The organism is Halosolutus gelatinilyticus, from assembly GCF_023028105.1.
Classification (GTDB): Archaea; Halobacteriota; Halobacteria; order Halobacteriales; family Natrialbaceae; genus Halosolutus; species Halosolutus gelatinilyticus.
This window is the reverse complement of sequence record NZ_CP095492.1, coordinates 461,372-519,042: the sequence shown is the minus strand read 5'-3', so window position 1 is coordinate 519,042 and position 57,671 is coordinate 461,372. Positions and strand designations below refer to the sequence as shown.

General features: G+C 64.9%; 40 protein-coding genes (1 of these 40 cut by a window edge). 19 read left to right on the top strand and 21 right to left on the bottom strand.

What is annotated here, in order from left to right:
- The 3 genes from MUH00_RS21310 to MUH00_RS21300 form a co-directional block, all read right to left on the bottom strand.
- On the bottom strand, positions 1 to 548 hold the 5' portion of the coding sequence (locus tag MUH00_RS21310; RefSeq protein WP_247004293.1) for an ABC transporter ATP-binding protein. The gene continues 238 nt to the left of window position 1, outside the view; the window shows 548 of its 786 coding nt (coding positions 1-548); the start codon lies at positions 546 to 548; its stop codon lies beyond the left edge, outside the window.
- A gap of 203 nt (positions 549 to 751) precedes the next feature.
- Positions 752 to 1,960 carry a substrate-binding domain-containing protein gene (locus tag MUH00_RS21305; RefSeq protein ID WP_247004291.1) on the bottom strand — a complete coding sequence of 403 codons (1,209 nt, stop codon included), beginning with the start codon at positions 1,958 to 1,960 and terminating at the stop codon, positions 752 to 754.
- 344 nt (positions 1,961 to 2,304) lie between these two features.
- A complete protein-coding gene (locus MUH00_RS21300; RefSeq protein ID WP_247004289.1) occupies positions 2,305 to 3,411 on the bottom strand; it encodes a Gfo/Idh/MocA family protein in 1,107 nt (368 codons plus the stop codon).
- 929 nt (positions 3,412 to 4,340) lie between these two features.
- On the opposite strand from MUH00_RS21300, the gene MUH00_RS21295 reads away from it, so the two are divergent.
- Both MUH00_RS21295 and MUH00_RS21290 read left to right on the top strand, forming a co-directional pair.
- Positions 4,341 to 5,108, top strand: a complete 768-nt coding sequence (locus tag MUH00_RS21295; protein WP_247004288.1) for an IclR family transcriptional regulator — start codon at positions 4,341 to 4,343, stop codon at positions 5,106 to 5,108.
- A gap of 183 nt (positions 5,109 to 5,291) precedes the next feature.
- Positions 5,292 to 5,666 (top strand): VOC family protein, encoded by a 375-nt coding sequence (locus tag MUH00_RS21290; protein WP_247004286.1) that lies wholly within the window; start codon positions 5,292 to 5,294, stop codon positions 5,664 to 5,666.
- A 390-nt stretch (positions 5,667 to 6,056) separates the two neighbouring features.
- On the opposite strand, the gene MUH00_RS21285 is transcribed toward MUH00_RS21290, so the two are convergent.
- From MUH00_RS21285 to MUH00_RS21265, 5 genes are all read right to left on the bottom strand, one after another.
- Positions 6,057 to 7,502, bottom strand: coding sequence for an enolase-like domain-containing protein (locus MUH00_RS21285; protein WP_247004284.1), 1,446 nt, complete (start codon positions 7,500 to 7,502; stop codon positions 6,057 to 6,059).
- Between the two features lie 1,148 nt (positions 7,503 to 8,650).
- Positions 8,651 to 9,670 (bottom strand): ABC transporter permease, encoded by a 1,020-nt coding sequence (locus MUH00_RS21280; protein WP_247004282.1) that lies wholly within the window; start codon positions 9,668 to 9,670, stop codon positions 8,651 to 8,653.
- Entirely contained in the window at positions 9,667 to 10,470 is an 804-nt protein-coding gene (locus MUH00_RS21275) for an ATP-binding cassette domain-containing protein (RefSeq protein ID WP_247004280.1), read from the bottom strand. The genes MUH00_RS21280 and MUH00_RS21275 overlap by 4 nt, the downstream gene beginning before the upstream one ends.
- A gap of 2 nt (positions 10,471 to 10,472) precedes the next feature.
- Positions 10,473 to 11,630 carry a substrate-binding domain-containing protein gene (locus MUH00_RS21270; RefSeq protein WP_247004279.1) on the bottom strand — a complete coding sequence of 386 codons (1,158 nt, stop codon included), beginning with the start codon at positions 11,628 to 11,630 and terminating at the stop codon, positions 10,473 to 10,475.
- Between the two features lie 149 nt (positions 11,631 to 11,779).
- The gene (locus tag MUH00_RS21265) at positions 11,780 to 12,541 is read right to left on the bottom strand and encodes an IclR family transcriptional regulator (protein ID WP_247004278.1); all 762 of its coding nucleotides are present in this window, start codon (positions 12,539 to 12,541) and stop codon (positions 11,780 to 11,782) included.
- A gap of 692 nt (positions 12,542 to 13,233) precedes the next feature.
- On the opposite strand from MUH00_RS21265, the gene MUH00_RS21260 reads away from it, so the two are divergent.
- Complete coding sequence (locus MUH00_RS21260; protein ID WP_247004277.1) at positions 13,234 to 13,692, top strand: universal stress protein; 459 nt, start codon at positions 13,234 to 13,236, stop codon at positions 13,690 to 13,692.
- 133 nt (positions 13,693 to 13,825) lie between these two features.
- A complete protein-coding gene (locus MUH00_RS21255) occupies positions 13,826 to 15,280 on the top strand; it encodes a family 4 glycosyl hydrolase (protein ID WP_247004276.1) in 1,455 nt (484 codons plus the stop codon).
- A gap of 144 nt (positions 15,281 to 15,424) precedes the next feature.
- Here MUH00_RS21255 and MUH00_RS21250 read toward each other — a convergent pair whose 3' ends face one another.
- Both MUH00_RS21250 and MUH00_RS21245 read right to left on the bottom strand, forming a co-directional pair.
- Entirely contained in the window at positions 15,425 to 17,485 is a 2,061-nt protein-coding gene (locus tag MUH00_RS21250) for an ABC transporter permease subunit (protein WP_247004275.1), read from the bottom strand.
- A gap of 163 nt (positions 17,486 to 17,648) precedes the next feature.
- Positions 17,649 to 18,422: an IclR family transcriptional regulator gene (locus MUH00_RS21245; protein WP_247004274.1), complete on the bottom strand. Its 774-nt coding sequence runs from the start codon at positions 18,420 to 18,422 to the stop codon at positions 17,649 to 17,651.
- Between the two features lie 672 nt (positions 18,423 to 19,094).
- On the opposite strand from MUH00_RS21245, the gene MUH00_RS21240 reads away from it, so the two are divergent.
- Positions 19,095 to 21,338 carry a glycoside hydrolase family 3 N-terminal domain-containing protein gene (locus MUH00_RS21240; RefSeq protein WP_247004736.1) on the top strand — a complete coding sequence of 748 codons (2,244 nt, stop codon included), beginning with the start codon at positions 19,095 to 19,097 and terminating at the stop codon, positions 21,336 to 21,338.
- 82 nt (positions 21,339 to 21,420) lie between these two features.
- Here the strand turns inward: MUH00_RS21240 and uxaC are convergent, their stop codons facing one another.
- A complete protein-coding gene (uxaC, locus tag MUH00_RS21235) occupies positions 21,421 to 22,785 on the bottom strand; it encodes a glucuronate isomerase (protein ID WP_247004273.1) in 1,365 nt (454 codons plus the stop codon).
- Positions 22,786 to 22,940: 155 nt separating this feature from the next.
- Between uxaC and MUH00_RS21230 the strand changes: the two genes are divergently transcribed.
- On the top strand, positions 22,941 to 24,020 hold the full coding sequence (locus MUH00_RS21230) for an LLM class flavin-dependent oxidoreductase (RefSeq protein ID WP_247004272.1): 1,080 nt from the start codon (positions 22,941 to 22,943) through the stop codon (positions 24,018 to 24,020).
- Positions 24,021 to 24,044: 24 nt separating this feature from the next.
- Here the strand turns inward: MUH00_RS21230 and MUH00_RS21225 are convergent, their stop codons facing one another.
- Complete coding sequence (locus MUH00_RS21225) at positions 24,045 to 25,103, bottom strand: mannonate dehydratase (RefSeq protein WP_247004271.1); 1,059 nt, start codon at positions 25,101 to 25,103, stop codon at positions 24,045 to 24,047.
- Between the two features lie 207 nt (positions 25,104 to 25,310).
- Here MUH00_RS21225 and MUH00_RS21220 point away from each other — a divergent pair, with 207 nt between their 5' ends.
- Positions 25,311 to 26,303, top strand: a complete 993-nt coding sequence (locus tag MUH00_RS21220; protein ID WP_247004270.1) for an endo-1,4-beta-xylanase — start codon at positions 25,311 to 25,313, stop codon at positions 26,301 to 26,303.
- Between the two features lie 310 nt (positions 26,304 to 26,613).
- Here the strand turns inward: MUH00_RS21220 and MUH00_RS21215 are convergent, their stop codons facing one another.
- Both MUH00_RS21215 and MUH00_RS21210 read right to left on the bottom strand, forming a co-directional pair.
- Positions 26,614 to 27,816: a glycoside hydrolase family 11 protein gene (locus MUH00_RS21215; RefSeq protein ID WP_425603067.1), complete on the bottom strand. Its 1,203-nt coding sequence runs from the start codon at positions 27,814 to 27,816 to the stop codon at positions 26,614 to 26,616.
- Positions 27,817 to 28,469: 653 nt separating this feature from the next.
- Positions 28,470 to 28,718, bottom strand: coding sequence for a hypothetical protein (locus MUH00_RS21210; protein ID WP_247004269.1), 249 nt, complete (start codon positions 28,716 to 28,718; stop codon positions 28,470 to 28,472).
- A gap of 128 nt (positions 28,719 to 28,846) precedes the next feature.
- On the opposite strand from MUH00_RS21210, the gene MUH00_RS21205 reads away from it, so the two are divergent.
- Positions 28,847 to 29,068 (top strand): hypothetical protein, encoded by a 222-nt coding sequence (locus tag MUH00_RS21205; protein ID WP_247004268.1) that lies wholly within the window; start codon positions 28,847 to 28,849, stop codon positions 29,066 to 29,068.
- Between the two features lie 37 nt (positions 29,069 to 29,105).
- Here MUH00_RS21205 and MUH00_RS23045 read toward each other — a convergent pair whose 3' ends face one another.
- Positions 29,106 to 30,278: an ABC transporter ATP-binding protein gene (locus MUH00_RS23045; RefSeq protein ID WP_321576102.1), complete on the bottom strand. Its 1,173-nt coding sequence runs from the start codon at positions 30,276 to 30,278 to the stop codon at positions 29,106 to 29,108.
- Positions 30,275 to 31,336 (bottom strand): ABC transporter ATP-binding protein, encoded by a 1,062-nt coding sequence (locus MUH00_RS23040; RefSeq protein WP_321576101.1) that lies wholly within the window; start codon positions 31,334 to 31,336, stop codon positions 30,275 to 30,277. Before MUH00_RS23040 ends, MUH00_RS23045 begins: the two co-directional genes overlap by 4 nt.
- Before the next feature lie 285 nt (positions 31,337 to 31,621).
- Between MUH00_RS23040 and gfo6 the strand changes: the two genes are divergently transcribed.
- Both gfo6 and MUH00_RS21190 read left to right on the top strand, forming a co-directional pair.
- A complete protein-coding gene (gene gfo6, locus MUH00_RS21195) occupies positions 31,622 to 32,701 on the top strand; it encodes a D-xylose 1-dehydrogenase Gfo6 (protein WP_247004267.1) in 1,080 nt (359 codons plus the stop codon).
- 122 nt (positions 32,702 to 32,823) lie between these two features.
- Positions 32,824 to 34,641 (top strand): ABC transporter substrate-binding protein, encoded by a 1,818-nt coding sequence (locus tag MUH00_RS21190; RefSeq protein WP_247004266.1) that lies wholly within the window; start codon positions 32,824 to 32,826, stop codon positions 34,639 to 34,641.
- Between the two features lie 240 nt (positions 34,642 to 34,881).
- Here MUH00_RS21190 and MUH00_RS21185 read toward each other — a convergent pair whose 3' ends face one another.
- The gene (locus tag MUH00_RS21185) at positions 34,882 to 35,754 is read right to left on the bottom strand and encodes a fumarylacetoacetate hydrolase family protein (RefSeq protein ID WP_247004265.1); all 873 of its coding nucleotides are present in this window, start codon (positions 35,752 to 35,754) and stop codon (positions 34,882 to 34,884) included.
- 179 nt (positions 35,755 to 35,933) lie between these two features.
- On the opposite strand from MUH00_RS21185, the gene xacF reads away from it, so the two are divergent.
- Positions 35,934 to 37,382, top strand: a complete 1,449-nt coding sequence (gene xacF / locus MUH00_RS21180) for a 2,5-dioxovalerate dehydrogenase (RefSeq protein ID WP_247004264.1) — start codon at positions 35,934 to 35,936, stop codon at positions 37,380 to 37,382.
- A gap of 893 nt (positions 37,383 to 38,275) precedes the next feature.
- On the opposite strand, the gene MUH00_RS21175 is transcribed toward xacF, so the two are convergent.
- The 3 genes from MUH00_RS21175 to MUH00_RS21165 all read right to left on the bottom strand — a co-directional run bounded on the left by MUH00_RS21175 (position 38,276) and on the right by MUH00_RS21165 (position 43,109).
- Positions 38,276 to 40,177: a DUF8034 domain-containing protein gene (locus MUH00_RS21175; RefSeq protein ID WP_247004263.1), complete on the bottom strand. Its 1,902-nt coding sequence runs from the start codon at positions 40,175 to 40,177 to the stop codon at positions 38,276 to 38,278.
- Positions 40,178 to 40,279: 102 nt separating this feature from the next.
- On the bottom strand, positions 40,280 to 41,080 hold the full coding sequence (locus tag MUH00_RS21170; protein WP_247004262.1) for an IclR family transcriptional regulator: 801 nt from the start codon (positions 41,078 to 41,080) through the stop codon (positions 40,280 to 40,282).
- A gap of 637 nt (positions 41,081 to 41,717) precedes the next feature.
- Positions 41,718 to 43,109 (bottom strand): pectate lyase family protein, encoded by a 1,392-nt coding sequence (locus tag MUH00_RS21165; protein WP_247004261.1) that lies wholly within the window; start codon positions 43,107 to 43,109, stop codon positions 41,718 to 41,720.
- 139 nt (positions 43,110 to 43,248) lie between these two features.
- Here MUH00_RS21165 and MUH00_RS21160 point away from each other — a divergent pair, with 139 nt between their 5' ends.
- From MUH00_RS21160 to MUH00_RS21125, 8 genes are all read left to right on the top strand, one after another.
- On the top strand, positions 43,249 to 44,844 hold the full coding sequence (locus MUH00_RS21160; protein WP_247004260.1) for a pectate lyase: 1,596 nt from the start codon (positions 43,249 to 43,251) through the stop codon (positions 44,842 to 44,844).
- A 111-nt stretch (positions 44,845 to 44,955) separates the two neighbouring features.
- Positions 44,956 to 46,380 carry a family 4 glycosyl hydrolase gene (locus MUH00_RS21155; protein WP_247004259.1) on the top strand — a complete coding sequence of 475 codons (1,425 nt, stop codon included), beginning with the start codon at positions 44,956 to 44,958 and terminating at the stop codon, positions 46,378 to 46,380.
- Positions 46,381 to 46,523: 143 nt separating this feature from the next.
- Positions 46,524 to 49,025, top strand: coding sequence for a DUF7282 domain-containing protein (locus MUH00_RS21150; RefSeq protein ID WP_247004258.1), 2,502 nt, complete (start codon positions 46,524 to 46,526; stop codon positions 49,023 to 49,025).
- A 133-nt stretch (positions 49,026 to 49,158) separates the two neighbouring features.
- Complete coding sequence (locus MUH00_RS21145) at positions 49,159 to 51,285, top strand: DUF1349 domain-containing protein (protein WP_247004257.1); 2,127 nt, start codon at positions 49,159 to 49,161, stop codon at positions 51,283 to 51,285.
- Between the two features lie 156 nt (positions 51,286 to 51,441).
- Complete coding sequence (locus MUH00_RS21140) at positions 51,442 to 52,992, top strand: glycoside hydrolase family 28 protein (RefSeq protein WP_247004256.1); 1,551 nt, start codon at positions 51,442 to 51,444, stop codon at positions 52,990 to 52,992.
- 80 nt (positions 52,993 to 53,072) lie between these two features.
- On the top strand, positions 53,073 to 54,140 hold the full coding sequence (locus MUH00_RS21135) for a Gfo/Idh/MocA family protein (RefSeq protein WP_247004255.1): 1,068 nt from the start codon (positions 53,073 to 53,075) through the stop codon (positions 54,138 to 54,140).
- Between the two features lie 225 nt (positions 54,141 to 54,365).
- Positions 54,366 to 56,780, top strand: a complete 2,415-nt coding sequence (locus tag MUH00_RS21130) for a methyl-accepting chemotaxis protein (RefSeq protein ID WP_247004254.1) — start codon at positions 54,366 to 54,368, stop codon at positions 56,778 to 56,780.
- Positions 56,781 to 56,854: 74 nt separating this feature from the next.
- Positions 56,855 to 57,289, top strand: a complete 435-nt coding sequence (locus MUH00_RS21125; RefSeq protein WP_247004253.1) for a PPC domain-containing DNA-binding protein — start codon at positions 56,855 to 56,857, stop codon at positions 57,287 to 57,289.
- A 102-nt stretch (positions 57,290 to 57,391) separates the two neighbouring features.
- Here the strand turns inward: MUH00_RS21125 and MUH00_RS21120 are convergent, their stop codons facing one another.
- Positions 57,392 to 57,628, bottom strand: coding sequence for a hypothetical protein (locus MUH00_RS21120; protein ID WP_247004252.1), 237 nt, complete (start codon positions 57,626 to 57,628; stop codon positions 57,392 to 57,394).
- Positions 57,629 to 57,671: the final 43 nt, after the last annotated feature.

The window sequence follows — 57,671 nt, the reverse complement described above, 5'->3', positions numbered from 1 at the left end:
TTGAGTTCGTTCTTCGTCATCGCGTCGAGCGCCCCGAACGGCTCGTCCATCAGGAGGACCGACGGATTGTAGATCAGCGCCTGACTGATCGTCACCCGCTGTTGCATGCCGCCGGAGAGTTCGTTCGGGTAGGCGTCGCCGAACCCGTCGAGTCCCACGAGCGAGATGAGTTCCTCGGCCCGCTCGCGGTACTCGTCCATCTCCCCGTCGAGCGCGCCGTTTTCCATCAGTATCTGAACGGGGAGTAAAACGTTCTTGCGCACCGTCCGCCACTGGAGCGCGACGGGGTGTTGGAACACGAGTCCGACTTCGCTGGGCTCGTGCCGGGAGCTCTGGACGTCGGCGCCGTTCACTTCGACCGTGCCCTTCGTCGGCTCGAGAATGCCGGCGGCGAGGTGCAACAGCGTGGTCTTGCCGCACCCGGAGGGGCCGACCACCGACACGAACTCGCCGCGTTCGACGCCGAGGTCGATGTCTCGAAGCGCCGTTACGGACTCTTCGGCCGGATCGGTACCGTATATCTTGTTCACGTCGTCGTACGAGATCATCCGTTCCGCCGAATCCGACCCGGTAGTGCGTGTTCTCTCTCTGTTCTTGCCAATCATTGTCTATCACTCTCGTCTGTTTCGAACCACATAAGCATACCTAAGGAAATCGATCGCGAGGCGACGGACGGATTCTTCCCGACGCCGGGCGATTCGACCGCGATCGGCTCTGACGCGTACGGCGCGAACGACGGACGAATCCGAACTCAGTTCGACGCTTCGGCGTCCGCGAAGACGTCCCAGTATCGGCCGGCGGTCTCGGCGAGTTGATCCCATTCGTCGTCGCTGAACGTCACCTTCTCCGCCGTTTCCCAGGGTTCCAGGTCGTACAGATCCTCGGTCGACGGGAGCGCCTCCGGATCGTCGACGAGCGCCGGTCCGATGTTGTCGACGCTGTACGCGACGCCGTCCTCGGTGAAGTATCCGAGACCCTCGTCTTTCATGTCCAGCGTGGCGGCCTGCGCGGCGAGCACGGAGTGTTGACCCGTGAGTTCGTCTTCCTCCCAGGTCTGCAGGTTCGGATTCACCTCTTCCTTGAGGTACTTGAGGTACTCGTCCTGATTGAGCAGGCTCCACTTCAGGGCCTTGAAGTACCCGGTGAGGACGTTAGCGACGTACTCCACGCTGTCCTCCTTGTTTTCGTACCAGCTTCCGTTGACCCAGATGGGGTATCCGAGGAACGGACCGAATCCGGTCAGCGGCTCCACCCCGAGTTCGACGTCCACTTCGGCTTCATAGGCGGGAAGCAGATCGATCGAGCCCCAGATCGCCTGGACCTCGTTGTTGGCGAACCGGACCGGCGCGACTTCTTCGGCTCCTTCCTCGGCGTTTACCTCGGACGGATCGACGTCGACGAGCTGGGGGTAGACGTCCCACGTCGTCGCGGCGAACCCGGACGCCTGCAGGACGTTTTTTCCGGCGATGTCGGCTCTGTCTTCGACCTCGTCCGTCCGCCAGATAAACGAGAGGAGCGGTCGACCCCGAGCCAGCCCGACGATCTTCATGTCCAGTTGATCGGTGTCCTCCGTCGCCGGCATGACGCCGATCGCCGTCGCCAGGGAGGTGATCCCCATCTCCTTGTTTCCGATACCGATCTGTTGGGACTCCGTGTCGGAACCGTTGCCCTCCTGTCCGACGATGCCGGAGGCGCCTTCGTCCGACCAGTATCCGTTCCCGTCGGCGACGTGCGCGACGCCCCACGACGGCTCCTGTTTCCACGGCGTCGTGAAGACGGTATCGGAGCCGCCTCCGCCACCTCCGTCCCCACCCCCGCTGCTACAGCCGGCGAGCATCGTCGCCCCGATCGCGCCGAGCGACCCGTACATGAACTTCCGGCGATCGATGCCTCCGGGAAGCACGCCGTCGAGATCGTCAAGTAACTGTTCTTCTGTTGCATTCGATTCTCTGTCCGGCATGCATGATGCCATACAGTCACACACTATAAACATTGGTGTTCTGTGCATAGTGGCGCTTCGTCGCGGATAACCGACCGATGGTGCATTCGAAAAGGGGTGTCAGTAGGTGAACGGCCTCCTCTATACGGATTTACGTGCAATTTCCTCCTTTCTCGGCGAGCGAACCTGCGGTCGAACGGATAGTTCTCTCCCCTCCGCTGGCAGCGTCGATCGATTCAGCAAACGTACACTACCGGCTTGACGACCCGCGCATCGAAACCGTCCAACGCGAACGATGCGAAGTGTTCGAAAACGGATCGCGTCGAGAAACGGAAACGGAACGTACGGATGCTCTCGCGGCGAACTCAGTCGGCGACCTCGGCCCAGCTGTCCCGCTCGGCGGATTCGTACGCTGCGTCGAGAACCCGGAGGAGCTGGACCGCGTCGTCGACCGTCGCGGGAACGTCTCCCGTCTCGTATCCGTCGAAATACGCTTCGAAGTAATCGTAGACGAAATCGCCCCAGGCCGGGAAGCGATCGTAAGTGAACTCGAACGCTGTGGTCTGCTTCGGCGCGGCCGACCACTCGGGATCCGCCGACGTGATCTCGAGGGGAATCGTCGGTTCGTGCTGGAGCGAGTCGTGGTGCAGCGGCGTCAGGGCCTGCGCATCCGTCCCGTAGAGGCCGAAGTGCGTGTCCTTTCCGCGGTCGCTCAGGTAGTAGCCGGTGTGATACGTTCCCAGCGTCCCGTCTTCCGTCTCGAACTGGAGGACGGCCCCTGCGTCGACGTCGGCCTCCTCGGCCTCGTGAAACTGTGCGTTCACCCGCGCGATCGGGTCGTCGAGTATCCACGGCATCACGTCGACCCAGTGCGGGCCGATCCACTGCAGGGCGCCGCCGCGACTCGTCGCCCGATCGTAGAGATAATGGTCGGTATCCCGATAGGAGAGCTGACTGGCGTTGAAGCGCCCCTCTACGGTCCAGACGTCGCCGAAGAAGCCGTCACGGACCCGGTTTCGCAGTTCCATCGCGACGGGATTCGTCCGATAGTACAGCGTCGGCGAAACGGTGACACCCGCCTCGTTCGCGCGCGTCGCGATCTCCTCCAGGTCGGCGGCGGTCCGCGCAATCGGCTTCTCGCTAACGACGTGGACGCCGTTTTCGACCGCGGTATCGACGATCGCGGGCGTTTCGTCGCTCCGATACGTGATCCAGACGACGTCGATATCCCCCTCTTCGACCAAGCGGTGCGGATCCGCGTACGCCGTCGCATCCGAGACGAGGTCTGCTACGTTGCCGCCCTCCGTCGTTATCTCGTCGGGCCGGTCGTCCATCGCCGTGAGTTCGGCGAGGTCGATCTCGCGTCCCGGCTCGCAGACGCTCGTGATGTCGAGGCCGAGCCCGCCGGCGATCGTAAAGTACGGATCGCGGTGGTGGTGGTCTACGCCGACGTAACCGATCTTCGGTCGCATGATCAGGAATCATCCGAGACGGTATATGAAAGTAATGGTTTCGGTCACTTTCTTGTGAGTTGTCCCTGTCACGACCTATCGGTCAGAACCGCCGAGACGCCCCATATCGAGCGTTCGGCATGCGACACGATCGGGACTCGTCCGGGGCCGGCGATCCGTAGTAATAAGGTTCGAATATCTCGAACCGTCACCGGCGCGCGCATCTCGGATGATATCGGCGCTCGTTCACGCTATTTACGATTGTATGAATGTAAATAAAAGTGGAGTCATTTACGACCGTACGTTCGTAACGACTGCGATCGGAATATAATGTTCGAATATGATCGGTGCTGGCGTCTCCGATCGGCGGTATCGTCCGTCGGGCGGGCGGACGGGTCGAGTATTGCCCGTTTACGGACCGCGTTCGACGACTCGGCAGAGGACGCATTTTGGTCTCCACGGCGCTTCGACGGTATATCTGCTCCGCTGGACTCGGAATCGGGATCGCATCGAGGGCACCGAACGACGGCGCCCATTACGAGCGTACAACTGTAATCATCCGAGTCACGTGCGGTTCCAGTATCTCGAACCTTATCACCGAGTGTGCAGAACTCTCCGCTTGCATCGTGGAGTACGCGCCCCTTCGAGGTCTCGCTCGGGGGGGTGGTGACGGAACGGTCACCACGGACAGTAGTGTAGATACTGTTCGCGCCATCGTCACGGGCCGGCGTCGGGATTGCGTCCGACCTGTAGCCCTGGTTCGGACTTCCGAGGCGTAGTTCGGAGGAGGCGTGACGCGAGCGTCCGGTAATCTCGATGACGCGATCCGCTCCTCGGAGCGATCGATGCGGCCGACGATTCGGGAACTGGGCCCTGGTCGTGACGGAAAATCCGATCGATCGGCGTTCGGTTATCACGAACTTTATTACAGTGGCGGCCATTTTCCGCGTATGGCCCGAGAACGCGACTCGAAAAAACTCCGGACAACCGCCACGTCGATAGAGATCCTCGAACTCGTCGAAGAGCTGAACGGCGCCAGAGTCTCCGAGATCGCGGACCAGATGGAGACGCCGAAGAGTACTATCCACGGCCACCTCGCGACCCTCGAATCGGCGAGCTTCCTGTTCAAACAGGGGGATTGTTACCACCTCGGTCCCGAACTGCTGCGGTTGGGGAATCAGGTCCGGACTCGCGAAGAGGGGTTCGTCCTTGCGCGCGAATTCACGGAGCGACTGTACCAGGAGCTAGGACTCAGGTCGATCTTTGCCGTCGAGATGGACGGGAGAGCCGTGTTCGTCCACACGGCGTCGGGGAACAAGATGGGCTGGACCCACGAGCAGCTCGGAAATCGACTCTATCTCCACAACACCGCCGTCGGGAAAGCGATACTCGCCGAACTCCCTCGATTGCGGGCCGAGCAGACGCTCGATAAATGGGGAATGCCGGAGGAGACGCAGAACACGATCACGGACCGAGAAACGCTGTTCGACGAACTCGCCGAGATCCGTCACCAGGGCTACGCCGTCAACCACGCCGAGAACTTCCGGGAACTCCACGGAATCGGCGTCGCGGCGACCAAACGATCGGGTGATGTGATCGGCGGGTTCAGCATCACCGGTCCGGAACATCTGTTCACTGACCCCGACGAAGAGCAACGACTCGCCGACACGGTTACGGAGATCGTCACCGAGTACGAACTCGAACTCGCGCTCGCGTAGCCGTCCCCGATACCGGCTTGGGCGTGTTCGCTGAGTTCGGCTCTCGCCCGACCGGTTCTCGTCGGGCCGGCCGGCGTCTCGATCGTCTTCCGCTCGCGAACGACAGAACGCCGGTGAGAACCGGAGCGTAGGATGGTCCCGAACCGTAGTCTATTTAATCTACCTTGAATTATCTTTCTGGCGATGACACTCCTACACACGGCGATTCGTGTTTCGGACGTCGAATCGAACGTCGCGTTCTACGATGAACTGGTCGGTTTCGAGGTGGTCCGTTCGTTCGAGACGGACGATGGGACGAGAAACGTCTTCCTCGGCCACCCGGATCCGTCCGCCGCCGACGACGCCGCTCTCCAACTCGTCGAATCCGACGAACCGGTGGAGACGGGCGACTTCGAACACGTCGCGCTGGCCGTGGCGGACGTCGACTCGACCGTCGACGACCTCGACGATCGCAGGATTATCGACGGGCCGATGACGCTCGACGAGGTCGGCGTCCGCGTGGCGTTTATCGAGGGGCCGGACGGATGGGAGATCGAACTGATCGAGAATCTCGAATAACGGTCACCCGACGGCCGACGAGACGGATTCGAGAAGTAACGGGTCTGAACGGGCCGTAGAAGTGGTGTTGCGGCCAGGCTCACGGTTTCACTCGACGGGCGGTGCGCGACGGATATCACCGACGAATCGCGAGCGCGAGCGGGTCGTGATGCCGTAGGCTGTCCGGGCCCCGTTTGCAAACCCACGGCAACGCGCGACGTAGTCTGATCCGTCGATCGCCTCACTCATCAGTTCACCTGTAATGATATCACATCGACAATAACGGTCGTGGCCTCCGGCGACATACTCCTTTTCAGGATGGCCGCCGGAGTTGCACCATCCCTCGGAACCATCCGTTCGGTCGCCCTGCTGCTGCTGCCGGTCCTGTCCGTAACACGACCGGTAACGCGGCTAGTTGGATACTGTTTCGAGCCACATCTCGAGCGGCGTAAACTGGCTCGTATCGCACAGCGGTGCGACGCCGAAGGGTGCATCGAGTACCGAGCCCAGTTCAATCGTTCCGTCCCTGATATCGAGCGTCGGAAACCCCTCCTCGTGACGACGGTACAGGTCGCCGTGTGCGGACAGCAGCTCCTCTCGAATCCCGTTGGAGAACGCGCGAAGTCCCGCGAAGTAGTGGTGGCCGTTTCGTTCGACGTGATCGACCCCGATCGTCGCCGTCACGGAGAGGTCCTGGAGCAATTCGACGGGGCCGACGGTCGTCAGGTCCTCGGCGCTGACGACGAAGCGACGATCCTCGCTCGTTCGGTTGCGGTGGGCGACCAGACACGCGTTCGCGATGCCTTTGAACACCCCTTTGCAGTTCTTGTGACTCGTTCCGGCGTAGCCGTACGACAGCGCGGCGCCCGCGCTGGCGATGCGGTCGTCGGACTCGTCGATAACGATCGGCGGGGCGTCGGCCCACGACGTGAGTACGTCTCTCGTTTCGGCGGTGAACGCCTCGTCTCGAGGGAGCGGCTGTTCGACGTACGCGAGCGAATCGAAGACGGCCGCGAGCGCGGGCTCCGACGCGAGGGCCTCCCAGTGGCGCCGGAACTCGCCGGCCGAGTCGTACCCCTCGTTGGCGTCGACGGTGCAGCGATACTCCTCGACGCCTGCGTCGGCGAGGACGTCGCCGATCCTGGCGAGGCGGGTCGCATCGCGTTCGAGGTCGGCCGACAGTTTGATCTTGAAGTGGTTCACTCCGGTTTCGCGGACGTGCTCGCCGAGCGTTAGCGGGAGCCCGTCGTCCGGCCGATCGTCCCCGATATCCGCCGCCGTGAGCGGGTCGTCGAGGCCGACGGTGTGCCTGATCGCCGTCGAGCGTCGCGGCTCGTCCGGGAGCAGACCGGCGGGGTCGGCGGAAGCCAGCTCGTCGTACACGGATCCGAGGTCGATGCCGAACGCGTTCTCCCTGACCGCGTTCGCGAAGGTCGTGTTCTTCGCGCGGCAGACGGCGTCGATCAGCGCCTGTTCGACGAGGCTCACGCCGTACGACCAGAGCAGCGCCGGGCAGTCGGTGCCGGCGGCCCACTCGTGTTGTTCCTCGTAGAGCGATCGCCAGAACGCAAACGCCGTGGGCCGGGGGCTGAGGGTCCGGGCGATATCGGCGGCCGAACGGAACGCGTCGATCATACTCCGGTAGCCCGCGTCGAGGTCCATCTCGGGATCCTTGTAGAACCAACCGGGAATCAATCCGCCCATCGCGATGCCGTCTTGGGATTTCTCGTCCACCTCGGCCTTCACGCGGAGGAGCACCTTCGGGATCTTCGTGACCGCTACGTTCCCGAAGTGGAAGGGGAACCGCGTTTCGAGATCGACGACGTGAAAGGACGTCGCCGAAATTTCGATCGCCATGTCCCGACGTGGCGCGCGGGGGCTAAATTTCTTGCTCCGCCGATCGTCCGACCCATTCGAACGCGCCGATTTGCAGGTGTCGACTGACGCGAGAAGTCGATTCCAGTATCGCGACGACCACGAGTATGAGGTTCGGCGCCGTGATCGGTCCGTCACGTAGTCGGTGGAACTGCTCCGAGTACCCGCTTTTTCGTCGTACAAACTCCGAACGGATCGGCGACGGTGACGCGGCCGACGGCTCGGATCGTCGAAGCGGACGAAAGGTGCTACTTTCGTCGCTGTGACTCCGTTTCGAGTGACGACCGATAGAGTCGAGCGGCCAACCGGGAGGCGTTCGGAGACGCGTGTCAATTACGACAATACCGGCTCCGATTTGATGGCATAAGAACGAACCGTCCCGCCGTTCGCTGTGGCACCTTTATCGCGATATTAGCTCATGATTTCCGTCCGTCACCGCCGGATAACGAGATGACGGGAGCGGATAGGCCGAGAAGGGAAATCAGGACCGATCGGGCGGACGCCAGCGAGCATTGATCCTACGAACATGTGAATGTAAACGTTCGGTCTCGAAGAAGCCTATCGGCTCCCGTCACCAGCTATCATATAACTATGAAATATTATAATAATTCATATTTTTATAATCATTTTCGCCTGGCGGTTCAAATAGGCGGACGATTGAAGCTAAGGCGAACGAGAGACGGCGGTTCCCGTCGGTAGGTATCGGCGTTCTGAGGCATGCTGAAGGAGACGAGAGGCGCTCGCGATCGCCCGTTCGATCCCGCTGCGCCGCCGATGACGACGGCTCGCTTCACCGAAACGGTCACTGGCGCGTGCGAGGAGTCGTTCACATCGGAGAAAACTTCAGCCGCCGTGGTGAACGGTTTCATAATCTCGGGTTCGCCGCCGCTGAACGCGGGTGAGAAAAGGTGGCAAATCCGAAGTATTACTACCGATCTATACGAATACTGAGTCTGTGCAAGACTGACGAACGCGTAACAGTCCCTACTGCGGCGAGTGTCGATCGCATCGCGTCCGAAGCGCACGGACACTTCGCCGGACACCTCTGCCAGTGCAGCTACGGCGGGCGACTGCGATCGCGTTCTTCCGGCCCTCGCGATACCGCTGACACTTGAGTGGGAAGAGCGCGGCTACCGTCCCCTGAAGATGATGTCGAGGACGACCGCGGCGATGATGATCACCCCGGTTAGCAGCTCTTGAATGTCCACGCTCATCCCGTTCAGGACGAGCACCTGCGGGATGATGGCGATGACGAGCGCGCCGAGCACCATCCCGGAGAGCGAGCCTTCGCCGCCGAAGAGGTTCGTCCCGCCGATGACGACGGCCGCGATGATCAACAGCTCGTAGGTCTGTCCGCTCGAGGCGAACATCGACCCGTAGTAGGAGATGTTGATCATGCCGGCCAGCGCCGCGAGCATCGCGACGATGACGAAGTTCCGGATCTTCACCATGTCGGCGTCGATGCCGGTCTTCTCGGCGGCGTCCTGATCGTCGCCGACGGCGAAGACGTGGTAGCCAAAGCGCGTCTTCTGGAGGACGAACCCGAAAACGAGCACCAGCAGCGCCGCCCAGACGACCTGGTGGGCGACCGTGACGCCGAGGATCTCCGCTTTGCCGCCCAACAGCCCGACTACGGCGTCGTTTTGCGGGACGCCCCACGAGCCGTCGGTGATCGCGAGTGCGACGCCGCGGAGCACGCTCAACATCCCGATCGTCGCGATCAGCGACGGGACGCCGACTTTCGTCACGATCACGCCGTTCGTGAGGCCGACGCCCGCCGCGAGCAGGAGGACGAGCACCACGCTCGCGAGGCCCGTGAGCTGGTAGTTCTGCATGAGCAATGCGAACGTGAGCCCGCCGACGGCGAACATCGACCCGACCGAGAGGTCGAATTCGCCGCTGATGATCAGGAAGCTCATGCCGATGCCGACGATGACGTAGATCGACGCCGTCCGGAAGAGCCGGAAGGTCACTCCGGAGATGTCCTGCCAGCTGAAGAAGATGTCCGGACGCGTGACGGCGATGATCGCATAGAGCGTGACGAACCCGAACAGGACGCCGGCCTCCCGTCGCGAGGTGAGCCGCCGAACGAACGCCGACGGATCGCGAGTCACGGCCGACTTGCCGGCCGTGGCCGTCTTCTCGCTCATGCGGTCGACCCCTCCTCGGCTCCGGCTTCGGTGAGGTCTTCGACGCGGTCCTCCTCGCTCCCGCCCATCATCAGCAAGACGATGTCCTCGCGGTCGGCCTCGTCGGCGTCGAGGACGCCCATCAGCTCTCCCTGGTGGAGCACCGTGATCCGATCCGCGATACCGAGTACCTCCTCGATGTTGTGACTGATGAGAATAATCGTGATCCCCCGCTCTCGAAGTCCGCCCACGACGTTCAGTACGTTCCGCACGCCCTCGATCGACAGCGCGCTCGTCGGTTCGTCCATGATGAGGATTTCCGGGTCGAACTGCAACGCACGAGCGATCGCGACCGCCTGTTGCTGTCCGCCGGAGAGGCTGCGAACGGTGCCGTGCGGATCGACCGGAATCTGCACCTGTTCGAGGATCGACGACGCCTCCGCGGCCATCTCGCGCTCGTCGACGAGCCCCAGCCGGCCGGCGAGTCCCGCCGTCGTCGGCTCGTTTCCGAGGAAGATGTTCGCCGCCACCGACTGGCTCTCCGCGAGCGCGAGATCCTGGTAGACGGTGCCGATCCCCGCCTCCTGTGCGTCGTTGTAGTCGTCGAACTGGACTCGTTCGCCTCTGAGGAAGACGTCGCCGTCGGTCGGCTCCAACACGCCACAGAGCATCTCGATCAGCGTCGACTTCCCCGCGCCGTTGTCGCCGACGACGGCCATGATCTCGCCCTCGGTGGCGCTGAAGTCGACGCCCTTCACCGCGTGTACGGTCTCGAACTCCTTCGACAGTTTCTTCGTGCGAATGATCGGTTCCGAACTCATGATTAGCCCTGTTGCTCGAGCAGCGTCGACCAGTCGCTCCGTTTCAGCGCGAACTCGATGTTCTCCTGATCGATCACTTCGGCGCCCGTCTTGTAGTCTTTCGGCGGAATCCCCCGCTCCATGTACAGCCAGGCGAGCATCGTCGGCACGTACCCCTGTGAGTACGGGTCCTGCCCGATCGTGTAGTCCATCACGCCGTTGTTGATGGCCTCCATCGTCGGCTCCTCGAGGTCGAAGCCGCCGCCGAGCAGTTCGTCTTCGACGCCCTGGCTCTTGAGCGCCTCGCCGATGAACCAGGTGTAGGCGTCGGTCCCGACGATGCCGAGCAGGTTCTCGGTCGACGCGATGTGGTCCTCCAGACGAGCGATCCCCTCGTTCGAATCGTCGGTAACGTCGAGCTGGTCGGTCTCGACGCCGGTCTCCTCCGTCAGTGCGTCCTTGATACCCGCCGCGCGTTCGCCCAGCGCCGAGTGGCCCGGACAGCACGTGGCGATCGTCACCTGTCCGTCGTCGCTCTCGAGTCGCTCGGCGGCGGCGAGCCCGCAGACGTAGCCGGCCGCGTAGTTGTCCTGTCCGACGTACGCCAGCGCCCGGTCGAACTGCTCTTCCATCTGCTGCGTCGAGAGCGAGTTCGCGTTATACGCGAGCACGACGATGTCGTTATCGAGGGCCTCTTGGAGCACCGAATCGTACGCGTGTTCGTCGATGATCGTCGTGAGGATCACGTCCGGTCCGGCGTCGACCGTCGACTCGAGGATCGTGACCTGCTCTTCGACGTCTTCGCCGCCGGTCGGACCGGAAAAGTTCGCGCTCCAGCCGACCTGACTCGCGGCGTCGTGAAGCCCGGCCATTGTCGGGTCGAAAAACGACGTTGCGGCGTCGTGGGTCACCATGTTCACCTCGCGTTCGTTCCCGCCGCTCTCGTAATCGAGGTCGGTCGGCGGCGGTACGAGGTCGATCTGCTGGTAGTTCACTCCGTCTTCGCAGTTTCTCGCGCTCGAGCCGTCGTCCTCGCCGTCTCGGAACACGAGGTCGCTGCACCCGGCCAGGCTCGCCGTCGCACCGACCGCACTTGCTGCCCCGAGTCGCCGCATAACGTCCCGTCGGGAGACGCCCGCTCCGAGGTCTATGCTGGCTCTTCCGCTATCACCCTGTGGCATGCATGGGCGTGCCAGGCCCATCAGTATAAATTTTCGTGTCTAACACCGGATCCACAATCTCACCGGACCGGTACTGCCCGAAGCCAAACCGCGACCGAGTCCGATCCGACGTACCGCGGCGAGACTGACGCAACGAACGTGCGGTCGATCTACGAGTAGTTGTACTCGAGTTCGATCACGTTCGCCGCGCCCAACACCGCCTCGGGGAGGTCCTCGTAGAACCGCTCGTCGTCGACGCGGTGGACGGGACAGGCAACGCTGATCGCCGCGATGCTCCGGTCGGCATCGTCGGTGATCGGCGCCGCGATACACCGCAGGCCATTGAGGCGTTCCTCGCGATCGATCGCGTACCGTCGTTCGCGGATCTCCTCGAGTTCTGCGTGCAACCGTTCGCGATCGGCGACGGTCTGACTGGTCAGTGTCGGAAGCCCGTGCTCGTCGATGATCTCGTCGACCTCCTCGGACAGACGGAACGCGAGGATCGCCTTTCCGAGTGCCGTACAGTGCATCCGAACGCGCTTTCCCTCGTGGGTGTCGAGTTCGACCGCGTTCTCCCCTTTCGCCTGGTAGAGGTAGATGCCCATTCCGCTTTTCTCGACGAGGAGGTTCACTAACTCGCCCGTCTGGTTGGCGAGGGTGTCGGCCCGTGACTGCGCCGCGTCGTAGATCGGCGTTCGGTTTCGCGCGTACGCGCCCAGCCCGAGAAACGAGAGGCCGATGTGATATTCGTCGCCGTCCTTGTCGACGTACTCGCGGTTCGACAGCGTCGTCAGGTGGCTGTGGACTGCGCTCTTTCCGATGTCGACTCGTTCGGCGATCTCCGAGACGCCGGCGCCGTCGAGCTCGTGGATCACCTCGAGGATCTCGAACGTCCGGTCGATCGTTTGGACGGAACGGCTCGGTTTTACCATATTCGCGTATGCACCTGAAATCATATATGTGTTGTTCTCTCATACCGAACTGTGGTCGGTGTCGCACACAAGCCGTTGAACACACCAGAACGGACCGGTCGATTTTGGAATTGTGAATGTGAGCCGGGTGCGATGCATGTTGGGGAACCATTGTATTTTAGATCGAAACGTATGTCCAATACTGGTGTTCGAACCACATCTGCTGCAGTCGCGACGACGAGCAGACAACGAATATGTGCCGTGGCCGCACACAATTCTGGTACACAGAACGATTTTGGCGCTATTGGAACGGATCGGTGGATGTTATTGAGTGTCTCTCTCCAGTCGATTCGAGTACGTTTACAGAGGTACGTATGTAACTGACGTTGGCCGGCGTCCGCTTGCGTTCGCGGCCCCACCCATCCGTCCGCCGGCAGACGCACTGGATGGACGGTTCTGCGCGATCGGCGGTGGGAACTGAATCGACCTCCGCTCTTCATAGATGCATTCTCCGCGTATTGCGTGGTTCCGAACCGTGTTCTCCATTTCGAAATAGCGTTCTGTACCAGCTATCCGTCGAGCGTTACCACTCGACAAACGATTCGGTGAGCACGTTGGGCTGCCATGAGTATGCTTCGCCGTCCTATTTCCCGGTCATACTCGGTACCCAGTCGGACACAATACTTATTACTTGCGTGAGTGAACGTCGCGCCATGAATCGCGCACTCGTGGTAGTCGAATCGACCGATTCCGCTAAGCGATTAGTTCGGAACGCCGGCGAGTTCGCGGCAGGGACCGGTGGCGAACTCGTCCTTCTCGCAACGATGAACGACGACGAGTACGAACACACGCTCGAGACGATGTCGACGATCGCCGACGTCGAAGGCACGTCGTACTCCTCGGCGGACGTCACGGAGAGCGGACGGCAGTTCGTCAGGGATATCGCCGGGGCCGAACTGACCGATCTGGACGTCGAGTACGAGCCGCTCTGCGCCGTCGTCGAAGACGGCCAGCAGGCGCGACGGATCGTCGCGACCGCGGCGGAACGCGACTGCGATCACGTATTCATCACGGGGCACAAACGATCGCCGACGGGGAAAGCGATCTTCGGCGATACGGCACAGCGCGTGATCCTCGACTTTGACGGCCCTGTTACCGTCGTTACGGACTGACGCCGAGATCGGCGACCGACGGCGGCCGGCGGAAACGCGTCCGGTCCGTCCGACACTGCGGCCGGATCGAACCCGGTACGAGTACGATCCGCATCACATACGTTTATGCCTGTATGTCTCTCACAATGGAACGATGGCGCAAGCGATTCACTCGAGCACGGCAACCGATCCGGACGACATCACGATTGCGTATCTCGGCGGCGGAAGTCGCCAGTGGGCGCCGAATCTCATCCAGGATCTCGCGCAGTCGGACCTCGACGGACGGGTACGGCTCTACGACGAGTACTACGAGAGCACCGAGCGGAACGCGCGTTTCGGCAACTGGGTGCAGGAGCGAGAGGGAGCCGTCGCCGACTGGTCGTACGAGGCGACGGACTCGCTCGAGACGGCGCTCGCCGGCGCGGACGTCGTCATCCTGTCGACGCAGTACGATCCGGCGGAGACGTTCGTCCACGATCTCGACATCCCCAAACGCTACGGCATTTACGGCGCGGTCGCGGCGACGATCGGTCCGGGCGGCATCTTCCGCGCCATGCGGACGGTCCCGCTCTACCGCGCGTTCGCCGCCGCGATTCGCGAGCACTGCCCCGACGCGTGGGTGTTCAACTACACGAACCCCGTCCACTTCGTGACGCGAGCGCTGTACGACGAGTACCCCGACATCAACGCCCTCGGCCTGTGCCACGAGGTGCTCGGCACCCGTCACCGCCTCGCGCGGTACGCTCGAGAGCACCTCGACATGGACGCCGAGCGCAGCGATATCTCGGTTAACGTCAAGGGGATTAACCACTTCACGTGGGTCGACGAGGCGCGCTGCAAGGGCGTCGACCTCTGGCCGATGCTCGAGGAGCTCCGCGGCGGCGCGGAGGGCCACCGGGCGTTCACGGGGGAGGACCTCGCCGACGAGAGCGTGTTCGTCGACAACTGGCAGGTGACCTGGGAGCTGTTCCGCCGGTTCGGCGTCCTCCCCGCCGCGGGCGACCGCCACCTCGTCGAGTACGCGACCTGGTTCATCCAGGGCGGCAAGGAGGGGCTCAACCGCTGGGGCGTCAAGCGCACCGGAAGCGACTACCGGGCCAAACACTGGACGCCCGCCGAGTCGGACCAGACGACCGACGTCGAGGCGTGGTTGGCCGGCGAGCGCGAGTTCGAACTGAGCGAGTCGAACGAGGTCTTCGTCGACATCCTCCGGGGGCTCGTCGGGAAAGGCGACTACGTGACGAATATCAACCTGCCGAACACGGGCCAGGTGTCGGATCTCCAGAACGACGCGGTCGTCGAGACGAACGCGCTCGTCCGGGCGAACGAGGTCAAGCCGGTGGCGGCCGGCGGCTTCCCGCGTCCCGTTCGCGGCGTCGTCCGCGGGCACATCGACACTATCGAGACGGTCATCGAGGCCTCCGCTGACGGCGACGTCGACGCCGCGTTCCAGGGATTCCTCATCGACCAGCAGATCCGCACCCTTCAGACTGAAGACGCCCGCGAGCTGTTCGCGGAACTCGTCGCCGCGGAGGAATCGTACCTACAGGACTGGGATCTCGAAGACTCGACCGTCCTCGCGGAGTCGGCCGCCTACCCGGCCGAGTAACGTCTCCGTTTCGACGGCCCCTTTTCGAACCCTCGTCACGGTAACTGCGGTCCCTCTCGGGCGACGCTCGCGTTACCGAACGCGCCGTTGCCTAGGTACCGAGCGACACGACCAATGCAGCGTAAAAATCGATATCCGAGGGGTTCAGACGGGTTCGTCGTCGTCGACCGACTTCGCGTGGCGAGCCCGGATCCGCGGGTTGCTGATGCGGTCCAACGCCTGGGCGATGAGGATCAGTCCCATCGAGAGCCCGATGATGAACAGCGTCGGGGCGAGGATATAGTGCATCTGTCCGACGGAGTAGAGGGCGTATGCCTCCTCCGCGTTGTTGAGGACGACGCCCCAGTTCTGCGTGCTGACCGGGAGGAAGCCCAGGTAATACAGGGCCACCGAGGCGAAGATGATGTTTCGCGCGTGGTTAGCGAGGTTGATGAGGACGTAGGGCCAGATGTTGGGCAGGATGTCCTTGACGATCGTCGAGACCGTTCCGACGCCCATCGCGCGGGCCGCTTCGACGTACTCCTGACTCCTGACCTTCAGCACTTCGGACCGGATCGAACGGCCGAGTCCGCCCCACGCGGCGACCGAGAGCACGAGACCGACCATCGCCGGATGGCGCGGCTCGATGATCGCCGCGATGACGATGATCAGCGGGAGCCCGGGAATCGAGACGACGATGTCACAGAGCGTCATGAGGACTCGGTCGGTCGCTCCGCCGCGGAATCCGGCGGTCGCGCCGATGCCGACGCCCAGGACGACCGTCGCGATCGCGCCGGCGGTGATCATGATGAGGACGGGCGTCGTTCCGTGGACCATCAGCGAGAGGATGTCGACTCCGGTGTCCGTCGTCCCCAGCGGATGTGAGAGATTGCCGTCGAGCGGGGACACCCAGGTTTCGAACGTGGCGGTCGGGCTGTGAACGAACCGCGGCCCGAGCGTCCCGAGCAGGACGAACGCGATCGTGATCGTCACGCCGAGGAAGCCGCGCCAGTCGCTCAGCACGATCTTCGCCGGCGCGTAGATCGACCGATCGAACTTCCGGTACAGCACGTCCCTCCGGTCGACGTCGATCGCCCGCTCCTCGCCGAAGAACGCGTGGTCGGCGGTGCCGCCGTCCGCTCGCGGCTCCTCGGTGGCGTTCGTCAGCCGCCGTACGTAGCGCTTGAACTGCGTCCGCAGCGGGACGCCCGCGGAACTGCCGTACACCTGCATGTCGTCGCCGCCGGTCTTCGCCCGCGGGTCGATGCGGCTGTACGTGAGGTCCGCGACGAACATCGCGATGACGACCGTGATACAGATCACGGTGAACCCGCCGACCATGAGCGGGTAGTCGCGATTCTGTACGCCCTCGAACATGTACCATCCCATTCCGTGGTAACTGAAGATGTCCTCGAGGATGATCGAGCCGCCGATCATGAAGCCGATCGTCAGCAGCAGACCGGTGTACAGCGGAAGCAGAGCATTTCGCATGACGTACCGCAGCGCGATTCTCGTCGGCGGGAGTCCCCGGAGGCGAGCGACGCGGATGTGATCGGCACCCAGGACGCTGATGGAGTTCCCGCGCATGCCGAGCGAGGCGGCCGCGCCCGTAACGATCAACGAGAGGATCGGTAACGAGGCGTGATGTAACGCGCCGAGGACGAACTCGGCGTTGAGCCCGATATCCGCGCCGCCCGGGTATCGCGCGCCGGTGGGGAACCAGCCGAGCTGGTAGGCGAAGACGAACGACAGGAGGAGCGCGGCGACGTAGTACGGCGTCGAGCTCTCGATGACGGCGACGACGGTCATCGCGGTGTCGAACTTCGAGCCCTCGTAGTAGGCCATGATCGCCCCGAGACAGATGCTCGTCACGAACGTGATGATCATCGCGATGGACATGTAGAAAATCGTCCACGGCACCGCCTCGGCAAGGATCTGGGTGACCGGCTGGTTCTGGGATAGCGAGTGGCCGAGATCACCCTGCAACATCGAGGACATGTACTCCACGTACTGTACGTGCATCGGCTTGTCCGGCTGGATGTTTATCGTGAGTTCGACCAGTCGTCGAGCGGCGTCCGGATTGTTCGGATTCTCCGACAGCATCTGCGCGTACATCGCCTCGAACGGGTTCCCCGGCATGAAGCGGACGAGTGCGAACGTCAGATGGAACACGACGAGGATTGTTAACACACCCTGGCCGATTCGCTTGATTAGCCAATTGGACATTGCTTAATGTTACTAAGGAACTTCCTCCCCGACCTAATAAAATTACTGTTCCGATGCATGCGGACGCGCTCGAAAACCGAACGCGAAGGTCTTGCATCACCAGTCTCCTCTAAACGCGGACGCGGGCGCGGCGTCCGACGTCGAACGTGCGATTTCGGCCGGCTCAGTTGTGGACGTACTTCACCTCGACGATGTTGGCCGCGTTCCGGAGCAGCGGAACGGCGGTCTCCTCGATCCAGGCGTCGTTGATCCGATTCTTCGGCCCGGAGATGGAGAGCGCGCCGATCACGTCGTCGTCGTCGGTCACGATGGGGACGCCGACCGAGCGGATGCCCGCACGGCGTTCCTCGTTTTCGATCGAGTACCCCCGTTCCCGGATCCGCTCGAGCTCCGACCGCAGCGTCTCGACGTCCGTGATCGTCCGATCGGTTTGCGCTTCGAGGCCGTACTCGTCGACGATCGCCTCGAGTTCCGACCGCGAGTGGCGCGAGAGCAGCGCCTTCCCCAGCGCGCTCCAGTGCATGTTCGTGTACTCGCCCGTCGGCGCGTTGTCGTAGATGGCGTTGTCGCCCTCGGACTTGTAGATGAGTACCCGCTGTCCGTCCTCTTCGATTCCGAGCGACGCGACCTCGTTCGTCTCCCTGGCTAGCCTGTCGACCTCCGGCCGCGCGACGTCGTAGACGTCGACCGACTGTCGAACTCGGCCGCCCTGCTGGAGAAACCGCAAGTTGAGCTCGTACTGGTCGCCGGCTCGCCTGACGTATCCCGTCTCCACCAGGGTCTGGAGGTAGGTGTGGGTCGTACTCACCGATAGACCGATCGCCGTCGAAACCTCCGTCAGCCGCGCGCCCTCGAGTTCGGCGAGCGTTTCGATGATCTCGAAGCCGCGCTCGAGTGACTTGATCGTCCGTCCGTCTCCCGTGTCGTCCGTTCTCATGGTCCACGATTGGACCGTACGTCGTATTAAACTCTTTGCAATTCTCGAAACTCGGTTCGGATATGTCGAAATAGGCACCGTCCGTCCGGTCGGCAAACTCGCGATACGGACCGCTTCGTCCACGATGCTCCCCGAGCATCCGAACGGCGTCAGCAGCCGATGCGAGTGCGTCGTACGAACGGGACCGCTTCGGAATGGGTCCGGTGGTAGACGGTACGGACGAGTCTCGTACGTCCCGTACCGGCCGCACCGCCCCTATCGTACGCCGCACAGCGAGAATGAAACGACATCGACGACCGTGTTTCGCAAATATCGAAGGTAACACTAGGAAATACTACTGCGTTATCTATTACACGCATACGGTTGTAATCAGACGGATCCTCTCTCGAGATGTCGTCGGGGAGGCGACTCTCCGTCGGTGCGCCGAACGGACTCTCGGCACCCGTCTGCCGCGCGATCGCTTCGTCAGCGGCGCCGATCGGTCGACGGTGATAGTTTCGATATATACGAAACCGGGTCCGGGAGGGGACGGATCTCCACGGGGCGCCCACTGTCAGAACTGCTAAGGTGATCGATCACGAGGACCAGTGCGTGACACGAAAACAGTCCGCGACACCGTATCGGGACGGATCGAAATCCGTGTCGACTCGCGTCGACGATCTCCTCGAGCGGATGACCCTCGAAGAAAAGGCTGCACAGCTCGGTTCGGTTAACGCCGATCGCCTGCTCGAAAACGACGAACTCGACGACGAAGCCGTCGAGGAGTGGCTCGAGCACGGGATCGGCCACTTCACCCGCCTCGGCGGGGAGGGCGGGCTCTCGCCGGCCGACGCAGCCCGGATCGCGAACGAACTACAGACGTACCTGCGCGAGGAGACGCGCCTCGGAATTCCCGCGATCCCCCACGAGGAGTGTCTCAGCGGCTACATGGGGCCGAATGCGACGACGTTCCCGCAGATGATCGGGATGGCGAGCAGCTGGAACCCCGACCTCCTCCGGACCGTTACCGAGACGATCCGCGGCGAACTCGAAGGAATCGGCACGACGCACGCGCTGTCCCCGGTTCTCGACGTGGCGCGGGACCTGCGCTGGGGTCGCGTCGAGGAAACCTTCGGCGAGGATCCGTACCTGGTCTCGGAGATGGCGGCCGCGTACGTGAACGGACTGCAGGGCGAGGGCCGCGCGGACGGTATCTCGGCGACGCTGAAGCACTTCGTCGGTCACGGCGCGACCGACGGCGGGAAGAACCGCTCGTCGCTCAACGTCGGCCCCCGGGAGCTCCGTGAGGTTCATCTGTTCCCTTACGAGGCCGTCATCAGCGAGGCGAACGCCGAATCGGTGATGAACGCCTACCACGACATCGACGGCGTCCCGTGTGCGAGCTCCGAGTGGCTCCTGACGGACGTGCTGCGCGGCGAGTTCGGCTTCGACGGGACCGTCGTCTCGGACTACTACAGCGTCCGGCACCTGGTGACCGAACACGGCACCGCGAACACGAAACGCGAGGCCGGCGTGCAGTCCCTCGAGGCCGGCATCGACGTCGAGTTGCCCTACACCGAGTACTACGGCGAGCACCTCGTCGAGGCCGTCGAAGAGGGCGAGCTCGCCGAGGAGACGCTCGACGAGTCGGTCCGTCGCGTCCTGCGCGAGAAGTTCCGCAAGGGCGTCTTCGACGATCCGATCGTCGACGAGGACGCCGCGACGGACGCCTTCCACACCGAAGAGGCGCGAACCGTGACGAGGCGGGCGGCCCGCGAATCGATGACGCTCCTGAAGAACGAGGGCGACCTCCTGCCCCTCGACGTCGACTCCGTCGCGGTCGTCGGCCCGAAAGCCGACGACACGAAGGAACTGATGGGCGACTACGCCTACGCCGCTCACTACCCCGAAGAGGAGTACGAGGCCGACGCGATCACGCCGCTCGAGGCCCTCGGCGCCCGCGAGGATCTCGAGGTTCTCCACGAGCCGGGGTGTACGATCTCCGGCCCCTCCACGGACGGGTTCGACGCGGCGGCGTCGGCCGCCGAAGACGCGGACGTGACGCTCGCGTTCGTCGGCGCCCGCTCGGCGGTCGACTTCTCGGATGTCGACGAAGAGCAGCGAAAGAAACCGAGCGTCCCCACCAGCGGCGAGGGCTGTGACGTCACCGACCTCGGTCTGCCGGGCGTCCAGGAGGAACTCGTTTCCCGCCTCCTCGAGACGGAGACGCCGGTCGTGGTCGTCCTCGTCAGCGGGAAACCGCACGCGATCGAGTGGATGGCCGAGGACGTGCCCGCGATCCTCTACGCGTGGCTTCCGGGCGACGAGGGCGGCCCCGCCATCGCGGACGTCCTCTTCGGCGAGTACGCCCCCGGCGGGAAGCTCCCCGTCTCGCTGCCGAAGTCCGTCGGGCAGCTGCCGGTGTACTACAACCGCAAGGCGAACACCGCGAACAAGGACTACGTCTACACCGACGGCGAGCCGGTGTATCCGTTCGGATACGGGCTGAGCTACACCGAGTTCGAGTACGACGCCGTCTCGCTCTCCGCGAACGCCGTCGCGCCGCTCGAGACGATCACGGCGAGCATCACCGTCACGAACGTCGGCGATCGCGCCGGCGACGAGGTCGTCCAACTGTACACCCGCGCGGCGAACCCGAGTCAGGCCCGTCCCATCCAGGAACTCCAGGGCTTCGAGCGCGTCCCGCTCGAGTCGGGCGAATCGAAGCGCGTTACCTTCGAACTCTCCGCGACTCAGCTCGCCTACCACGACCTCGACATGAACCTCGCCGTCGAGGAAGGCCCTTACGAGGTCCGGATCGGCCGCTCGGCCGCCGACATCGTCGCGAGCGAGGAACTCGAGGTGACGGCGACGAAGACGGTTCCGAAGACCGGCCGGGCGTACTTCACGGAAACGACCGTCGAAGACATCGAATAGCGCTACCCCACCGGCATTCGGCTTCTCTCCGATCGGATCGGTCGTCGTGAGCGGCCGCCGCCGCTATCGCGTTCGGATCGGCTCAGAACCCGTACAGCTCGTTCGGCCGCTCGTAGGCGAGCCGTTCGACGAGTTCCCGCGCCACGTCCATCGGTACCTGTCCGCGCTCGACCTGCTTGCCGACGACGTTCGCGAGCGATCGGCGGAACATCTCGAAGCGCGAGCCGTAGGAGAGCAGCTTCCGCGAGTCGCTGACCATCCCGGCGTGTTGGGAGAGTAGGTCCACCGTGCCGACGTACTCGAGTTGCTGTTCCATGCCGAACGGGCTGTCGTTGAACCACCAGGCTGGGCCGACGGTGACGTGTGGGAAGACGCGGGCCATCGTCGCGATCGTCGGGTAATGGGTGGGATCGATCGTGTAGAGCACGATCTCGGTCTCGCCGTCGAACTCGTTGACGAAGTGCTCGAGCGCGTCGGCGAACTCGACGTCCTGCGTGGAGATGTCGCCGCCGGCGGCGGGCCCCAGTCGCTCGAACAGCTCGTCGCGGTAGTTGCGAACGGAGCCGAGGTGGAGCTGAGTGACCCAGCCGTTCTCGGCGTTCAACTCGCCGACGAACTCGAGGAGGAACGCCTGGAAATCCCCGACCTCGCGCTCGGAAAGCGAGCTGCCGACGACCCGCCGTCGGAACACCTTCCGCGCGCGTCGCTCGCCGACGGGTCGGGAGACGGGCTGTTCGATGCCCAGGTCGCTGGCCCGGCAGCCGCGCTCGTCGAAGTAGTCGTGGGTCGCCGCGAGCGCCTCGAGAAAGCCGTCGAACTCGTCGGTCTCGATTCCGGTCGCGGCCTCGAGGTCGTCGACGAAGGCGGTCCACTCGGGCCGGTCGATCTTCACGGCTCGGTCCGCGCGCCACGTCGGAACGACGTCGACGCCGGACACCTCGTCGACGGCGCGTTCGTGGTACTCGAGGTCGTCCGTCGGGTCGTCGGTGCTGCCGACGACCTCGACGTTCATCGCCTCGAGGAGCTGCTGGGGTTGCATGGCGTCGTTGGCGAGCTGGGCCTCCGTCTTCGCCCAGATCTCGTCCGCCGTCTCCGCCGAGATCCGTTTTTCGATGCCGAACCGACGTCGCAGATCGAGGTGGATCCACTCGTAGGTCGGGTTGCCGGCGAACTGCGGGAAAACCGACGCGAGCGCGTTCCACTTCTCGCGGTTTGACGCGTCGCCGGTGATCAGCTCTTCGTCGACCCCGCAGTCGCGCATCAGGGCCCAGACGTAGTGGTCCGTCGCGGCCTCGACCTCCCAGATGTCGTCCCAGCCGTCGTTCTCGACGATCTCGGCGACGTTGGCGTGGGTATGGGGATCGACGATCGGCAACTCCGCGATCGCGTCGTACAGCTCTCGTGCGGCGTCCGTCTCGAGCAGGTAGCCCTTTCCGAGGAAGCTCATGGACGTACCGTTTCCAGCGAACCGGATTAAAGCTACGGGTACGGGTCCGAGACTCGGGCAACGTCGCGCCGCCCGAGACGACCGGCGGAACGGTACTCGAGCCGGCGTGGCGAAAACGCCCACCTATTTACTGCAGTCCTCCCAAGGGTACGTCGATGAGTAGATCCGATTCGAGCGGCCTCACCTTCGGGTGTCAGGTCGTCGCGTACGGCGACGTCCTCGGAACGATCGAACAGGCAAAGCGCGTCGAAGAGGCGGGATTCGACCTCATTACGCTCCCCGACCACCTTTTCCACCCGACCGGTTCCGAGAAGTTCCTCGCCGAACCGCCGTGGGAGGCCTTTACCGTCCTCGGTGCGATCGCACAGCACACCGAGCGAGCGACCCTGATGCCAGGAGTCACCGACTCGGTGCGCCGCCATCCGACCGAACTCGCACACGCCGTCGCGACGCTCGATCGGATGACCGACGGACGCGCGGGGCTGGGGATTGGCGCCGGCGAGGCGTTCAACTTCGTGCCGATCGAGGACATCGACTGGGACGACCCGTTCACGCGGTTCGTCGAGGCGGTGAAGATCGTCGACGGGCTCTGGAAATCCACGCCCGACGAGCTCTTCTCGTTCGACGGCGACCTCTTCCGACTCGAGGATGCCCACATGGGCCTGAAGCCGGTCCAGCAGCCGCGGCCGCCGCTGTGGGTTGGCGGCTACGGACGGAGCATGCGCGGATTCGCCGGCGCGGTCGCCGACGGCTGGTTCCCCTGGATCCACTCGCCCGACCAGTACGCCGCGGATCTCGAGCGCGTGCTCTCGGTCGCCGAGGACAGGGGTCGCGATCCCGACGCGATCGACCGCGCCGTGATGGTCCCCACGACGGTCACCGAGGACGCGGACGAGGCTCGAGCGATCGGGATCCAGCGCAACCGAACGAGCCTGGCGCTCCGACCGCCGCTGCTGGCCGACATGGGGTACGAGGAGATCGCCGAAGACACGCCGATCATGTGGGAGATGACCTTCGACGAGGAACAGGAGCGGCAGTTGCTGGCGGCCGCAGAACGAATTCCGGACGAGGCCGTCGACGAGGTGGCAATCTCTGGCGATCCTGAGCGGGCGATCGAGCGCATCGAGGCGTTCATCGACGCCGGCGTCGACAACCTGGTGCTCATTCCGGTCGGCGACTTCGGGGAGACGATGCGCCACTACGAGGAGACGATCATCCCGTACTTCCGGGAGTAGGTGCGCCGGTTTTCGCGGCTCGATTCACTCGCCGCGCGTCTCGCTGTCGCGACCGCGAAGCATGCCGCGGAGGTAGCCGACGGTGAACGCGCGTCCGCGGTGGTCCCAGTCGGTGTCGTCCTCGAGGTGGGGCGTGTGGTCGGGGATCATGATCCCGTCGAAGCCGACCTGGTCGAGCAGTGCGAGCAGCCTGTACTCGTCGTAGTTGCCGCAGTCAACGAACGTCTCGTTGAACTTCGGCACGATCCCCTCGACGTCGCGGAAGTGGACGTAGGAGATCTCGTCCCGTTCGCCGAAGTAGCGGATCACCTCCTCGAGGTCCTCGCCCATCTGCGACCAACAGCCGAGACAGAGATCGAGCCCGTGATTGTCGCTGGGGACGAGCTCCATCGCGCGCTTGAAGTTCTCGAAGTTCCGGAACAGCTGCGGAACGCCGCCGAGGCGCTCCATCGGCGGGTCGTTGGGGTGGAGACAGAGCTCGATTCCGGCCTCCTCGGCGACCGGGATGACCTCTTCGAGGAAGTACTCGTAGTTCTCCCAGAGCTCCGCCTCGGTGTACTCCCGGTCGTGGGTGTACTCGTCGTCGAGTTCGGCGGCGTCGAACGCGGAGACCGTAGCGCCGCCCCGAACCGTCTCAGAGCCAGTCCGCCAGACGCCGGCGGGCGCCCAGTGATACCCGAAGATCGGAATGCCCGCCTCGCCCATGTTCCTGATCGTTCGCTTGAGCTTCTCGAGTTGCTCGTCGCGATTCGGGCCGTTCAGCATGACGTCCTCGTAGAACGAGATGGGGACGTTCTCGATGGCGTTGAGGCGAATCCCCGCGGCTTCGATGCGTTCGCGGAGCGCGATCAGGTTCTCGACCGACCACTCGCCGTCGCCCTCGAGGGGCATCCGCTCGTTATCGGGCATGTGTTCGTAGTTGGGATCGTACTGGTACATGTTCAGGAGTACGTCGTCGACTCCGAGTTGCTTGATGTAGCGGAGTCGCTTCTCGCTCGGGTCCATGAACTGCCCGAGGCCGACCCGCATGGGAAGATCGTCGACCTCGTCCGATAGAGCGTCACTGCTAGTCTCGAGAGACATTACGCGCATACATACACCCGCCCGAGTTAAATGTTGTTCGAAGCGGCCGATCGCGCGACTGCGGTCCGACGGATCGCCGACCGAGCGCGTCGCTCACGCCGTAACGCTGCCCGAATCCTTGTGCCGCCCGCCCCGGCGCTGTCGGCGTGGACCGAGTCGACTGCCGCAACCCCACGCTTTATGCGCACTGCCGACGCCGTTCGACCAATGTCAACCGAGCAAGGCCAGCCGGCGCTTCGAGACGTCGCCGACGAGCGCGAGTTCACCATCGGGGCCGCGGTCGATCCCGATTCGCTCCGGCGCGATCCGAGCTACTGGAAGACGGCCTCGAGCGAATTCAACGCCGTCACGCCCGAGAACGCCCTGAAGATGGGACCGCTGCGACCGTCGCGCCACACCTACGACTTCCGAGACGCCGACGCGATCGTCGACTTCGGGCGCGAGAACGACATGTACGTCCGCGGGCACACCCTCGTCTGGCACAACCAGAAACCCGATTGGTTCCAGGCGTGGGACTACACCGACGAGCAACTGCGGCGGTTCCTCCGCGATCACATTCACACCGTCGCCGGCCGCTACCGGGCGACGATCGACGCCTGGGACGTCGTCAACGAGGCCGTCGCCGACGACGGCTCGATGCGCCGGACGGTCTGGTCCGACGCGCTGGGCGAGGAGTACCTCGACGAGGCCTTCCGATGGGCGCGCGAGGTCACCGACGCCGACCTCTACTACAACGACTACGGCGCCGACGAGGTAAACGAGAAGTCCGACGCTATCTACGACCTCCTCGAGCGCCTGCTCGAGCGCGACGTGCCGATCGACGGCGTCGGGCTCCAGCTCCACGCCCTGGGCGACCGCCCGGATCCCGAGTCGATCGCCGAAAACGTCGAGCGCTTCCGGGAACTCGGCCTCGACGTGCAGATCACGGAGATGGACGTCGCATTTCCCGCCGACAACGTGCCGGCGGCCGCCCTGGAGCGCCAGGCCGACTACTACCGCGCGGTCGTCGAGGCCTGCCTCGAGGCGGGCTGTGAGACGATCGTCACGTGGGGGATCCACGACGGGAGCACGTGGCTGCGAAGCTTCAAGGACTTCGGCGAGCGATACACCGGCGACCCGCTGCTGTTCGACGATCGGTACGAGCGCAAGCCGGCGTATCGCGCGGTCCGGGACGCGATCGAGACGCACCGAGAGCGCTGACAGACGCCGTCGCTCCGCGTCCGCTCGATCGTCTCCCTCGGTGTCCCGTTCGTCGCCTCGCAAGAGTGCGTAGCCCGCGAGCCCCGATAGTCCGGCGACAGCAGAGGCGCATCTACCGCGGTGAGGCGCACGCGTTGCTGGCGTCGGTCACGCGCTGCGTCTCTGGATTCTCGATACGTAGATCGAGTGCGGCGACGATCCCGTTCGGGCTACGCCCGAGTGTGCAGGAACAGTCCGAGAGCGGGGTCACCTTCCGGCGAGAGAAACATCGGCTGCGAAATAAAACCGAAAGCGGGACGCAACCAGCCGATCAGATCGACTCGAAGGTCCAGAGTTGATTGTCGCCGCCGTGCCAGTCGTACTGGTGGACGTTGGCTCCGTCGTCGGTCGACGAGTCCTCGACGTCGAGGGCCTTCTCGCTGTGGACCGGCTGGACGTGGTACTGGCCGCCGCCCTGGTCGTGCAGGTAGAAGCGCTGGTTGTCGTTACCGCCGTCCGAGTACTGCTGGACGTTGGCGCCGTCCTCGGTGGACTGATTAGCGACGTCGAGGACTTTACCGCTGTTGACGTTCTCGATGCGGTAGTCGTTGCCGGTGTCCTCGACGTTCCACTGCTGGTTCGAGCCGCCGCCGTAGGAGTACTGCTGGACGTTGGCGCCGTCGTCGGTGGACTGGTTGGCAACGTCCAGCGCGTTACCGCTGTTGACGTTCTGGATGCTGTAGGTGCCGTTCGAGACGGAGCCACCGCCACCGCCGCTGTCGGAGCTACCGACCGTGATGTTGGAGCTTCCGCTGCTCTCGTAGCCCTCGGTGGCCATGATCTGGTAGTCGTGGTTACCCATATCCATGCCGTTGCTTTCCCACGCATCGAAGTGGTTGCCGGTGGTGATGGTGCCGCCCGTCCTCGTCGACTGCCGGACGCTCCAGTACTGCGGGAAGGTCTCGGTGCCGATGATGGATGGGGCGTCTTCCCGCAGCGACTCGTAGATGTCGTAGGTACCGCCATCGCTCGTGACGGTGCCCTTGTAGTCGTGCTCGGGCCGGTAGGTGCCGTGGTCCTCGATGATGTAGTACTCGACCAGCGGATCCGTCGTCCACCCGTAGAGGCACAGGTAGCCGTTTCCGGACGGATTGAACGAGCCCGAGTAGTCCACGCTCCTGCGTCCGCCGGTTTCCCAGCCCTTGCCGCAGACGAAGTTCCCCGTGTCGTTCCAGTCGACGCTGTAGTTGCCGCCGGGCCCCAGCTCCATGGAGACCGTCCCCTCGGCGTCGGTCCAGAACGAGTAGAAGTACCCGCCGTCGTTGCCGGTCTGGTTCTCAGTAATGGCGGCGGCGGCCGGGGTTGCCGCGGCTCCGGCGCCGAGGCCAGCCACCGCGGCGGTGGCCGCCGCTTTCATGTAGCCGCGGCGATCGATCCCGTTCGGTCCATCGTCGGCGTCCGCCGCGTTCTCGGTTGCTTCGGTATCGTACAGTTCGTCCGTCGGTGCTCCCGTATCGCGTGTTTCGTCGTTCATTATTCTCTTGTGGTTGATTGGTTCGTAGTCGCGTCGCTATCCGAGCCGATCCTCGCCGATTTCCAGCGGGCTGGCATTGTCCAGCGTGCGCACGTAGTCTCGGCAGGTCGGCATCCTGCTCATCCGTGGGCGTTTCATCAGCATTCGATCTGCCGATTTCGTTACTCGCGGTGATTCGCGACCGCGTTCGTTATCACAATGACTCTATTAATAAAACTTTATGAGAGTATAATTATAGTAAACATAACGTTCGGGTAATCTACAAGTAGCTACCGGCAGTGTAACGACTGACATCGTTCGATTCCGTCCGATTAGGAGACCGTAACGGCGACCTCGACGGTTGTGCCATCGCCTTCGTTGTCCGTGATGGCGTGAGCACGTGACCTTCGGCGCGACTCGTAGGTCCGAGTGCGCGGCGAGACGGGCTCTCGGATCGGACGATCGTCACGGTGGAACGAATCGCCGAAACGGCGCATCACGCGTCCCGTTCCCGACACCGCCGGCGACGTCGACCGTGGGACACGGGACTCGAGGGCCGCCGCCGAACGAGCCGTCGAGTCGGGTACCAGAAGTTCGATGATCACGTTCGTCCCAGTACTACTCCTCTCATCCGCGAAAGCGGTGATTCGTCTCCGTTGGCGCGCGTCGGGATCTCACTCGAGGTCCGACCGCCGAATCCGCCACTGCCGAAGGACCTCCGTGCTGTACGCCAGGGAGTAGATGCCGACGTACCCGATCACGCAGATGATGAGCGCGACCATCGCGTACAGCGCCAGGAATCCCGCCACGGTGTGGGTTCCGGCGATCTCAGCGACTGCCGATATCGCGAGCAGGAGTCCGGCGATCGGAACGAGCGAGAGCAGGTACGGGTGTTCGAACCGCTCGGTGTATGCTTCGACCATGAGACGAAGTGACGGTGGCACGGATTATCAATCATGCGGTCTCTCATCGGTTCCGGACGCTCCGCTTCGGCCGAGGTCGGTGGAACCATTCCGCACGTTTATCTACGCCGATCCGGTACCCTCTCACGATGACAACTCGTCCGCCGGCTCGATCGTCCAGTTTCAGTAACCAACTCTGGATCTGGTTGCTCGCGCTGTCGACCGCGATGTTGCTGTTGCTCGGCTGGTCGTTTCTGTACCTCGAGCCGGAAACGGCCTCGTACGTGATCGGGCAGGTCAGCGCGATCGTGCTGGTCGTCACGATACTCGGCACGCTCGTGGCGCTGCGCTCGGACTGGGAACCGTTCTGAATCGAATCGCGGAAAATCGAGTCTCGGATCGAACCGATCAGGAAGAGGCTTCGTCGGCCGCGGAGGCGTCGTCGACCGTCGACGCCTCCTTCACGGGCTCGTCGTCGGTGATCTCTTCGCTCTCCCAGTACTCGTGGTCGTCGACCTCGCGGAAGCACTTCGTCCGGTGGGGCTCGTCGCCGCCGCTCTCGTAGAGGTCCGGCGACTGCTGGCGGCAGGCCTCTCGGGCCTCCGGACAGCGGGTGTGGAACCGACAGCCCGCCGGCGGGTTGGTCGCGTCGGGAATGTCGATCTTCCTGACCGGCGGCGACTCGCGCATCGCCTGCTCGGCCTGCTCGGGGTCGAGTTTCGGCGTCGCCCACTGGAGCACCTTGGTGTAGGGGTGTTGCGGGTTGTTGATGATCTCGTCGGCCGTGCCGATCTCGACGATCTCGCCGAGGTACATCACCGCGATCTTGCCGCCGGACTTCCCGGCCAGGTAGCGGGCGTTCGCGAGGTCGTGGCTGATGAAGACGAACGAGGTGTCGAAGATCTCCTGCATCTCGAGGAAGAGATCCATCACGCCGATCCGCAGGGAGACGTCGAGTGCGCTGACCGCCTCGTCGGCGAGGATGACCTCGGGCTCGACGAGCAGCGCGCGGATGAGTGCAACGCGCTGCTGTTCGCCGCCCGAGAGCTGGTGGACGTAGCGCTCCGCGTAGTCCTCCGGCGGGCTGATCCCCGTCCGCTTCAGCATCGTGAGGATGCGCCCGCGCCGCTCGGCGTAGTTGAGGTGGGGGTGCCACCGTTTGAGCGGCACCTCGAGGTTCTCGAGGACGGATCGGTACGGGTTGAGCGCGGAGCCGGGGTCCTGGTGGATGATCTGGAGCGAGCGGCGGATCTCCTCGAAGGTGATGCCGTCGTCGTCGCCGTCGCGGACCTCCCAGATATCGTGGCCGCGGTACTTCACCGAGCCGCCGGTTGGCCGGGTGAGCCCGACCATCGTCTTTCCGAGCGTCGTCTTGCCGCAGCCGGACTCGCCGACGAGCGCGAGCACGTCGTTCTCGCCGAGGTCCAGATCGATGTTGTCGACGGCCCGAACGGTCGGGTCCTCTTCCAGCCCGATTCTGTCACGGAGCCACGACGGCGCGACCGAGTGCATCAGCGACGAGTCCTCGAAGTGCACCTCGAGATCGCGGATCGAAACCACCGGCTGCTCGTCGCGGCTCATTCGTCCTCACCTCCGAACGCGAGCGGAACGGCCTCATCCGCGTCCTCCCAGTAGTGACAGCGGACCTTGTGGTCGTCCGAGACGGGTCTAAACGCCGGATCGTCGGTCGTGCACTTCTGGTCGCCGAGCGGACATCGGGGGTGGTACGAACAGCCCGCGGGATGGTTGACCGGATCCGGACTCTCGCCTTCGATCGGCCGCATCTCGTCGAGCGAGATGTCGAGGTTCGGCGTGGATTTGAGCAGCGCCCGCGTGTACGGGTGGGCGGCGTTCCCGAGAATCTCGGTCGCCTCGCCGACCTCGACGAACTCGAAGGCGTAGAGGACGGCCAGCCGGTCGGCGAAGCCGGAGACGATCGGGAGGTCGTGGCTGATGAACACGAGCGTGAGGTCGTACTTGTCCTTGATGTCGTACAGCAGGTTGAGGATCGACCGCTGCATCAGCAGGTCGAGCGCGGCCGTCGGCTCGTCCATGACGAGCACCTCCGGCTCCAGGATCAGGCTCAGCGCGATCAGCGCCCGCTGCTTCTGCCCGCCGGAGAGTTCGTGCGGGAACGAGGAAAGCATCCGATCCGGATCGAGGTGCAGGTCGGCGAACAGCTGTCGGGCGCGCTCGAGCCCCTCGTCTTCGTCCCAGCCGTGGGCCTCGAGGGTCTCCTCGAAGTGCTCGCCGATGCTCATCGTCGGGTTGAACGCGCTCATCGCGCCCTGGAACACCATCGAAATGTCCTCCCAGCGCACCTCGCGAAGCTCCCAGGGCTGAAGATCCAGAATGTCGATCGGGTCCCCGTCCTCCGGATAGTACGTGATCTCCCCGGTCAGGATGCCGGGCTCGACGACGGCGTCGAGCAGCGCGTCGGCGAACATCGACTTGCCGCTGCCGCTCTCGCCGACGACGCCGAGCGTTTCGCCTCGATAGATGTCCATGGTAACGTCGTTGAGCACCGTCGACGTTCCCTTGTCCATGTCGAACCGGACGCTCGCGTTTCGAACCGTGATGATCGGATCGTCCGAGGCTCGGCGATTCGTCCCTGCCGAATTCACTGCGTTACTTGACATCTGTAGTTACCCCCCGTGCGGTCCGTTCGCTCGATCGCGACACCTAACAGTGAGACTCCGTGAACTGAACGCACGCGGCATTGAGTCACACGTTCGGGCTTGTGTTATAAATAACATTCCATCAGGTAAACGTCCGAACGCCTCGTTTCGCCCCGCCGGCTCGACGACGGTCGCATTCGCCGCTAGACTACTACAGCACGCGAGCGCGGACTTGCGTTCGATCGGGTACCGGACATCGGCCGTGTAACCGTCGTAATTATAGTCCCGGATTCAGAATCCGATCGCATGGACTCCGAGGACTTCAGCGAGTATCTCGAATCGTTCACGCACCGGGAGTGGCAGGAATCGTCGGCGGACGACGGTCCGGTCCGGTTCGCCCTGATCGGCCTCGGCTGGTGGACGTCCGACAAAGCGATGCCCGCGATCGAGGCGTCGACGTTCTGCGAGACGACCGTCGTCGTCAGCCGCTCGAAGGAGAAGGCCGAACGGGTCGCGGCCGACCACGAGCCGATCGAGGTCGGCCTCTCGGCCGAGGAGTTCCACGACGGGGCCGCGACCGACGCTTACGACGCGGTCTACGTCTGTACGCCCAACGCTCGCCACCTCGAGTTCGTCGAGAGCGCGGCGGCCCACGGCAAGGCGATCCTGTGTGAGAAGCCGATGGAGGCGACCCTCGAACGGGCGCGGCGCCTCGCCGGCGCCTGCGAGTCCGCCGACGTGACGGCGATGATCGCCTACCGGATGCACACGGAGCCGGCGGTCAGGCGCGCGCGAGAACTCGTCCGGACCGGGGCGATCGGGGAACCGCGCTTCGTCCACGGTTCGATGTCCCAGTCAATCATCGGCTGGGGACGCGATCAGTGGCGACTGGACGGCGACCTCGTCGGCTACGGCGCGAGCGTCTCCGACCTCGGCATCTACCCGATCAACACGACGCGCTTCGTCCTCGATCGCGATCCGGTCGCCGTCCAGTCGATGATGAACTCGAGTCACGACTACTTCGACGACGTGCCGGACGAGGTCGCCGCCTTCACCGTCGAATTCGAGGGCGGCGTGTACGCGAGCTGTACGGCGAGCCAGCGTTCGAAACTGGACAGCTTTCTCGAGATCGTCGGCAGCGAGGGCACCGTCGCGATCGAGCCGGCGTTCCACATGGAAAGCGGTCTCAGCGCGTCGATCGGGGAGACGACCATCGATGTGGAGACGCCCCAGGTCGATCAGATGGAAGCGGAGTTCGACTACTTCGCGGACTGCCTCCTCGCCGGACGAGCGCCGACGGCCACGCCCGACCACGGTCTCGTCGACATGCGAACGCTCGAGGCGATCTACGACGCGGCCGACCGAGACGAGACGGTTTCGGTCTGAGCCGATCTGCCGACGCCGCTCGAACTCGAGACGAGCCGCGAGGTATCGATCGTCCGATCGCACACGGAGTGTGGGATGGTATGCCGAAATACTTATCATGTATAATAATACATATTATGTCGATGCCAGCGAAGAAACATCGCCAGGAGTATCTGTCACGCCGACAGATTCTGGCTACGACCGGTGTAACGGGTGCCACAGCGCTCGCGGGCTGTTTCGGTGGGGACGACGACCCGTCGGACCTGCTGGGCGGGGATTTCGACGAGGTCGACATCGACCACCCGGAAAACTACGAAGAAGAGATGAACGAGGCCGTCCCGTCCGGTGCCGTCAATCCGTACAACGGCGAGTACATCTTCAATCCCTACCACCACGCCTGGAACCCGGGTGACGCACAGGAGACGATGTACGAGTACCTCGCTATCTACCACACGGGCGACGGCGAGTTCATTCCGCGCATCGCGGAGGACTGGGAGATCGACGAAGAGACTCGTCTCACGACGATCACAATCAGCGACGAGTACGGCTGGTCCGACGGAACCCCCGTCACCGCCGGCGACTTCGTAACCAAGCTCAAGTTAGAGGGGTACATGCAGATGGGGATCAACGAGTACGTCGATCCCGGGGAGGGCATTCGAGTCGTCGACGACCACACGTTCGAGATCGAACCCCGAGAGGAGTACGTCGGCCTCGAAGAGGATCTCTGGCTGAACCAGTGGATCGAGGTGCTCCTCGACGTCTCAGAAGAGCAGTTCGGTCCCGTCGTCGAGAAGTTCGAGAACGCGAGCTCCGACGACGAGATCGAGGAGGTCCAGCGGAACCTCGTCTCGCTCAAACCCCACTGGAATCAGATCCTCGCGTCGGGCCCGTTCATGTTCGTCGAAGCCAACGAAGAGTTCGCCGACCAAGTGCCGAATCAACATCACCCGATCGCCAAGGATTTCGATTTCTACCTCCGACACGGGGAGTACGAGGGCGAACAGGGGCTGCAGGCGGGAGAAGTCGACTGGGAGCACAACAATCCGACCCTTGAGGATCTGCCCGACAAGTACGGCGAGCCGCCGGTGTCGTTCTCCGGACAGACGTTCGCGATCATCTTCGGCCGGGACGACGAGTACATCCGTGACTATCCGGAGGTTCGCAAGGCGATCGCGTACGCCGTCGACATGGAACACCTTGTCGACGTCGTCACACCGGAGACGCCCGTCGACGAGTACTCCGCCGGGATCGACGTCGGATACATCGAGCACTTCGTCGAGGAAGACGTCCTGAACGCGATGCCGAACTACGCGCCCGAGGACCTCGATACCGCGCGGGACCTGCTCGAGGGCGTCGGCTTCAGTTACGAGAACGGCGAGTGGTACACGCCCGACGGCGACCGGTGGACGCTACACTTCCCGGTAGGCGACTGGTTCAGAACGGCCTCGGAGATAATCTCCAACAACCTCGCCGAGTTCGGAATCAAGATGGACTACTACGTCAGCGAGATGCAGACGTGGCAGTCGGAGCACCAAGCTGACCTCAAATACGACCTGACCGTTCACCTGAACTACGGAATGGCCCGTCAGTACCACGCCCACTCCGACCTGTACGAGGAAATGAACAACCCTGACAGAGGGATCCTTACCGAGCGGAACCTCTTCGGCGAGGAGGTCGAGGTGCCGGAGGTCGGCAATCCGGACGGTGACGCGGTGACGATCAACATCCCCGATGCACTCAACGGGCTCGCGACCGCGGGGAGCCAGGACGAAGCGATGAAGCACGCGACGGACCTCGCGTGGATGCATAACCAGCTCCTCCCCGCGGCGATGGTCCACCCGTGGAGCGAACACTACTGGGTGAACGCCGGGGAGTGGGACTTTGACCTCGAGTCGAACGCCTGGCTCACCTCGAACCGGATCACGCACTACCTGCTCGAGCACGGTCTGTCGCCGCAGTAGTCGTCCGTCCGCACAGTCGTCGCCCGCCCGCCTCGAGTCGATCGAACAGATTCATTTTTCCTCGATCGAGACGCGATACGGACCCGTAGCGGTGCTTCGATACGGAGTGATCGGCGATCGCTCCCCTCGTGGCACCGGCGTCAGTCGGGCGCTACTCGACGTTCGTTTCCGCTCGCCAAGACCGCGACGGATCGACCGCCGCAATCTACGGCCCGAGAATCGAGAGCTCGAGTCGCCAGTTCAGACCTCGACGACCGTGTTCGAGAGCGTCCCGATCTCCTCGAGGCCGATTTCGATCTCGTCGCCCTCGTGGAGCGTAAACCCCTCCTCGGGGACGAGGGAGGTCCCGGTCAGGAGGACCGAGACATCTGGAACGGCGTTGTGCGTGACATAACAGTCGACCAGTTCCTCGACGGACCGGACCATCTTGCTCGTACTCGTCGTCCCGTCGTACAGCACGTCCTCGTCGCGGCTGATCGTCATCCACATCTCGAGGTCGTGCGGGTCGTCGATCGAGTCGGCCGAACGGACGCAGGGACCGATCGAACAGCAGCGGTCGTACACCTTCGCCTGCGGGAGGTACAGCGGATTCTGCCCCTCGATCGATCGGCTGCTCATGTCGTTGCCGATCGTGTAGCCGACGATCTCGCCCCCGAAGAGGACGACGCCGAGCTCCGGCTCGGGCACGTCCCACTCGGAGTCGGCGCGGATGCCGACGCCCTCGTTCGGGCCGACAGTCCGATCCGGCGTCGCCTTGAAGAACACCTCCGGTCGATCGTTCTCGTAGACGTCGAGGTACATGTCCGGCATGGAGCTCTCGGCCTTGCGCGCTTCCTCGCTGATGCGGTACGTGACCCCCGCTGCCCACACCTCTCCGGCCGAGACGGGCGCTTTCGGCGGATTGTCGTCGAACGTGCGCTTCGAGAGCTCGGTCGCGTCCTCGAGCAAGCGATCCGCGATGGCGTCGACCGCCTGGTTCGTGATCGCGGACGTTCGGAGGAGGTCTTCGAACGTCTGCAGTTGCGACGTTGCCGCGGTGAGATCGTACAGGGATCCCGCCGTTTCCACTGCGAGACGGGGAGTGCTCCCCTCGCAGAGCTGGTAGTAACGCATGTGAGTACCGTCTTCTTTCTTCCCAACCATAGTCGCTCTGGCGCCGGCAACGCTCCCCGATACACCGCACGAATCCGCGCCGATCGTGCTGACGGGCAACAGAGCGCGTACCCGCCGTCGAAGCGGAGATTTCCGTGTGGATCATAAGTATTCTATACTCGGTTCGCGATGTCTCTCCTGTGACCGCACGCTACCGGAACTACGTGAGCGGAGAGTGGATCGACTCCGAAACCGACGAGACGTTCGAGACGACCGACCCGGCCGCGCCCGCGGAGGTCGTCGCGGAGTATCCCGACTCGAGCGTCGAGGACGCGAACGACGCCGTCGAGGCCGCGGCGGCCGCCCAGGCCGACTGGGCCGACACGCCCGCGCCCGAACGCGGCGCGATCCTTCGCGAGGCGGCGTCGATCCTCGCCGATCGAACGGACGAACTCACCGAACTGCTGACCCGCGAGGAGGGCAAGACCCACGCCGAAGCCGGCGGCGAGGTCCAGCGCGCCATCGACATCTTCTACTACTACGCCGAGAAGACCCGCGACCTCGGCGGCGCCGTCAAATCCGCGAGCGGCCCGCGGACGACCCTCTACACCGTCGACGAGCCGGTCGGTGTCGTCTCGCTGATCACGCCGTGGAACTACCCGATCGCCATCCCCGCCTGGAAGCTCGCGCCCGCGCTCGCGGCCGGTAATACGGTCGCGATGAAGCCCGCGAAGGTCGCCCCCGGCGTCGCCGTCGAACTCTTCGAGGCGCTCGACGAGGCCGGACTCCCCGAGGGCGTCGCGAACGTCGTCGTCGGCTCCGGCAGCACCGTCGGCGACGCGCTCGTCACCCACGAGGACGCCGACGCTGTCTCTTTCACCGGCTCCGGAACGGTCGGCCACATGGTCTACGACAAGGCGACCGACGACGGCAAGCGCGTCCAGACCGAACTCGGCGGGAAGAACCCGACCGTCGTCTCCGACAGCGCCGACGTCGAGGAAGCCGCCGAAATCGTCGCGTCGGGCGCGTTCGGCGTCACTGGACAGGCCTGTACCGCCTGCTCCCGCGCGATCGTCCACACCGACGTCCACGACGAGTTCGTCGACGCGGTCGTCGCGCAAGCCGAGTCGATCGAGGTCGGCCCCGGTGACGAGTACGATATGGGCCCGCAGGTCACCGAGAGCGAACTCGAGGGCACCCTCGACTACATCGGGATCGCCGAGGAGGAGGGCGCGACCCTCGAAACCGGCGGCGGCCGACCCGAGGGCGAGCGCTTCGGCGACGGGTACTACGTCGAACCGACGGTGTTCACCGACGTCGAAAACGACTACCGACTCGCCCAGGAGGAGGTGTTCGGTCCCGTCCTCGCCGTGATCGAAGTCGAGGACTTCGAGGCGGGTCTCGAGACGGCCAACGACGTCAACTACGGCCTCGCGGCCAGCATCGTCACCGACGATCACACCGAGGCCGAGCGCTTCGTCCGCGAGGTCGAAGCCGGCCTCGCGAAGGTCAACGACAAGACGACCGGCCTCGAGTTGCACGTCCCCTTCGGCGGGTTCAAACGCTCCTCGAGCGAGACCTGGCGCGAGCAGGGCGACGCAGGCATCGACTTCTACACGATCGAGAAGACCGTCTACGACAGCTTCTGACGTACCCGCCGAGACTCGGCTCCTGCTTCGCGAGTCTCTCGCAGACGTTCACCCACGAGCGGCTTCGCTGTATCGATCTGTGACAGCAGTCGAGACACGCAGAACGGCATGTCTGCGTCAGTGACCGTCTCCGACACACCAAGATCCTCGTCGCGATCGCGAACTGCTGACCGTCCCGTAGCATATCAGCCGGTTTTCGGTCGGACGCACCAAACTGTGCATCCGTCGCCCCTCGATAAACGCGCTGGAGCCGACTGCTCGTCGCCACGGCAGACTCTCACGCCGTGTTCCGACTCGAGCGCCGCCGCTTTGCCGATTCGAACGCGAGTATCACGGATTCCCATTCTCGGCTACAGAATACTGTACTGTCCTACAGAACGAATCGGGTGCTACGCACGGTGTGCTACGTTACTACTCGTCACGGAGTCGGGCGATCGATATGCGTCACGAGAACGCGTGTGACGGACTTCTGAGCCGGTTTCACCGTGTTTTTCCGGTCGCAGGCGCGCCCGCCGACCGGCTCGTCGGCCGTCGAACGCGCGGAGAAGCCGCCGCGAACGCACGCGGCAATTCGAGCGATCGAGCGGAGGACATTTACGGGCGTACCCTTGTCATAGGTACGGCGGAAACTCCTCGATCGGCGCTCCGATCGGACGTCGGACGCCGATCTCGAGCGCTGACGGGGCCGGTTTTCGGCCCGGAGGACCGCTATAGCGTCTCATCGAACGGAGTTCTGTAGCACAGATCGACGTTCTGCTACCTGGTACGGTGTGAGATCGACGCCGAGGATCGGCTCGGATGTCGGAAGCACGGACGGTTTTATCCCTTCGGCCGAAACGGAGCGCACGGGACTATACCGTTCTCGGCGTCGCGTCGGACGTTTCGATCGCGGATCACCCGTCGGGTTCGTTCCAGGGAAGCGCGTACGTCGGATCGTTCACGAACCGATCGAGGGTCGCCGAGAGCGACACCCGGGTCCCGCTCGGAAGCGATACCCGGACCGCGTTCGACTCGGGTCGTGCGCGATCGTCGCCGTACTCGATCGACGCGAACTCGTGTTCGCCGTAGGCGCCGGCTTGCACGATCAGCTCTCGATCCGCCCCGCCGGCGTTGAGCAGCGTCAGGGCGACGCCCTCCCGGGTTACGTCGGTGACCAGCGCCGAGACGCCCGGCGGGAGGCCCGGTCGCTCGCGTTCGGCGTCGAAGTAGCGCACTTGCGTAAACACGAGGCCGCCGTAGTAGACCGGCTGCGGCCCTCCCATCGTGAGCTGGAGCAGCCCGCGGTGGAAGACCGGATTGCGGTGACGGAGGTAGTCTTCGTCGACGGCGTCGGGGACGCCGCCCTCCTCGCGCATGAGCGCGAGTCGATCCTGAACGCGAGCGAAGGTCGCGCTCATGATCCGCTCGGGGTAGTCGGGAAACTCCCCGTCGAGGTAGGCCAACCAGGCGTATTCGTGGCCGGCGCCGTGTTTGGTCGACGGGCGGTGATCGACCTGCTTCCACTCCCGCGTTCCCCAGTCGCGAAGCCGATCGACGCGCTCGCGATCGGCGTCGCTGAGCGACACGTACCAGAGGTGGAACGCGTACGGATCGTCCCGGTGCGGCCGGAACTCGTACCAGCCGTCGCGCCGCAGGACCTCGCCGTCGTCCTCGGTAAGCACGCCCGACGCGTCGTAGTGGTAGTCGCCGGGGTCGCCGTACTTGTGCGGGACGTACAGCGTCTCGTGGACGGGGTCCTCGTCGATCTCGATGCCGTTTTCGATCAACACGTCGAGCTGCGAGCGCGGAAAGTCGAGGTACTCCCGGTCCCCTTCGAGGAGAACGGCGTTCTCCGCGGCGACCGTCGGTCCGATCCCGACGTAGTGCCACCCGCCCCACGACCAGCCGTAGTAGCCGCCGTACCACGCGCCGTCGGTGTACTCGCCGATCTCGCCCGATCGGCCGACGTTGTCGGGGACGATGCCGCCGTTTTCGGCCGTTCGCTCGCGCCAGGCGTCGAGGTACTCGGCGACCCACTCCCGGTACCGATCGTCCCCGGTGTGGAGGTACGCGTTGGTCATCAGGCTCGTCACGTTGAGGTTGAGCGGGATGTCGCCCTTCGCGCAGCGCTCGTCGAGGACCTCGAACAGGCGCTCCTCGTTCTCGGGATCGAGCAGCGCCGCGGCTTCGTCGAACTCGAGATCGCGCCACGGGAGCCCGTGGCTCGCCCAGCGGTAGTCGGCCCCGTAAGGGTGGTGCTCGTACGCCGCGAAATCGCAGAACTCCGGCCCCATGCTCCCGTTCATCGGCCCTCTGACGAGCCGCTTTTCCGCGTCGTAGTTGTTCGCGTCCGCGTCGTCGAAGTACAGCTGCGCGAATCGCTCGGCTCGGTCGACGACGGCTTCGTCGTCCGGCGCCGCCAGGCCCATATTGTAGGTGAAGAGGTTCCCCTCGCCCATGTGGAACCAGTCCCGGCACTGCTCGAACTCGTCGACGACCATCGGATGGCCGAACGGCGTGTCGGTGGCGGCGCCTCGCCGAAGCGCGCCCTCGTACGCGTCGCGCGCGAGATCGAGGAACCGCTCGTCGCCGCCCATGGCGTACACCAGCGGCCAGTTGTAAAAACCCTCGATCAGATCGTCGAACCCGTCGACTCCGACGTGGTCGTCGGGGGGCCAGTACGGCTCGCCGTCCTCGTCGAGGTAGCCGTCGACGAACCGATCGACGGCGTCCGCCATCGTTTCGAACACTGTTCGCTGCAGCTGGGCCCACTCGGGCGGTCGGGTAAGCGGCTCACTCGCCACAACCGTGAACATAGACTATGCGGCGACGCTCAGACGGATCACTATTGTGGTGGCGGCAGAACCGATGATTCGTCCTCCGGCAGGACTCCGCCGCGATCGCGGTGGCCGCCGCGGCTACGACGATCCGGGTCTGCTCCCGGTGTGGGAGAACTTCGTGTTCAGTTCGATGACGTTCGCGGCTCGCTGGACGCCCTCGGCGACCTCCCCGTGAAGGTCGTCTTCCGCGATCCGACTGACCGGGCCGGTGATGCTGACGGCGCCGAGCACCGACTTCCCGTTCCTGACGGGGGCCGCGACGCAACGGAGTCCCTCGATGTTCTCCTCGTCGTCGATCGCGTATCCCCGTTCGGCGATCGTGGTAAGCTCCTCGTAGAAGCTGCCGGGGTCGGTGATGGTTTTCGGCGTTTTCGGCTCGAACGCCGCGGCGTCGACGATCGTCTCCTGTCGATCGGCCGGCAGAAACGCGGCGATCGCTTTCCCGAGGGAGGTCGAGTAGATCGGCTGTTTCCCGCCGGCGCGCGAGGCGGTTTCGACGGCCTGGTTCCCCATCGCCTTGTAGAGATACGACACCTTTCCGTGTTCCTCGAGACCGAACTGCGCGATTTCCCCCGTCTCGGTCGACAGCTTATCCACCTCGTCGACGATCACCTCGTAGTTGCCAATCTGGTTGCGGACGTCGTTCGCCATGTCCAGCACCTGGAGGCTCAGCCGGTAGCCATCCCCGTGGCGGACGATGATCTCCTGACTCTCGAGGGTCCGGAGGTGGCTGTGGATCGTGCTCTTCGAGTGTCCGAGTTCGTCGGCCAGTTCGGTTACGTTCCGCTGATCGTTCTTCCGAACGGCGTCGAGGATGCTGAACGCAATCTCCACTGATTGGATCCTGCGTCCCGGCCGTTTGTCGGGGGTGTGTGCCATAAATACGTATAGGAAGTTTCACCCACATAAGTTTGTTCCCCAGAAGGGAACTACCAGCAAAGAAATCTGCTACTTGCGGCGCACCTCGTCCGGACTCGCGTTGACGGCCGATCAGTATCGTCCCGGTCCGGTGTGCGATCATCTCTCTACCAGGCGCCGGCTGTGACGCCGATCGCGGTCGGCGGTCGCCCGTTCTCGCGCCCGCGACCGTTCCGATCGGATTCCGCATTTCCCTGTCGCGAACGCCGCTCGTCACGCGATTAGGGTCGTATCGGCCGCTGTGTCGCCGATGCTGTGAGCGTCGGACCGCCGAACGGAGATCCGTACGAGCGACTATTTACACCCATACGACCGTAAATATCCGAATTCAAGACATTACAACCATACGACTGTAACCGTTCGGCGAGGGAGAACGGGCAGCGTCAGATACCGGCTTACCCTGCCGCACTCGGGTGCTTGCGTCTGCCACGAGGTAGCTTCGAATCGATCGGTCGCTACCGACGATCGTTCCGGGGCCGAATCGGACGCTATCGACGGTCGCCGATCGCTCCGTATGGAGTATTCGACTCCGGCGGCTCGCCGTGGTCGCGTTCGACGGATCAACGGCGCCGCGAACGGATCTACGGTACTCGCGCGATCACGGCGGTTGGGCGGTCGGGTCCTCGACGGCCCGAGTCCACTGCCAAAGCCACTCGCCGAGATCGTCGTCGGGAACGTCCAGCGAGTGCGACGTCGCCGGAAGCTCGGGATAGCCGCCGACGGCTTCCTGGCTGTCGATGATCGCTCCCGTCCCCTCGCGGACGTTTTCGACGATCCGAACGTCGTGGTACGTGCGATCGGCGGGACGCGCCCCGGCACCGGAGAGTACGGTCTCGTAGGCCTGCCGTCCGGGAACGGTCGGGAATCCGTCGGGCCACAGCGGCCGTTCGGTGGCCATCGTGATTCCGCTCCCGGCTCCCGTCACCGGCATCGACTCGGGCATCGTCTCGTTGTGCGCGACGTACGCGGTCACGGGTCCGTTCGCGTCAGTGTGGATCGCGCCGATTACGGCGTCGTCGGTCGGCGTTCGCGGACCGGCGCGGTAGCAGTTCCCGACGATCGTAGCACGCGTTTCGTCGTCGACGCCGCCACCGAGGTTGAGCCCGCGCTCGAAGTTGTAGGCGACGTTGTTCGCGACGACCGAACTCGATCCGCCTTTGAGCCGCGGGTGGCGGGCGACCGAGTTCGCCCAGAGGTTCCCCGCGATCGTCACGCGCTCGCTGCGATCCATCACCAGCGTTCCGTACGAGTGGGGCCCTTTCGGGTGGATCGAATCGTTGAGACACTCCGCGATGAGGTTGTTACTGAACGTGACGTTTGGCTTTTCCGGGCCGCTGTTGGTCGACACGCTCTCGTCGGTCCCCCAGCTCGCCGAGCAGTGATCGACGATGACGTTCGCGCCGCCGGCGTTGCCGAGGCAGTCGACCTCCGCCGGGACGTCGTCGCCGGGCCGGACGCGGAGGTGCTGGACGATCACGTCGTCCGCGGCGACGCTGAGACCGCCCCGAATAAGCGTGATTCCCGGCGACGGCGCCGTCTGGCCCGCGACGTAGAGCCCGGGCCGCGTTACCTCGATCGACTCGCCTTCGAGGTCGACGACGCCGCCGACTTCGAACACGACGATCCGCGGGCCGCGCCGATCGATCGCCCGGCGGAGCGATCCCTCGCCGGAGCCCTCGAGCGACGTCACCGTGTAGACGTCGGGATCGGCGCCGTCGAGCCACGCGGCGTCAGCGAACCCGTCCGTCGCGCCGACGTGGGAACTCGCCGACTCGCCGAGGAAACTCGCGTCGAATCCCGACGACTCCGGTTCCGAGGCGTCGTCCGTTTCGTCTCCGTCCTCCTCCGAGGGGACACCGGCGTCCGGCCCGTCGGAGCTACAGCCGGCCAGCGCCCCGGCGAGCCCGGATCCGGACAGGGCGAGGAGCGCCCGCCGGAAAACCCGACGCTGTTTTGCAGTACGAGATCTTGTCCCGCTCGATCGATCCATGTCACCGTCGATGAACTATCCGCGCTTAAATCTTGGCGAGCCGACGCTCGCCGTCGGCTCGTCGGCTCGGTTCCGGCCGCAAACGTGACGACTCGCTGACGAAGCACACAAGTGGCGGCCGCTGGACCGGGCAACTACGATGGGGACGACACTGCCCGACGAGTTCGTCGACGCCGTCCGCCACCACGCGGACGCAGTGCTGGCGACCGGACGCGACCGATACGGGGAAATCGAGACGCCGCTACTGGCCGACGCGATCGATCCCGACGCCGGGGAGGCGATCGCCTACGACGCGCGCGACGTCGCGGCGGGCCGCCGGCTGTCGAACGTGGCGACCCAGCAGGAGTTCCTCCGGACGCTCGTCGCCCTGACGCGACTCGAGGGCGACGACCGATACCGCGAGGCGGCCGTCGAACCCGTCTCGTGGTTCCTTGAGCGCCTCACGGACGCGCGAGGACTGCCCTACTGGGGCGGCCACGTCGCCTACGACCTCGACGCGGACGCGCCGGCGACGAACAAGGGTGGTCCGCACGAGCTGAAGTTCGAGTACCCGTTCTACGACCTGCTCTGGGCGATCGATCCGGCCGCGACCCGGCGTTTCGTCGAGGCGTTCTGGAGCGCCCACGTCCACGACTGGACGATCCTCGATTTCAACCGCCACGGCGACCGCACCGGGCGGCGCGACGACGAGTCCGCCCCCGCCGACGGCGCGATCGAGCCGCCCGCGTCGGCCGACGGCCGGTCGATCGCCGATCCCTGGGACCGCGAGTACGAGGGCGGCGACGTGTTCTTCTGGGGGAGCGGGCTTACCTTCGTCAACACCGGGAGCGACCTCTACTACGCCGCGGCGGTGCTGGCCGATCTCGACGGCGACGACGGGCCGCTTCGCTGGGGGCGACGGCTGGCGCGTCGGTACGTCGAGACGCGCCAGGAGGCCGGCATCAGCGGCTACCAGTTCAGCCAACACCCCAGTTACTGCAACGGGCCGGAGATCCGGGGCGATCGGGCGCAGTACCAGTTCGCGCCGTACATCCACGGGGACCACCGCATCTACGAGGGGACGCTGTTCCGCCCGCGGCCGATCGTCCAGCGCCGGCAGTTGGAACTCGGGGAGCGCCTCGGCGACCGCGGTGAGGCGTTCGCCCGGTGGGCACTCGAGGAGCTTCGGGCGTGGCGCGAGGTGGCGTACCGCCCCGATCGCAATGAGTTCGAGCCGATGCTGACCGACGGGCGCAGTCTCGAAGGGTTCGTCGTTCGTCGGGAAGGGTACTTCGGCCCCAAAGGGCGCGTGATCGGGCCCATCGAGGCCGACGCGGACTTCCTCTGGGCGTACGCGACGGCGTACCGGACGACGGGCGACGAGGTCTGCTGGCGGACGGCCCGCGATATCGCGCGCGGCCTGGGACTCGGCGACACCGGGGCGCCCGGCGGCGAGGGCGTCGATCTCGAGTCCGATCCCGAGAGCGACGATTTCCGGGCCCTGTACGGACTGCTGGACCTCCACCGGGCGACGGATTGCGACGCCTACCGCGACGCCGCGGCGCGGATCGGCGAGAACGTACTCGACGCACGGACGAACGACGACGGCGCGTTCGTCGATGGCGTGGGTCGAATCGTCCTCGAGGACCCGGTTCCGCTGGCGCTGTTGCACCTCGCAGCGGCGCTGCGCGGCGACGATCGCGGCGCCCTTCCCACGCCGATCGGCGACCGTCGATCGCCCGAGGGCGGCGTATAGACTTCCGCCTGGCTTCCCCCGGACCCGGACGGCTCGGTCGCGGCGCGAGAGCCGGCAGGATCGCCACCGAATGCCAATCCTTTTGATGCGCTCCGCCCCTGCAGGATACGTATGCATCAACTCGGTAGTCGATCGATCGAGGAACCTCCTCGCGTGAAGATCGGATACGTCGGGGGCGGGAGTCAGGGGTGGGCGCACACCCTCATCAACGACCTCGCGCAGTGTCGCGACATCGCCGGGACGGTGGCGCTCTACGACGTCGATTACGAGTCCGCCGCCGACAACGCGGAACTCGGCACCCGCGTCGTCGAGCGCGAGAGCGCCGACGGCGACTGGACGTTCGAGGCCGTCCGCGAGCTGGACGACGCGCTCGCGGACGCCGACGTCGTCGTCTGCTCGATTCAGGACCCGCCCGAGGAGACCTTCGTCCACGACATCGATCTCCCCAAACAGTACGGCATCCACCAGCCGGTTGCCGATACGGTCGGCCCCGGCGGGATCCTGCGTTCGATGCGCGCGATCCCCCAGTACCGGGAGATCGCGGCGACGGTCCGCGAGCGGTGTCCCGACGCGTGGGTGATCAACTACACGAACCCGATGACCGTCTGCACCCGGACGCTCTACGAGGAGTTTCCAGACATCAAGGCGATCGGCCTCTGTCACGAGGTGTTTAAACACCAGGAGCTGTTCGCCGAGATCGCGGAACGGCACCTCGAGGAGGCGACCGACGTCGCGCGCGAGGAGATCCGCGTCAACGTCAAGGGGATCAATCACTTCACGTGGATCGACGAGGCGCGGTGGCGCGGCCGGGACCTCTATCGGTTCCTCGACGACGAACTCGAGGCGCGGCGCCCGTTGAACGGCTTCGAACCGGGCTCGATGGCCGACGCGTCCTACTGGGTCAACAACTACCGCGTCTCGTTCGACCTCTACGATCGGTTCGGCCTGCTGGCCGCGGCCGGCGACCGGCACCTCGTCGAGTTCGTCCCGTGGTATCTCGCGCTCGACGATCCCGCAGAGCTCCACCGGTGGGGGATCAGGTTCACCCCGAGTTCGGCGCGACTCCCCGACGGCGACGGGCCGACGCGGACCGAGCGGTACCTCTCGGGCGACGAGACGTTCGACCTCTCGCAGTCCGGCGAGGAACTCGTCGACATCGTTCGGGCGCTGCTGGGGATCGAACCCGTCGAGACGCACCTGAACTACCCCAACGAGGGACAGGTCTCGAACCTGCCCGAAGGCGCCGTGGTCGAGACGAACGCCCTGCTCACCGGCGACGACGTCTCGCCGATCGCGGCGGGGTCGCTCCCCCGCGAGGTCCGGTCGATGGTGCTGACCCACGTCGACGACCAGGAGACGCTCGTCGAAGCCGGGTTCGAGGGCGATCTCGATCGCGCGTTCCGGGCGTTCCTGAACGATCCGCTCGTCACGATCGACCGGGACGCGGCCGCGGATCTCTTCGCCGAGCTCGTCGAACGCGAACGGGAGTACCTTACCGCGTGGAATCTCGAGGACGCCGACGTTCTCGCGACCTGACACCGGACGCAGCAGTCGATCGTTCGGAACGAGCGGGCGGCCCCGTCGGGCTCGATTTCCGGGTGGTCAGAAAAAACAGATATACGAAATTATAAATAGTGGTGGTTGAATGGTAGGTGTTGAACCGTAACACACGGGAAACCATGAAAGATTCACATACGAGGTACGGGGGAGCGGTAGTCGCGGCGTTGATGGTGCTGTCGGTGGTCGTCAGCCCGGTCGTCGCCGCGGGCACAGCCTTGCCGACGAGTACAGCCGCCACAACACAGGAGGACTCCCTCCTGCAGGAGGACAGCGCCAAGACGCTCACGATCTCTTGGTTCCGCGACGACGGGGACAGTAACGGTCCGTACCCCGTCTTCCCGCACGAGTACGGCGACGAAGAACACTGGATCGAGCTGTTCGCCAACGCGGAGGGCGACGCGCACCTGCGCGCCGACGACTCGATCGCGAAGAATCCCAACGGCCGGTGGGACATGATCACTCTCCACGTCGAGGGGACCGGGCTCGAAGAACTGAACCCGCCCGTCGCCGGCGAGAAGAAGGGACTCGTGACCGAGAACTTCGTCGAGAACGACGACTGGGACGTCTCGATCACGCAGGCGAACGGGGATAAGGAACTGCACATCGAGGACAACGTGGACGGTTACGACAACCCGACTGGCGTCGAGGAAGACGTCCCGCCGGTGATGGTCTTCGCCGATACCGATGAGGTTGACGACGACTTCGCGTACGGCGACGACCCCGACACGGGGCTGCTCGTCTGGATCGATCCGAACCGCGCGGTGCTCGACGAGAACGGTGACGAAGCCAGCTTCGAGCCCGGCGAAGAGTACGCCGTCGAGTTCGACGTCCACGGCCAGACCGAGACGACGAGCTTCCGGACCGTCGAGGGCGACGTGACCCTCGAGGACAGCTACGAACCGGCCAACAAGTTCGGCGCCGAACTCGTCGGCGAGTCGACCCTGGCCGGCGGGACGGAGGTCGAACTGGTTCTCGAGACCGAAGACGGCACGACCGCGTCGACGACCGTCGACGTCGAGGGCAACGAGGTTCTGAAGGGGACCGACTCGGCCGGAACGATCCCGGCCGGACCGGTCGCCGCGCAGTTCGACCTCTCCGGGATGGAGAACCAGGAGTTCACGCTGACCGCCTACGCGCCCGGTCCCGAAGGCGGCATGGTCGACGGCGAACCGGCCCGCGACGACGACGACTACATGGCCGACGAGAACCGGATCAAGGTCGCCGAGTCGTCCGGCGTGATCCAGGACATCATCGACCCCGACTACACGATCGAGTCCGCGTCCGTCGGCGACGGGAAGCCGCTGTCGCTGCCCTACGGCATCGAGGACTACTCGACGCCCGCCCAGATCGCCGACGCCACCGGCGACGGCGAGCTCGCGTACGACGACTCGGTCGCGCTCGACGTCCAGGGGACCGACGCGTGGGACGGGCTGGTGCTCCACTACGAGACCGACGACAGCATCTTCGAGGCGATCGATCGATCGCCCGGAACGAACATCCACGAGAAGTTCGACAGCTCGCCGCTCTCGCTGGACGTGGTCCAGACGAACGCCGACGGCGAACCCAAGGAACTGGACATGGCCGCAAACGCAAGCGGCACCCACATCGTTCCGGATCCGGGCGACTCCGACGAGCGGCTATACCACACCGAAGAGCAGGGAATCTTCTTCTGGATCGACATGAACGACGTCGTCCTCTTTCAGGACGGCGAACCGGTCGCGCCGGAGCCCGGCGAGACCTACGAGGCGACGCTGACCATCGAGACCGAAACCGGCGTCGAGACCGAGACGATCGAGTTCGAACTGATCGAGGGCGAAAGCTGGATCGGCAACGACGCCGGCGAAGTCGGGATCCCGCAGGCCGAGAACGCGGAGATCCGGCTCAACACCGAACTCGCCGCCGGCGGCGAGTGGACGATCACCGTCGAGTCGGCGGACGGCAGCCTCAACGTTTCTGAGCAGGACAACGTTCCGGAAGGGCACGGCGACGTGCGCGCCGGCAAAGCTGCGGGCGCGATGCCGGTCGCCTCGGCGGCGCTCCCCGTCGACACCAGCAGCCTCGAGTACGACACCGAACTGACCATCACGGCGAGCCTCGAGGAGGACCCGCCGGACTCGCCCCACCGCGTCGTGGAGACGACGGGCGTCATCGTGCCGCCGCCGTCCGGAAGCGTCGACGTGAGCGACCAGTCTGGCGACGGCGAAACCCTCACCGTCGACGAAGTCGAACTGAGCGACGGTGGATTCGTGTCGGTCCACACGGGCTCGGAACTCGGCCCGACGATCGGCTCGAGTTCGTACCTCGACGCCGGGACCAGCTCGGACGTCGAAGTGCCGATCGACGAACCGGTCAGCGAGGACGTGACCCTCTACGTGCTGATCCACCGGGATACGAACGGAAACGAGGAGTTCGACTTCCCGAGCGCGGACGGCGCGTACGAGGACGACGGAACACCAGTCGCCGACAGCCTCGAGTACACCTACGACGGGACGGCCGACGACGGCGGTAAGGGCGAAGACGACGGCGACGATAACGACGACGACAGGTCGCCCGGATTCGGCGTCGCGGCGGCGCTGATCGCGCTGCTCGCCGCCGGTCTCGTCCGGCGCCGCCGCGCGTAATCGTCCCGGCTCGCGATCGTTTTTTTCGCGGTCCGTCAGTCCGTCGCGGTGGCCTAACCTGTTCGACTGAGAGATTTTCCCATCAGAAAGATTAAGAAGCTCCGATCTAATACTCCGTGCGTACAGTTACCATATGAAGCCCGACAGACGAACATTCATTCGAGCGGTCGGTGCGGGGGGTATCGGTTTCGCCGCCGGTTGCGCGGAGTTTACGTCCGATGACGACGATTCGCCGTCCGGCGGCGACGGCGAGGCGCCGGAGATCATCACCATGGAGGCGGCCGGCGCGGACATTTGGAATCAGGCGGATCTGGGGCACTACTACTACACGACGGTGAGCGGCGACTTCGACGTTACCGTGGAAGTCGCCTCCCTAGAGAACGTCAACCCGCACGCGAAGGCGGGGATCATGGTCCGCGAGTCGCTCGACGCCCCCTCGCGGAACATGATGGTTCGCAAGCGGGCCGGCTTCGGGCTCTCGCCGCAGTGGCGTCCCCGGGACAACGCCGCGACGACGAGTACGACGTCCGAAGACGGGGCACCCCTGAGCCGAATCGAGGGCGGCACCATGGAGGGATCGTGGCAGCGCCTCCAGCGCTCGGGCGACACGATTCGGGCCTACGGTTCGCAGGACGGCGAGGAGTGGACGCTGATGGTCGAACTCACGTCGAACGAGATCGACCTGAGCGACGAGGTGTACCTCGGACTGGCCGCGACCAGTCACGACCAGGCCAATCCCACGACCGCCAAGTTCCGCTACCTCGACGGCGTCGAACCGGACGAGAACGACGATATCGGATCGCCGCTCGTCGAGGGGAGCATCTCGGTCGATCGGGCGGCCGTCGTGTCGACCGTCGAGCCGACCGATCTCACCCCGTCCTCGGCGACGCTCAGAGGCGACCTCGAGAACCTCGGCGGCGCCGACTCGGTCGAGGTCTACTTCGAGTACCGCGAAGTCACCGAGGAGGAGTGGCGCCGGACCGAGACGACGTCGCTCTCTGAAACCGGGGAGTTCGGCCTGGAGGCGTCCGACCTCACCGGTCGACGGTACTACCAGTTCCACGCCGTCGCCGACAACGGGGACACCGAAGGCAGTACGATCAACGACCTGTTCTCGACGCCGAGCGGATCGAGCGGGAGCGCCGACGACGGTCCCGAGAGCGCCTCGGCGTTCGACCCTGGCGACGGGTTCGTGGACGTCGCGCCGTGGCTCGACGACGACACGCCGCTGATCGTCGTCAACGAACCGACGCGGGAGGCGCTCGAGACGGCGATCAACGTCGACGGGCCGCGCGTGGTCGTCTTCGAGACCAGCGGGACGATCGACCTCGGGGCGGCGGACCTCAACGTCCGAAACGGGAAGTGCTGGATCGCCGGACAGACGGCGCCGTCGCCGGGCATCACGCTCATCCGCGGGGGGATCTGGCTCTACGGCGATGACTGCGTCGTTCAGCACCTCCGCGTCCGCCCCGGCGACGCCGGACAGGACACCGGCTGGGAGCCCGATGCGATCAACACGGCGGACGACACCAAGAACCAGCTCATCGATCACTGCACCGGGACCTGGTCGGTCGACGAGAACATCAACGCCGGCTACGACACCGAGAACACGACGATCTCGAACTGTTTGGCCGCGGAGCCGCTCAACGACGCGACGCACTCGAAGGGCGAGCACGGCTACAACTCGATCATGGGCAACAATGCGAAGAACGTCGCGCTCATGGGGAACGTCTGGGCGCTCGGCACGGACCGCAACCCGCGGCTCAAGCAGGGTACCGAAACCGTCGTGGTCAACAACCTCGTCCACCACTTCCACGACGGGATGTGGGCGGACCCCGAGACGAGCCACAGCATCGTGGGGAACGTCTTCGAGGATCCGCAGACGAGTCAGCCGAACGTCTTCGGCCAGGGGAGCGTCTACGCCGCCGACAACGTGCTCGAGGGCGGGAGCAACGACATGATCGGCGACGGTATCACGCAGCTGAGCTCCCGGCCGCTGTGGCCCGACGACCTGGAGCCGCTCTCCTCGAGCGAGGTCACGGAACACAACCTCGCGAACGCCGGCGCGCGGCCGGCCGATCGCACCGAACACGACGAGCGGATCATCGATCACATCCGCAACGGCGAGGGAGGCGTTATCGACAGCCAGGAGGAGGTCGGCGGCTACCCGACGCTCGAGGTGAACACCGAACCGATCGACGATCCCGAAACCGGACTGCGCGCCTGGCTCCGCGAACGGGCGCTGGCCGTCGAGCAGTAGCGCGATCGCCCGCCGGTACGCGGACGCGGGCCGCCGTCGCTCCCGCGTCGATGTTCGACGGCTGATAGCGCCGACACTGTAATCCGCATCGACCGCGCCGGCCGGCGATTCGCCGACGACGCAACGTTTATTTCCGTCCTCCGAAATAGCCAACCGATGGCAGTGCCTGACACAGATCGATTCGACATTCGCGAGTACGGCGCGAGCGGCGATCCGGACGTTCTCGATACCGACGCCATTCAGACGGCGCTCGACGACTGCGCCGAGTCCGGTGGAACAGTGTACGTCCCCCCCGGTACGTACGTGACCGCGCCGCTCACGGTCGGCGATCACACGACGCTTCACGTGGACTCGGGGGCGACACTGCGGTTCGTCGGCGACTACGACGCCTTTCCGACGGTCGAGAGCCGCTGGGAGGGGTGGGATCAGGTCGGGTTCCACCCCTGCCTGCTCGTCGACGGCGCCGAGAACGTTTCGATCGCCGGGCGCGGGACGATCGACGGCAACGGCCAGTACTGGTGGGAGTTCTACGACGCGCCCGAGTCGGAGATCCCCGAGGGACTCCGGGAGCGCCTGGCCGAGTTCGAGGAGCGAAACGACAAGCAGGACGACGTGAGCAGCTTCACCCACCGGCCGCCGCTGTTCCAGGTCCTCGACTCCGGGAACGTCAGCGTCTCGGGCGTCACGCTGCGAAACTCGCCGTTCTGGAACACCCACGTCGTCTACTCCGAGAACGTGACGATCCACGACGTCAATATCGAGAACCCGGCGGACGCCCCGAACGGCGACGGGATCGACATCGACTCCTCCCGGTACGTCCGCATCAGCGACACGTACATCAACGCGGGCGACGACGCGATCTGCATCAAGTCCGGGAAGAACGCCGAGGGACGCGAGGTCGGCGAACCGGCGTCTCAGATCACCGTCACCAACTGCACCGTCGAGGCGGGCCACGGCGGCGTCGTCATCGGGAGCGAGATGTCCGGCGACGTCCGCGATGTAACGGTCACCAACTGCACGTTCACCGACACCGATCGCGGCGTGCGGATCAAGACCGCGCGGGATCGCGGCGGCGTCGTCGAGGACCTCCGCTTCGACAACATCGTCATGCGGCGGATCGCCTGTCCGTTCGTCGTCAACGGCTACTACTTCACGCCGCTCGACAGCGATCCCGAACCGATCGACGAGGGAACGCCGATGGTCCGGAACGTCTCCTTTACCAACATCACCGCCCGGGAGGTCGAGACCGCCGGCTTCTTCGCCGGTCTTCCCGAGCGGTACTTCGCGGGTATCTCGTTTCGCGACGTCGACATCGACGCGACCCGATCGCTCGACGCGACGGACCTCGATCCCGCGATGGCCTACGACTACGAGCAGACCCACGGCCTGTTCTGCAAGTCGATCGCCGACATCTCGTTTCGCGACGTTCGAATCCGAACGCCCGGGAGTCCGGCGATGCGGTTCGAAGAGACCGAGGACGTGACGATCGACGGCCTTCGAGTGCCTGACTCCCAGGCCGCGCCCGTGGTCTCGCTGCGGAACGTCGATCGAACTCGCGTTCGCGGCTGCGCCCCGCCGTCGGACGGGGCGTTTCTGGAGGCAGACGGACCGAACACGCGCGAGATTTCGCTCGCCGGTAACCACGGCTCGCTGGCCGACGAGGTCGAACTCGGGAACGACACCGACGCGACGATCGAGCGCTCCTAACCGGCGCCGAAGCGCGAGTCGATCTCCGGTCGCGACCCGTGGGACCGATCGAACAAAACAATTATAGTTCGCTTGTCTGTATGCGTGAGTACCACATGGCCAACGCAACAGAACCCGATCTTCGCGTCGGACTCGTCGGACTCGGCAGCCTCGGCGTCCGGCTCGGACGACAGTTCGATTCCGTGCCCGGCGCGGAACTGGTCGCGATCGCCGACGTCAGCGAGGCGAACCTGGCCGACGCGGGTCGCGACCTCGAGGTGTCGCCCGCGGCGCAGTACCTCGACTACGAGACGATGCTCGACGAGGCCGACCTCGACGCGGCGGCGATCGCCACGCCCAACGGGCTCCACTACGAGCAGACGGTTGCCGCCCTGGAGCGGGACCTCCACGTGCTCTGCGAGAAGCCCCTGGCGACGTCCGTCGAGGACGCCCACGACCTCTACCGGCGAGACCGCGAGACCGATCGGGTGATGATGCTGGGCTACCAGCGACACCTGAACCCGGCGTTCGTCGAGGCCCGCGAGCGGTGGGCGGAGGGCGACGCCGATCCGACGTTCATCACGGGCGAGATCACCCACGACTGGCGCTCGTACTACGAGACCATGGACGACTGGCGGATGGACCCCGACCTGAGCGGGGGCGGCCACCTGCTGAACGTCGGTTCGCACGTCATCGACGCGATCCTCTGGGTGACCGGCCTCACGCCGGCCACCGTCTCCGCCACCGTCGAGTTCCACGACGACGAGCAGCTCTTCGACACGCAGTCCTCGATCACCATCGAGTTCGACGAGGGTGCGATCGCCACCGTCTCGGACACGGGGATCGTCGCGTGCACGCGGGAGCACATCCACATCTGGGACGACGACGGCGCCGTCTACCTGGAGGGCCGGGAGTGGACCGAGCGCACCGGCTACACGATCGACGCCGAGGGAACCGAACACGACCCGTACCGCGACTACCACGGCCGCCAGACGAAGGCCGAGGCGTTCGCCGAGGCGGTCCGAACCGGAACCGAGCCGCCGATTACGGTCCGTGACGCGTTCAGGACGCTACTCGTCACCATGGCCGCCTACGAGTCCGGTCGCACGGGCGAGCGCATCGATCTCGCCGATCGGTACGGGTTCGTCGGCGACGACCTGCTGAACTGACTTCTGCTTCGTTTCGGCGGGTACGGCTGTCACGTCGGGGATCCCCAGCGTTCGGCGGGTCGCTATTGCGAGCGCGGCCCGCGAATTCGATCCACTCTCGCCGGCGCGTCGCGCCGGGGCTGATCGTACTCGTCTCCGTCGATATTTGTGGGCAAGATTTATTAAGTATGAAGAATATTTCGAGTTGAGACATGAACGCAGGTTCGGTAGTGGGGGCGATCGGGGGTGAGTGAAGACGACTCGATCGGCAGTCGACTCGCCGGGGGGATCGGTCCGTCCGTCGTTCGGCGGCGGTTCGCGTACAAACTGGGCGCGTTGTTGCTCGTCGTCGTCGTGGTACTGGCGCTCGTCGGCAGCGTCGGGTACGTTCGGGCTCAGCAGTCCGTCGACGACAACGCCGACCGCCAGCTGCGGTCGGCGGCGTCGCTCCAGAGCGACGCGGTCGGGGACTGGATCTCGGAGATGAAACGCCAGACGGCCGCGATCGCCACCGACGACGCGATCGCACACGACGACCCCGACGTCGTCGAGGAACAGGTCCTCGCCAGAGCGAACAACCTCGGACTGACGGTCAGAGCGGTCCACGTGGTCGACCGCGAGGAGGGGACGCTCGTGGCCACGAACTCCAAGAGTGCCGGCAGCCGCACGCTAGCGGAGATCGACGAACCGTGGACCGACGTCTCCCAGTATCGGGATCTCAGCGAGTCGGTGTATCAGGTGGATATGAGCGCTCGCTCCTTCGAAGCCGCTGACGGCCGCGCCGTCTACTTCGCCACGCCGGTGCTGGACGACGATGACAGGGTCGTCGTTCTGGTCGGCGGCGTCAAAGAACAGGTGCTAGGGCTCCACCAGCCGTTCGAGAAGCAGCGGACGACGATCGTCTCCGCCGACGGCACCTCGGTCGTGGCCGGCCCCGAGGACGGGCCGCTCGCGTCGGCGTCGATCGACGGTGCGTCGCGACCGACGACCGACTCGGCCTCGGTGTTCGAAGGCGACTCGCACGTTCACGCGGCCACGATTGTCGACGGCACCGACTGGATCCTGGTCACGTCGGTCCCGCGATCGGTGGCGTTCGCGACCGCGAACATCGTCGGCCAGTCGCTGCTCGGCGTCGTGGGCGTGGGGCTGATCGCGGTGCTCGGGATCACCGTCGTCGTCGGCCGCCAGACCGCGGTCCCGATCACGCGGCTGCGGGACAAGGCCCGGACGATGGAGGAAGGGACGCTCGAGGTGGACCTGCAGACGTCCCGGATCGACGAGATCGGGCAGCTCTACGACGGGTTCGCGTCGATGCGCGACGCGCTGGACGAACAGATCCGCGAGGCCGAAACGGCTCGGCAGGAAGCCGAGGCCGCGCGGAACGAGACCCAGCGCACCAACGTCCACCTGGAACGCAAAGCCGACGAGTACAGTCGAGTCATGCGCGAGTGCGCGGCTGGCGATTTCACGCAGCGGATGGATCCCGAGAGCGACAGCGAGGCGATGGTGTCGATCGCCCGGGAGTTCAACGAGATGATCGGCGCGATCGAGGAGACGACCGCGCGCGTAAAGCGGTTCGCCGCGGAGGTCGCAGCCGCGAGTGAGGAGGCGACCGCCAGCGCCGAGGAGGTCGAGAGCGCGAGCGAGCAGGTCTCCGAGTCCGTCCAGCGCATCTCCGACGGTGCGGAGCGACAACACGAACACGTCGCGGAGGCGACGAGCGAGTTGAACACGCTCTCGTCGACGACCGAGGAGATCGCGTCCTCGTCCGACGAGGTGGCGGCCATCGCCGAGCGGACCGCGACGGCCGGCGTCCGCGGGCGGGAGGCGGCCGATCAGGCCGCCGAGGGGATGACCGCCGTCGCCGACGACACTGACGAGGTCGTCGAGCGGTTCGAGCGCCTTGAGCGGGAGATCGAGCAGATCGACGAACTGACCGCGTTCATCGACGAGATCGCCGAGCAGACCAACATGCTCGCGCTCAACGCGAACATCGAAGCCTCCAGAACGGGCGACGGCGGCGACGGTTTCGGCGCCGTCGCCAAAGAGGTAAAGGAACTCTCCCAGGAGACCCGGGAGGCGACCGACGAGATCGAACAGCAGTTGATTCGGCTGCAGGCGGCGGCCGACGACGCCGCCGCGGTCGTCGGGCGAACGAGCGATCGGGTCGCCACGAGCGTCGAGACCGTCGAAGACGCCGTCGACGCGCTCGAGGAGATCGCCACCTACGCGCAGCGAACCAACGAGGGGATCCAGGAGATCAGCGCGGCCACCGACGACCAGGCGACCGCCGTCGGTGAGACGGCCGGCGTGGTCGAGGACGTCGCGGCGATCAGCAGGCAGACGTCCCGGGAGACGGAGTCCGTCGCGGCCTCCGCCGAGGAGCAAACATCGGCGTTGGCCCAGGTCTCGCGCAACGCCAGTGATCTCGCACAGCAGGCCTTGCAGCTGCGTAACACCCTCGATCAGTTCGACACGTCGGTCGACGTCGACGACGAGCGGATCGCGGACGACCCGGCGTTCGCCGGCGGCGAGGCGAGCGGCGAGACCGCGGCGCAACCCGAGGGCGATGTGTTCGAGTACGTGGCCGAAGACGCTACCCGGGACGAGTCCGGGGACGCCGATCGAGACGGCCGATCGCACCCCGCCTCCGACGAGTGAGCGATCCGGGCGCTTCGCGCCCCTCGTCTGCCGCGTCGTCAAGATTTATTCCGACGGCCGCCCCACGGGCTGTCATGGAATCGTTCGAATCCGACGACGGACACGTGATCGTCCGTCTCGACCGCGGCGACATGGCCCTCGAATCGATCGAGCGGGCCTGCGACGAGCACGCGATCGACACCGGGGCCGTCGTCACCGGTATCGGAACGTTCAGTTCGCTGAACGTCCACTACGTCGATCGGACCGACCTTCCGGACGAGCAGGCCGATCGAAACGTCGAGCTTCGGTTGACCGGAGCGTGGGAGGTCACCGATATCAGCGGCGTCATCGCGAACGGCGAACCCCACCTCCACGTGACCGCGTTCGACGGCGATCGGACGGTCGGCGGCCACCTGGAACCGGGCTGCGAAGTCAACGTCCTCGGCGAGGTGGCGATCCGGGAAATTTCGGGTCTCTCGCTGGAGCGACGGCCCGGCGAGCGAAACGTCTCGCAGCTCGCGCGGCGGTAGCCTCGCGCCACGGCGGACGATCGACGTCGCGATCGGCGGCGGAACGCGATTTCGAACGATCGGCGAGTGGTCCGACCCTCGGCCGATACCCGACCGTCGCCGTTAGTTCCGTCGCCACCAGATGAAGCCGTAGAAGCCGAGCCCGGTCAGCAACAGCCCGATGCCCCAGACGGCGACGATCGCCGCCCAGACGCCCTCGCTCAAGATCGCTCCGACCGCGATCAGGAAGACCCCCACCACCGCGATTTTCAGCAGGAGGGACTCGTACAGCGGTTCGAGGAGGCGCGTTCGAGTGCGGGATGTCGTTTCCGGTTCGTTCGCTCGTTGCGTGGAAGCCATTACCACGATGGTTCGTCGAACGCATATAAATCACTTGGGATTT

Coding starts and splice junctions, on each gene's coding strand:
- MUH00_RS21305 (WP_247004291.1), bottom strand. CDS start 1,960: ATGCCGGACAGAGAATCGAATGCAACAGAAGAACAGTTACTTGACGAT.
- MUH00_RS21300 (WP_247004289.1), bottom strand. CDS start 3,411: ATGCGACCGAAGATCGGTTACGTCGGCGTAGACCACCACCACCGCGAT.
- MUH00_RS21295 (WP_247004288.1), top strand. CDS start 4,341: ATGGCCCGAGAACGCGACTCGAAAAAACTCCGGACAACCGCCACGTCG.
- MUH00_RS21290 (WP_247004286.1), top strand. CDS start 5,292: ATGACACTCCTACACACGGCGATTCGTGTTTCGGACGTCGAATCGAAC.
- MUH00_RS21285 (WP_247004284.1), bottom strand. CDS start 7,502: ATGGCGATCGAAATTTCGGCGACGTCCTTTCACGTCGTCGATCTCGAA.
- MUH00_RS21280 (WP_247004282.1), bottom strand. CDS start 9,670: ATGAGCGAGAAGACGGCCACGGCCGGCAAGTCGGCCGTGACTCGCGAT.
- MUH00_RS21275 (WP_247004280.1), bottom strand. CDS start 10,470: ATGAGTTCGGAACCGATCATTCGCACGAAGAAACTGTCGAAGGAGTTC.
- MUH00_RS21270 (WP_247004279.1), bottom strand. CDS start 11,630: ATGCCACAGGGTGATAGCGGAAGAGCCAGCATAGACCTCGGAGCGGGC.
- MUH00_RS21265 (WP_247004278.1), bottom strand. CDS start 12,541: ATGGTAAAACCGAGCCGTTCCGTCCAAACGATCGACCGGACGTTCGAG.
- MUH00_RS21260 (WP_247004277.1), top strand. CDS start 13,234: ATGAATCGCGCACTCGTGGTAGTCGAATCGACCGATTCCGCTAAGCGA.
- MUH00_RS21255 (WP_247004276.1), top strand. CDS start 13,826: ATGGCGCAAGCGATTCACTCGAGCACGGCAACCGATCCGGACGACATC.
- MUH00_RS21250 (WP_247004275.1), bottom strand. CDS start 17,485: ATGTCCAATTGGCTAATCAAGCGAATCGGCCAGGGTGTGTTAACAATC.
- MUH00_RS21245 (WP_247004274.1), bottom strand. CDS start 18,422: ATGAGAACGGACGACACGGGAGACGGACGGACGATCAAGTCACTCGAG.
- MUH00_RS21240 (WP_247004736.1), top strand. CDS start 19,095: ATGACCCTCGAAGAAAAGGCTGCACAGCTCGGTTCGGTTAACGCCGAT.
- uxaC (WP_247004273.1), bottom strand. CDS start 22,785: ATGAGCTTCCTCGGAAAGGGCTACCTGCTCGAGACGGACGCCGCACGA.
- MUH00_RS21230 (WP_247004272.1), top strand. CDS start 22,941: ATGAGTAGATCCGATTCGAGCGGCCTCACCTTCGGGTGTCAGGTCGTC.
- MUH00_RS21225 (WP_247004271.1), bottom strand. CDS start 25,103: ATGTCTCTCGAGACTAGCAGTGACGCTCTATCGGACGAGGTCGACGAT.
- MUH00_RS21220 (WP_247004270.1), top strand. CDS start 25,311: ATGTCAACCGAGCAAGGCCAGCCGGCGCTTCGAGACGTCGCCGACGAG.
- MUH00_RS21215 (WP_425603067.1), bottom strand. CDS start 27,816: ATGAACGACGAAACACGCGATACGGGAGCACCGACGGACGAACTGTAC.
- MUH00_RS21210 (WP_247004269.1), bottom strand. CDS start 28,718: ATGGTCGAAGCATACACCGAGCGGTTCGAACACCCGTACCTGCTCTCG.
- MUH00_RS21205 (WP_247004268.1), top strand. CDS start 28,847: ATGACAACTCGTCCGCCGGCTCGATCGTCCAGTTTCAGTAACCAACTC.
- MUH00_RS23045 (WP_321576102.1), bottom strand. CDS start 30,278: ATGAGCCGCGACGAGCAGCCGGTGGTTTCGATCCGCGATCTCGAGGTG.
- MUH00_RS23040 (WP_321576101.1), bottom strand. CDS start 31,336: ATGTCAAGTAACGCAGTGAATTCGGCAGGGACGAATCGCCGAGCCTCG.
- gfo6 (WP_247004267.1), top strand. CDS start 31,622: ATGGACTCCGAGGACTTCAGCGAGTATCTCGAATCGTTCACGCACCGG.
- MUH00_RS21190 (WP_247004266.1), top strand. CDS start 32,824: ATGCCAGCGAAGAAACATCGCCAGGAGTATCTGTCACGCCGACAGATT.
- MUH00_RS21185 (WP_247004265.1), bottom strand. CDS start 35,754: ATGCGTTACTACCAGCTCTGCGAGGGGAGCACTCCCCGTCTCGCAGTG.
- MUH00_RS21175 (WP_247004263.1), bottom strand. CDS start 40,177: ATGTTCACGGTTGTGGCGAGTGAGCCGCTTACCCGACCGCCCGAGTGG.
- MUH00_RS21170 (WP_247004262.1), bottom strand. CDS start 41,080: ATGGCACACACCCCCGACAAACGGCCGGGACGCAGGATCCAATCAGTG.
- MUH00_RS21165 (WP_247004261.1), bottom strand. CDS start 43,109: ATGGATCGATCGAGCGGGACAAGATCTCGTACTGCAAAACAGCGTCGG.
- MUH00_RS21160 (WP_247004260.1), top strand. CDS start 43,249: ATGGGGACGACACTGCCCGACGAGTTCGTCGACGCCGTCCGCCACCAC.
- MUH00_RS21155 (WP_247004259.1), top strand. CDS start 44,956: ATGCATCAACTCGGTAGTCGATCGATCGAGGAACCTCCTCGCGTGAAG.
- MUH00_RS21150 (WP_247004258.1), top strand. CDS start 46,524: ATGAAAGATTCACATACGAGGTACGGGGGAGCGGTAGTCGCGGCGTTG.
- MUH00_RS21145 (WP_247004257.1), top strand. CDS start 49,159: ATGAAGCCCGACAGACGAACATTCATTCGAGCGGTCGGTGCGGGGGGT.
- MUH00_RS21140 (WP_247004256.1), top strand. CDS start 51,442: ATGGCAGTGCCTGACACAGATCGATTCGACATTCGCGAGTACGGCGCG.
- MUH00_RS21135 (WP_247004255.1), top strand. CDS start 53,073: ATGCGTGAGTACCACATGGCCAACGCAACAGAACCCGATCTTCGCGTC.
- MUH00_RS21125 (WP_247004253.1), top strand. CDS start 56,855: ATGGAATCGTTCGAATCCGACGACGGACACGTGATCGTCCGTCTCGAC.
- MUH00_RS21120 (WP_247004252.1), bottom strand. CDS start 57,628: ATGGCTTCCACGCAACGAGCGAACGAACCGGAAACGACATCCCGCACT.